This window comes from Pseudoalteromonas sp. SG44-1, assembly GCF_014164315.1.
Taxonomy (GTDB): domain Bacteria; phylum Pseudomonadota; class Gammaproteobacteria; order Enterobacterales; family Alteromonadaceae; genus Pseudoalteromonas; species Pseudoalteromonas rhizosphaerae.
Window position 1 is genome coordinate 115,343 of record NZ_JACJEW010000004.1, and the last position, 57,671, is coordinate 173,013.

Consider the following 57,671-nt stretch of genomic DNA (forward strand, 5'->3'; position numbering starts at 1 on the left):
ATTATTTCAGGACAGATTTATACCGTAGGCGATCAAATAAATGACTATAAAGTGCTAACCATAAGCTCTAAGCAAGTTGTGTTAGCGAATGACAATAAGCAAATAAAATTAGATTTATATGATTATGAAATTAAAAATTAAATTACCTAGTCAGCTGACTATTTTATTGCTGTTACCTATCTACCTTGGTGGTTGCCATAGTTTTGCTCCAGGTAAAGAAATAAAGCCCCATATTGAGCAAGAGCTCACAGCTCAGCCTGAGCAGCAAACTACAGTAGCTCCGTTGACAGTGCCCGATGAAGTTACGCAAAGCTTATTATCGTCATTTGATAGCGAGCAAAGCCTTAATACAGAGTTGGCAGTTAAGCGTTTTGAAGTGGCTGCAAATGAAGTAGAAGTGCGCGCTTTCTTTGCTGGTTTAACTGACGATACGCCATATAGCGTTGCTATACACCCAGAGGTAGCTGGCACCATTAGTCTCACATTAAAAAATGTTACCTTTGATGAGGTAATAAATGTAATTAAACGTATGTACCCGCTTGATATTGTTCACGAAGGACGAGTTGTACAGGTGCTACCTGCAAAAATGCGCACTGAAACAATACCTGTTAACTATTTAATGATGAAACGTAGTGGTCAGTCTACGGTAAGTGTTGTTGCTGGTGGTGTGAGCCAAATGGCTGATAATAATAATTCTAATCAAAGCAATAGTTCGAATAACTATAACAATAATAATCAACAAGATAGTGAGTTTGGTAATAATCAAAATATTGAACTTAACGGTTCGCGTATTCAAACCACTAACAGTAATGACTTTTGGAAAGATCTAGAGCTGGCTTTAAAATCCTTGATTGGCACCGGTGATGGGCGCTATGTTATCGCCAGCCCACAAGCCAGCTTAGTAACGGTTAATGCATTACCGAGTGAAATAATGCAGCTAAAGGACTTTTTGCGGCAAACCCAAGAAAACTTACAGCGACAAGTGATTTTAGAAGCCAAAATAGTCGAAGTCACGCTTAAAGATGAATACCAGCAAGGTGTTAATTGGAACGAAATTGCGGGTTCAATTGGCAGTACAAGTCTGTCGTTCGCGACCACTGCAGCAGGGCAAATTAGTAATAGTATTACGGCCGCTCTAGGTGGTGTATCAAACTTAGTTATTAATAACGCAGACTTTACTGGGGTGATTAGCTTATTAGAAACTCAGGGCGATGTACAGATGCTTTCAAACCCCCGAGTGACTGCGACTAATAACCAAAAAGCGGTCATTAAAGTAGGTCAAGATGAGTATTTTGTTACGAATGTTTCAAGTACCACTGTAACAGGGAATGCCACCACAACAACCCCAGAAATTGACCTAACTCCTTTCTTTTCAGGGATTGCCCTCGATGTAACCCCACAAATAGACAAATACGGCTCAGTGATCTTACATGTTCACCCCTCCGTCACTCAAACTGAAGAGCAACAAAAGGTCATTACCCTTAATAATGATGAGTTTATTTTACCGTTAGCACAAAGCAACATTAGGGAATCAGACACGGTAATTCGTGCGCAAAGCGGTGAAATTGTTGTGATTGGTGGCTTAATGCAAACGATAACCACCGATGAAGAGTCTAAAACACCGGTATTAGGTGATATCCCCTTATTTGGTAATTTATTTAAAAGTATTAGTAAACGCCAAGAAAAGAAAGAGCTCGTTATATTGCTAAAGCCAACAGTTGTAATGCCAGATACGTGGAAAAAACAGCAAACACGCAGCCGCCAACTACTTAATACTTGGTATGAGAACTAGCTATGTATTTGAGCTTTTTTAATTTAAGTGAAATGCCTTTCACCTTAACCCCTAACACCGAGTTTTTCTGTGCGCTTGCACCGCATAATGAAGCAATGCAGGTGCTTATTACTGCACTTGAAATGGGAGAGGGGTTTATTAAGGTAGCAGGAGAGGTCGGCACGGGTAAAACTTTATTGTGCCGTAAATTACTTAATCAAATTGAGCATGATTACACCGTTGCTTATCTACCTAACTCATATTTAAGCCCAGATGAGCTACGCTGGGCACTCGCTGTAGAGCTAGGTATGGACGTTGATAAACAATTAGATCAGCAAGCACTAAGTCAGTTGATCAATCATCATTTATTAGCGTTACAAAAAGAAGGCAAAAAAGTTGTTTTACTGATAGATGAGGCGCAAAGCCTAAGCTGGGATGCTCTTGAAGCGTTACGACTATTTACCAATATTGAAACTGAAAGCGAAAAACTGATTCAAGTGGTGCTGTTTGGGCAGCCCGAATTAGACGAAAAACTAGCGCATACACGGGTTCGCCAATTACGCCAGCGTATTAGCTTTTCTTACCAGCTAAGACCAATGACTAGCGGCGAAGTAATTTACTATATTAATCATCGATTACAGGTCGCAGGTTTTAAAGGTGCACCGCTATTTACCAAGCAATTAGGCTTAAAAATAGCGCAAGCAAGTCGTGGTATTCCTCGGTTAGTAAATATCTTATGTCATAAAACCTTGCTGCAAGCTTACGGTGAAGGGCTCACCGCAGTAAGTAGCCGGCACATAAAGCTTGCGGTAAAAGACACCGAAGATTGCACCGTGAATAATTACATCAATGGTTGGAATATTGCAGTGGTGAGTCTATCGGCTATTGCCATTATGATAATTTGGGCGTGGAGGCAATGGCTATGAGTGTCATTAATTCTATGCTTAAAAATATTGAGCAGCGACAGCCAACAACTTCGTTAAATGAGCAAGGTACAGTTGTAGTAGACCCTGTTTATGATTCGCATGGTGTTATTAAAAAGCTACTAATAATCGCCATTGCCTTGTTAGTGGTTGTATTGAGCTATATTTATTTACCTACAGCAAGTGATGATGCTGCTCAATTACCAGAACGAATGGATCTAGTTACCAAAGCTCAAAGCTCAAAAGAGGCTGAGCAAAATAACACGCCAGTGTTAATTAATGCTCCTGTGGTGAGTAACTCTGATGTAATTAAACCAGTTGCTAAAGTAGAACCCATTATTGAAGAAGTCGCAGCGGTAAAAACGGACACCAAAGAGCCGTTTGTAGCTGAAAAACCCATGGTTGCAGCTATCACGGTTGAGCCAAATACAGTGCCTAGTGCCAATAAACAAAGTAGTTTTCAGGTTAAAAAAGTGACTCAGCAACGAACAGAGCAACAGCAAATAGCTGAGCTACTGCGCCAAGCTAAGCAAGCCCTCGAATTTGGTTTATATCAGGAAGGCATAGATGATTTAAGCCAAATTCTTAATCGAGATAAAGGGAATATAGCTGCAAGAAGTTTACTCGCAGCAACTTATTTTCAGCAGCAAGATATTTTATCCGCGCAAAGTATTTTAGAACATGGCATTGCGTTTGACTCGCAAGTACTCGAGTGGCGAGTGCAGCTTAGTAAAATTTATATTACGCGCAAGCAATATTCAGTGGTACAACAATTATTAAGCGATGATTTTGATAGCCAAGGTGATGCGCAATATTGGGCGCTTAAAGGCACTGCTGCGCAGCAGTTAGGTGATCATACTCGTGCATTGGTTTGCTTTGAGCAATTAACACAGTTACAGCCTCAGCAAGGTAAATGGTGGTTAGCTATGGCGACTTCTAAAGATGCACAAGGTGATTACCTCTCGGCGAAACGTTATTACCTAGCTGCAATCGAAGTGGGTAACTTAAACCCTGCAGTGTTAAAACATGCAAAGCAACGTTTGCAGACCTTAGGAGGTGTGTCATGAGACCCAGTCTACGTCTAAGGTTAGGTGATTTATTAGTTGAAGAAAACATGATCACTGAAGCGCAATTGAGTGAAGCGTTAAACGTGCAGGCTGCAACCGGGCGTAAGCTAGGTGCAACGTTAATTGCTCTTGAGTTTATTAGTGAGCCACAATTACTAAGGTTTTTAGCTCAGCAATTAAAAGTTCCCTTTTTAGATATTTCGCAACGCAAAATCTCACCTGAAGTATCCAAGTTGCTTTCTGAAGTAATGGCGCGCCGCTATAGAGCGCTCGTTATAGAAGATAATGGTGACTCAGTACTTGTGGGGATGAGTGATCCGGCCGATTTAAGAGGGCTTGATCAACTCGCACCAATTTTAGCGCCAAAGCGAATTGATTTAGCGGTAGTGCAAGAAAGTCAGATCATGACTGCTTTTGATAACGTTTACCGGCGGACAGAAGAAATTACCAGCTTTGCCGAGCAGTTACATGAAGAGTACGAAGATGTAGAAGAGTTTGATTTAAATTCGTTAGGTGATGAATCCTCTGATGCTACCGTAGTGAAGCTATTACAATCGATTTTTGAAGATGCTGTACAAGTCAGAGCATCAGACATCCATATTGAACCAGATGAAGGTATGTTACGGATTCGTCAACGCGTCGACGGAGTGTTGCAGGAGCATGTACTCAATCAAGTTAAAATAGCCTCAGCATTAGTGCTGCGGCTTAAGTTAATGTCTGGTTTAGATATATCAGAAAAACGCTTACCGCAAGATGGCCGTTTTAATATTAAAGTGCATACACATAGCATTGATGTGCGTTTGTCTACTATGCCGGTGCAATATGGTGAGTCGGTTGTAATGCGGCTATTAGATCAATCTGCAGGGCTATTATCATTAGATGAAACGGGTATGCCAGCAGCGTTGCTAAAGCGGTTTCGCTCAATCTTAAAGCGTCCTCATGGCATGATTTTGGTAACAGGGCCTACAGGTTCAGGTAAAACAACCACTTTATATGGGGCGTTAAGTGAGCTAAATCAGCCAGAAAATAAAATAATAACTGTAGAAGATCCGGTGGAGTATCGTATTGGCCGGATAAACCAAGTGCAAATTAAAAATAAAATAGGGCTTAGTTTTGCCAGTATTTTAAGAACCGCGCTACGTCAAGACCCTGACATTCTAATGGTGGGGGAAATGCGTGATAAAGAAACGGTTGATATAGGCCTGCGGGGCGCATTAACAGGGCATTTAGTGCTTTCAACTCTGCATACTAATGACGCAATAACCAGTGCAATGCGGTTAATTGATATGGGAGCGCCAGCCTATTTAGTTGCCAGCTCACTAAGAGCCATTATTGCTCAGCGTTTAGTTAGGCGGGTATGTCAAAATTGCAAGCATACATATACACCCGATGCTCAAGAGGCAAGCTGGTTAAAGTATTTAAATGTTAATGTAGACAAAACCGAATTTTTTTATGGTAAGGGGTGTACCGCGTGTAATCACTCAGGTTACAAAGGTCGGGTCGGTGTTTTTGAGTTACTCGAAATGGATGAAGCCATGATGGAGTGTCTTCGTCAAAATGACACTCAAGGTTTTGCTCGGGCTGCCAAGAACAACCCTTACTTTGCGCCGTTATCTACCATGGCGTTAGGGTATGCCAAGCAGGGGATAACCACTTTAGATGAAGTATTTAAAGTGGCTGAATATATTCCTGAAATGGTAGGAGGTGATGATGCACCTTTATAACTATCAAGCTAAAGACCAAAAAGGCATTTTAATTAAGGGGCAACTTGAAGCTGCTAGTCAAGCCGGTGTCGCCGATAGCTTGTTAAAACGCCAATTTACGCCGATATCGATTACCCAAATTGATAGAGAAAGCGATATTAACCTACCGCTAGGCCAGTTATTTAAAGAAAAAATAAACCTTGCAGACATGATTATGTTTTCTCGGCAAATGTATTCGTTGCTCAAAGCGGGTATACCGATTATTCGTGCCATGGTGGGGTTAGCTGATACCACACAGAATAAAGAGTTTAAGCTAGTTTTAACAGACATAATCAAACAACTAGAGCAAGGTCGGGATCTTTCCAGTGCCATGACCATGCACAATAAAGTATTTAGCAGATTAACTATCGCAATGGTTTTGGTGGGCGAAGGCTCAGGGCGATTAGAAGATGCTTTTCACCAACTCGCTAGTTATTTTGAGAAAGAACAAGAAACGCGCAAACGCATAAAGGCCGCAATGCGCTATCCCACTTTTGTTATTGCTGCATTATTAGTTGCAATGGTGATTTTAAATATATTTGTGATCCCGGTGTTTGCCACCATGTTCGCGAAATTTGATGCAGAACTACCATTAATGACCCAAATTTTGGTGGCAACAAGTTACTTCTTCGTTAATTACTGGTGGCTTTTATTACTCATTCTTATTGGCAGTGTGATCGCTTGGCGGCGCTATTTGGCAACCGAGCAGGGGTTATATAACTGGGACCACTACAAATTAAAAATTCCTATAGTGGGAAACATTATTCATCGCTCATTACTTGCAAGGTACAGCCAAAGTTTAGCTATGGTATTGCGCTCGGGTGTACCTATGACTACAGGACTATCGTTGACTGCAAAAGCGGTTGATAACAGTTATATGGAGCGAGCAATTTTAAATATTCGTCAAGATATAGAAAAAGGTGACAGCCTGTTAAGGGCCTCAAGGAGTAGCGAGCTTTTTTCCCAGTTAGTGCTACAAATGGTGGCTGTTGGTGAAGAAACGGGCCGAGTAGATGAACTTTTGCAAGAAGCTGCCGATTATTATGAGCGAGAAGTTGATTACGATTTACGCAGTTTAACCGCCAAGATAGAGCCTATTTTAACCGTGATAGTGGCTGTTATGGTGCTTATTTTGGCATTGGGTATTTTTATGCCGATGTGGAACATGATGTCAGCAATTAAAGGTGGTTAGTAATGCTGGGTAGAGTGCGCCATATGGCTGGTTTTTCGCTTTTGGAACTTGTGCTTGTGGTTATTTTATTGGCGATTGTAATGAGTGTTGCTGTACCGCAGTTTTTAGATATTAAGGAGCGAGCCCATCGTTCAAATATTGATGCCGTTGCTGGTGGTTTTGCCAGTGCTGTTGGTTTAATTAGGGGGCAATGGGAGCTGGACGCGAGACCATCTGGAAATGGGGTTTCGCAGTTTGTTACGCATATAAATTATGGAGGTGTAGTTGTTGGTGTTGATGGCAGTTTAGGCACGCCAACAAGTGATGATACAGAGCAAGAGAACACGCAGGCATTAGCGATGAGTTGTACCAAATGCCAACAGGTGCTGAATGTAGTTTTACAAGACGCGCCAAGCAATACCCTAAGTAGTGACGCGTCAGTAGTTAAAGATTCAATGTTTTTAGTGAGGTATAACGCAGATAAGCTGCAATGTATTTACTATTTAACTCATTCTTTAGATGCGAAAAATATTCCAATAGATGGTGAACCACACGTTGGCACCAGTGGATTTTCGTATTTTCCTGTAACAGGCAAAGTACAGATTTTTAAATCTTAAGTAATAACAAAGAGGCTTACTTATGAAAACGCAATCAATGAACAGTAACATAGTGAATAAACAAGCAGGTTTTACTTTAGTAGAACTGATAATCGTAATCGTCATTTTAGGTATTTTGGCCGTTGTTGCAGCTCCTCGCTTTTTGAATCTGCAGGGAGATGCTAATGCATCAACACTTGAGGGCGTTCAAGGCTCTATTCGCAGTGGGATGAATATAGTCAATGGTAAAGCGATAATCGCAAACGTGCAAAATTATGCATATGACGACGCCAATGTAACCCCAGAAGTGGAAGGCGTAGCACTTCATTATGGCTACCCTGTTGGTACCATTGAAGCATTTGAGAAATTCTTAGATATTGATTTTGCAGATGTGACTGCTGTTGCTTCAAATGTAAATGGTGCTGATTTCAATCTGGTCGATGGTGATAGTGAAACCACAATAGTTACTATCTTCCCTAATAGTTATGTTGTAACCGATAATTGCCGTGTTGAGTACACACCAGCAACGAGTAAAGATAATCCACCAGTAGTTAATATCGTATTGGATGAGTGTTAATTCATTAACAATGAAATATACGTGTAAGCAACGATTGCGTGGCTTTACTTTGGTTGAATTGATTATCACCTTAGTTATTTTGGGTATCCTGTCGGTAACGGCAGGGCCCAAGTTTCTAGGGAGTTCAACGGAAGACGCTTATGCATATCGCGATCGGGTATTAGCAGTGCTAAGAACAGCTCAGTTACGAGCAATGCAAGATACTGGGCTTACGAGTTGTCATAAATTGTACATAACCGCGACCTTAATTGCAGGACCGACACCGGATACCTGCACAGGTGGTGCTGATGTAAATAACCCGGAAGATTCAGTAGTAGCTATTAAAACGCAGCGCAGTGATTTTGTTTTTACTGCATTGGACGATAAAGGGGCCCAATTTACGCAGATTAATTTTGATCCTTTAGGTCGAAGCGATCAAAGTTGTGATGGCACTTGTCGCATTGATATATCGCTTGCCGGTGTGTGTATCAGTGGCGAAGGGCTTATTTATGCGTGCCCATAATTATGGGTTTACCTTAATTGAATTGATTATCAGCATTGTCATTTTTGCCATTGCACTGACGATTATTACAGGGTTAATTGCACCTCAAGCACGGCAAAGCGCAGACCCTATCATACAGTTGCGGGCAAATGAGTTAGGGCAATCATTAATGAATGAAATTTTGGCCAAGTCATTTGATGAGCACAGCGAGCGTGCACCGCCATTTAGGCGTTGCTCTGAAAGTTCATTAGATGCTGAAGATTGTACAAGCTCAGAGAACTTAGGCTCAGAAGAGGGCGAAACACGCACCACTTATGATGATGTTGACGATTATATTGCACTGAGTAATCAGCCTATAACAAATAGTTTGGGTCAAGTGCTTACCCAATACCAAGGCTTTAATGTGGTTGTTACCGTGGTATATGACAGTGACTTTAATAGCGCGACAGCAAACGATGGTGTACTTGCAAAGCGTGTCACGGTAATTATAAGTAGCCCTAATGGCGAAGAGTATGGTTTTAGCGCATACAAAGGTAACTATTGATGAGCAAATACCTAAAACAGTCTGCATTTACTTTAATAGAGCTTCTGCTTGTTATGGTTATTTTGGGGATATTGGCTGTTACTTCTTTTGCTTTTATTAACTCTGGGTTTAATATTTATAGTCAAGGGGTGGAGCGCCAAGAGGCTGTAGCACAAGCACGCTTTATGTTGACACGTTTAGCAAAAGAGCTACGCCATGCGATGCCAAACTCTTTACGTTTAAGCTGTGAAAATAACTGTGGTTTGAGCCAATGCCTTGAGTTTACGCCTTTTCAATCAGCTACCCATTACACTGGCTACTTACCTAACACTGCTCCCTTTATTGTTACGGCAGTAGATTTTGAATTAAATGACTTAACTCAACCAAGTCTTGGCGATTGGGCCAGTATTTATCCATTAGATCCAGCAGAAGTCTACGACGTAAGTAATAATAAACGTCTGCAATTAACTAATTTCGTATCATCTTCATACAGTGAGTTAGATCAATGGCAATTTGAGCAAGCATTTGCACAAGAGTCACCAGCAAAACGAATTTACTTACTGGCGACGCCTGTTAGTTTTTGTGTAGAAGGGACACAGCTTTATCGTTATCAAGATTATGGCTTCAATAGCTCCCAGCTGGATGCAGTTGAGCTACAGGCTACAACAGGCGTTAAACGTGATCTATTAGCGCTCCATATAGAAAATAACCTAGTAAATAATGCATTTTTTAGAATTGGGGATATTGCATTAACTCGTAATGCAGTGCTGAACATTCACGCGATTATGGCGTTTAATGATAATGAAGCTATGATGTTTAATCATGAGGTGCATATACCCAATGTACCTTAGCCTACGAATAAAAAGAACGGTTATAAATAAAGCTTATCAAGGTGGTAACCTACTGATTGTCACTTTGGTGATCATTGTTGTGATGCTAGTACTTGGCTTGGCTTTAGTCAGGATTTTATCGGCATCTTCGCAGCAAAATGTGATCGAGTATTATGGCTCTCGCGCTTATTTAGCTGCACAAAGTGGGTTAGAAAGCGGGCTAACTGAAATATTTCCACTTAATAGTCCAGCACTAAACTGTGCAGCAGTAACTACCTCCCCTGTTTTTCAAACTCAGTATTTAGAGAACTGCACAGTAACGATAACTTGTCAGCAATACTTGAATGTACCTGATAGCAGTAATAGCGCAGGCTCGGTGAATGTTTTTTATTTACAAAGCCGTGCCACATGCTCGCCAAGTAGTTGTGCTATCGGCGAAGCATGTCGTAAAGACTACTGGCAAACTCAGCGTACACTCTCTGTCGAAGCGAAGACTTTGCCATGATATATAAGTTATTCATCTTCATAATCATAATGATCTTTAGTGCTAACAGCATTGCTGTAGTTCCTAAAATTGAAGGGCGCTTTATTGAGTTGCAAGACACTTATGTCTCACCGATTTGGACCAAGATAAACTTTCAACAAGAGTACGAAACACCTCCCGCGGTGTTTATGCTATCAACTAATCAAGGGGGTAACCCTGCGATTGTACGAATTCGTAATGTAACAACAACCGGATTTGAAGCTCTACCTTTGGAACCTACCGGGGAAGACGGTGAGCATATTACTATGGGAGCACATTACTTAGCGGTCGAGTACGGTGTTCATGAATTTCCAGATGGCACAATAATGGAGGTTGGCAGTACAGATATCCAATTAGAGATTCAATATGGTCCTAAGTCTAACTACGTTTTGCCTAAAAGTTATCAGGCAATAAATTTTGCTCAACCTTTTGCTGTTAGGCCGAACTTTTTTCACTCTCTACAAACCATTAATAGTTTGGAAAGCAATCCACCTACAGATGCATTACGACCATTTTTAACGATTGCCGTAGAAACTAACTCGCTAACAACTTCGGGGGTTAATATTGCGCTAGAAGCCTCAGAGACACGAAGTGGCTTAATAAATAGTGAAAAAGTGGCTTATTTAGTTGTTGAGCCTGGCAACAATCGTACCTTTGTTGATGATAATCAGGTAGAAGTTTTATGGGAGAGCTTTTTTACTGGTTACAATGTCGATGGTTGGAGTGACGGTTGTAACTATTTTTATTTCTCAAATAATTTTGCTACTGCTCCATTGGTTGTTGCAAGTAAAAATAGCCGAGTGGGCGAAGATGGTGGTTGGCTACGAAGTTGCAATTTGACTCGTACGCGTTTGGGAATAGTTGTTGATGAAGACCGTGATGGAGACAATGAGCGTAGGCACCCAGACGAAGAAGCCTCTATCTTAGCTATGACCAGTACGTTTGTGTCAAATGGCGATGTTCTAAGTTGTGACACATTATTCCCCGGTGCGATTGCAACCTATAACAATGGCCAAATTCAGTTAGTCCAAGGAGTGACAGTCACCGATAACAACGCGAATATGCTTACGACCACAAACTATATTTCAACGGCATTAACTAATATCCCTCTTTGTAATGGTCAGCCTTGCGCTGCAAAAGGTGAAAATGCGTTAACTGCAGGACAAGCTTCACAAGTACCAACAGTGGCCAATGATGGCTCATCGGGTAGTGCAATTCCTACAACACTCGGTGGTGACTATTTTTTTGATGAGTTACAAATGACCATGATTGCGCCTGAGTATAGAGTAACCGCACCCACACGTATTTTTTTACAAAACTCTACTACGTTACTGTCGACGTCATTTTTAACTGTGGCGAATACTAAAATTACAATAGAAAATGGGGCGTATTTAGCGATTTATGTAGATGGTGCGGTGTCGATTGGTGCCGCAGTCGATTTTTCAGCTTTTTTAGTGGCAACAGGTGAAGTACGCATTGCACAAGAAGCTCATTATACTGGCATGATCACCTCAGGCACGGAGATAATTGCTGAAGAAAGTTCATCATTTACTGGTACTGCAGTACCAAATAACATTCCTGGTTTTTGTGGTATTAATACGCCGGTTTTATTGGATCATTACCGATTATCAATGAGTGATAATAAAGGCCTTACCTGCGAAGCCAAAGAACTAACGCTAACTGCTTGTGCTAATGATGCATGCGATATAATTTATGATGAAGTATCCACTTTAGATTTATCACCAAATAATAGTACTCAACAAAGTTGGGTGACGGGTGAGGTGATAACTTTTACTGGCATTACAGATTTACAGTTCGCTAAGCGTACTACAGGGCAAGTGCAATTTGGTTATAATGTTGCAGACCCATCAGCGCCGCTACGTTGTTATATTGGTGGTACAAATGTGGGCTTAGGTGGTTGTAAGGTTACTTTTTCAGACGCGGGGTTTATTTTTAGCGATGAGACTAATAACACCACATCAATTTTAAACCAATTATCAGGTAAACCGTCAAACACCGGGTTCAATGCATCACAATTAGCAATCCAAGCTGTGAAAACGAATACCACAACCGGAGTGTGCGAAGCTGCTTTTCCTGCTGGTGGAGAGGTGGCTATAGATTTAGCCTATAGCTGCAGTGCAGGCTCTACGTGCATCGATAATCTTGCTCTAACAAATAACAGCACAACCCATAGCATTGGTCAAAGTTATCAAACAGTGCCTTTAAAGTTTGATAGTGATTCAAAAGCACCGATTGTGATTAATTATCCCGATGCTGGCAAACTGAGTTTGAATGCAAAATTAAACTTAGTGCTCGATCCCGTGACTAATTTATCGGTGAATTTAACGGGTAGCTCAAATGAATTTGTGGTTAAGCCCTTTGGTTTAGCAATGAACTTTGCTGATAACAGTGCGCAAGCTAATGATGCCAGCGGCAGTTTATTTAAACTAACCGGCGAGTCATTTTCGCTAAAAATGAATGCGGTGCAATGGCTTGATAACCAAGACACCAATAATGATGGCTACCCAGATAATTACAGTGCTATTTCAAGTAATCCAGTCGCTAAGCACTTTATTGGTGAGCAACCGGATGTGCAACCCAGCGTTTATTTGCCAACAGCGGGTGTGCTGGGTACGTTACAAGAAGAAAATTTAGTTGCGTTTGCAGATACCGGTAACTTAAGTGAATCAATATCAAGTTATAGCTACGACCAAGTTGGTATTATTGATTTAGTTGCGGGGCTCAAAGATGCCGACTATTTGGGGGCCGGTGATGTGCGCGGAGCGATTACTCGTGTTGGTCGTTTTGCGCCTTCGCAATATGCGGTACAAAATATTCAAGCCAATGCACAGTGCACCCGTTATGGCAGCAATAGCACTTATTTGAGTGAACCGTTTACGTTAGGGTTTACTGTTCAGGCGCTTAATCAAAATAACCAAGTAATGAAAAACTATATAGGCGGGTTTGTTAATTCAACGGTAAGCATTAATGCAGAGAACAGTGAAGTAGGAAATTATGTCTCGGGTAGTAGTTTAACTCCTAGATTGCAAAACTTAGAGGCTAGCCAGTGGGGCAGTACCGCAGCCCTAGCAGGACTTTTTACTATAAGTGATAGCGATACTATTTTAGCTCGACGCGGCTTTAATGATCCCGATGGCCCATTTGAAAGTGTAAATTTGATGGCAACTGTGACGGGAATTGAAGGGGCTGTATTAACAGCTGCCGACGATAATCCTAATTTAGCAACCGACTGCGCAGCAAACAGCAGCTGTAATAGTGTTGTGCTTAACGATACGCCTATTAGTTTTCGCTTTGGCCGCTTAGTGCTGGGTGATAATGCAGGGTCTGATTTAGATAATTTACTTGTGCCTATGCAGGCGCAGTATTTTAATGGCAGCGAGTTTGTACTTGATACTAATAATAATTGCACTGTCTTTGCACACCCACAAATAACACAAATCACTCCTAGCACGCCTGAGCTCAGTTATATTTATGGCAGTGGAAGAAGTGGTCAACTCGAACAAGGCATTTACCCAGCGAGTAATGGTATCTATGCTGAGCCTAAAGGCGCAGGTATTTTTACACTTGAGTACGATACAGAAAATTGGCTTGAGTGGGATTGGCAAGGAGACGCAAGTCAGTTAAATCCGCAAGGAATTTTACAATTTGGCCGTTTTAGAGGAAATGATCGTGTTATTTACTGGCGTGAAGTACGGTAATAACTGTATGTCAAACCAGCTTAAAATTCAGAGCTTAATGTTTCACAAAGTTGGTTCCTATAAAGCGCTTTATGGGCTGGTTAAAAGCTAATTTATATTAGGTTACTTTTACAGGGGGCTGATCTTAACAAGGGAACAGCCATCATTTGCAACTAATGCCTAGCTTAAATCACTTTTAATTCCAACTGAAGCTCGCATCTTGAGGCTAATTAGGTATAAACTCAGATAATTTTTGAACAAAGCTTGTGTTTTGCCTTGCAAGTACATAGCATAAGAGTTTAATTATAAAAAATAAATAATGACCAAATAATTGCCGCTTTTTGGGAATGGAATATATGCGAATTGCTCCTTTATCTCTGTTAATTTCAGCTAGCTTGTTTGCATCAAGTGCATTTGCACAAGATACAGCCACAGTTACTGGAATTGAATCTGAGATCAGTATTAAACAAGCTGAATACGATAACGCTACACAGATACTTGAAAAACATTTAAAAGAAGAAAGTCAGTTACAAAGTCAACTTGATTTATTACGCACTCGTTCGACTGAGCTGGACAAAGAAAAAAATCAAGCACTTGATGCCATGAATGAAATGTATCGTCGTTTAATTGATGATCCCACTATTGATATAAGTGCTGCACAGGCGCGATACCAGCAAGCTGTGGTTGATCATAAGCAAAATAAAGACGATATCGCGATGCAGTTGGCGGCAATTGCATCCCACCGCAAAGACATTGAACAAATTCGCGTAGCAAAACATACCCAGTTAAATACACTCGAAAGCTTAAAAGAACAATTAACAACAGCCCGAGTTGAGCGCTTACGTAATGAGTTTACCCGTGAAGGGACGCTAGAAGTTAATCACACTATCAACTGTAAACGTACAGAAACATTGGCAGCCTGTGAGCAACGAGGCCAGCAAATGGGCTTACAAAAAGCAACCAAGCGTTTTGTAGATCAAATATTTGCTAACTTAACTGAAGAGCGCCTAGTTGAACCAAAGCGCAATATGGCTGGTGCGCAAGTACAGGTTTTAAGTAGCCATGTGGTCAATAGTGCTTTTAGCGGCCAAGGCAATTATAACGTTAACTTAAGCGTCACTATGCGCGGTGATGTGAATAGCAGTCGCTTATGTAATTTATTGAGTGTTGATAATCGCTATTGTTCAGAGTACGGCACGCCGCTAACGGCAACTTATCAAACTCGTTATGACACTACTTTTACTGATAGTCAGTTAACATTCAGTGATGGTCAGGATAATGCCAACGTTTCGGTGTCACGCTTGAGCGAGCAACCGATACGCGATTATTCAGTCAAACCAATGTCAACGGTTGATACACAGGTCGTTGATAGTAATAAAATGATTGAATTCACGCTGCGTTCAAATGTATACGATGACGAAGTGTTTATTGATGGCGTAAGTTTTGGTTCAACACGTTTAGCAACGACTTTACCAAGTGGTATTCATGATGTTGAAGTTCGCAAGCAGGGTTATAAACCTTATCGCGTGCGTGTTGATTTACGAAAGCCGCAGACGATTCATGCTAAGTTGGTAAAAAAGCCTGAGTCGATTGCTGCACCGACATACACCAGTGAGCAACGTAATACGACATCAGTAACCAGTACAGCTATAGGCAATGCCGCAGCTGCTGACGTGGTAGTCATTCCCGCAGGTAAGTTTGAAATGGGTGATATCAATGGTAATGGACTTGCAAATGAGCGTCCAGTTGTTGAAAAAACCATTGCAAACTCATTTGCGATGCAAAATAAAGAAGTGACAGTCGGTGCTTATCAAAAGTTCGTCAGCAACACTAATTATAAAACTGAAGCTGAGCGTAATCGTGGTTGCGCCTATTATTTAAATGGCGAACCAGTCTGGGAAGCAAATTTAAACTGGCGTAATCCAGGTTTTGAGCAAGGCAGTGATTTTCCTGCCGTGTGCTTAACCTACAACGATGCGAAAGCATACGCTGATTGGTTGTCTGGTCAAACAGGTCAACAATACCGGTTACCTAATGAGGTTGAGTGGGAGTATGCAGCACGCGCTGGTACTAAAACTGAATACCCGTGGGGTAATGAAATAGGTAAAAATTTAGCCAATTGTGGATGGTGTGGTAGTGAGTGGTCAAATAAAAGTGCATCGCCAACTGGCTCCTTTGCACCTAATGCGTTTGGTCTCTACGACACGGTAGGAAATGTATGGGAATGGACTCATAAGTCAGCTGAACAAGCGGATGTTACTGTCCGAGGTGGTGCGTGGAATTTTGCACCTAGTTTAGCTCGTGCTTCAACTCGTTTGATTTTAGCGCCAGACTTTCGTGCAAACTATATCGGTTTTCGTCTAGTACGCGAACGATAAAATTAATTTAAAAAGGAAGCGTTGCTTCCTTTTTTACCCAATTAACAAAGGTAGCTGCACTTTTTATTGCCGAACTGATTCAGCATGGTAAAGTTGCATAAGCTAATATAAGAACGTTTTTCAAAGGTCATCCAGCCTCATGTTTAAAAAGCTCCGTGGTATTTTTTCAAACGATCTATCGATCGACTTGGGTACAGCCAACACCCTCATTTATGTTAAAGACGAAGGCATTGTCCTTAATGAACCATCTGTAGTTGCGATCCGCCAAGAACGCGCTGGTGGTCCTAAAAGTGTTGCCTCAGTAGGGACTGAAGCAAAGCAAATGCTAGGTCGAACGCCTGGTAATATCAAAGCCATTCGACCAATGAAAGACGGTGTAATTGCTGATTTTTATGTAACTGAAAAGATGTTGCAACACTTTATCAAGCAAGTGCATAACAATAACTTTTTACGTCCAAGTCCGCGTGTGCTTATTTGCGTACCGTGCGGTGCTACGCAAGTAGAAAAACGCGCAATTCGTGAATCGGCTATGGGCGCAGGTGCGCGTGAAGTTTATTTAATTGAAGAGCCAATGGCTGCGGCAATCGGTGCAGGTTTACCGGTATCAGAAGCAACAGGTTCAATGGTTGTAGATATCGGTGGTGGTACCACTGAAGTTGCAATTATTTCACTAAACGGCGTGGTGTACTCATCATCTGTACGTATTGGTGGGGATAAGTTTGATGAAGCAATTATCAACTATGTACGTCGTAATTTTGGTAGTTTAATTGGTGAAGCAACGGCTGAAAACATTAAACATCAAATTGGTTCAGCGTTTAAAACAGATGAGCCAATTGAGATTGAAGTACGTGGTCGTAACCTTGCCGAAGGTGTTCCGCGTTCATTTACGCTTAATTCGCATGAAATATTAGAAGCCTTGCAAGAGCCATTAATGGGGATTGTTAGTGCGGTAATGGTTGCCCTTGAGCAATCACCACCAGAGCTGGCGTCAGATATATCAGCCAAAGGCATGGTATTAACAGGTGGTGGTGCATTACTTAAAGATTTAGACCGTTTATTAATGGAAGAGACCGGCATTCCTGTTGTGGTTGCTGATGATCCATTAACGTGCGTTGCGCGTGGCGGCGGTAAGGCACTTGAGATGATTGATATGCATGGTGGTGATGTATTTAGTTACGACTAATGAAGTTAATGTTCGGGCGTGCCATTTCTTTGCAGCTGCGACTTTTTGTCGCAGTGCTTTTGAGTATCGTGTTGATCGTAGGCGATCGTTATACGCAAGGTGGCACCACAGTACGCACTAGTTTAAACACCTTAGTTAGTCCGTTATTGTATTTAGCCAATTTACCTTATGAAGTATTTAGCCTCGGGGCTAAAAGCTTACACACGCGCGATCAATTATTAACTGAAAACGAAGCCCTCAAGAAAAAACAATTACTGCAAAGCGAACAGCTTCAGCAATATCAATTCTTAAACAAAGAAAATCAAAAGCTACGCGCGTTACTTGGTTCTTCTGCTAAGCAGTCAAATCGTAAAATTATTGCTCAAGTTCTCTCTGTTCATTCAAATCCTTATAGCCATCAAGTGGTGATCAATCGTGGCACGATAGATGGCATCAGTGAAGGCCAAGCGGTTATTGATGAGATGGGGGTCGTCGGACAACTTACCAAAGTAGGCTCAACGACGTCTCGGGTGTTACTGATGACCGACACAACCCATGCCACACCGGTACGTATTTTACGTAATGATGTGCGTACCGTGGTTGAAGGGATTGGTAAAATTAATTTAGTTAAACTCTCCCATGTACCCCATAGTTTAGATGTAAGGATTGGCGATGTGTTAGTGACATCAGGACTTGGAGGCACTTTTCCTGAGGGCTACCCGGTTGCGGTGGTAACTGAAATTAATCGCGATGAGGGCCGCCCGTTTGCTCAAGTATACGCCGAGCCGATAGCTCAGTTAGATCGTATTCGCTTATTAGTGATCTTATGGCGTAATCAGCAGGAAACTATCAGCAATGAATAGTCGTTACTTTTTATTGATCGCCGTGAGCATCTTCCTTGCGTTGATCATGGCTTTGATGCCATTGCCTTTTTCGTTTGAGCCTTTTCGCCCTGACTGGGTGCTATTAGTATTAATGTACTGGTCGTTAGCTGTTCCACATCGATTAAATATTGGTACGGCTTGGGTAGTTGGCTTGCTGATTGATTTAGCCACAGGGTCACCGCTGGGAATTAATTCACTCACTTACTCAATTTGTATTTTTGTAACCGCAAGTAACTTTCAAAAAATTCGTAATTTTTCAATTTGGCAGCAAGCGATACTCGTGGGCTTATTTTTAACCCTATATCACTTAATGCAATTTTGGCTTAATCACTTTTTAATGGACGTTTATTTCAACCCGCAGTATTTATGGCCAGTCGTGACTGGCATGTTAAGTTGGCCTTGGATTTTCTTATTGCTACGTAAATATCGCCGTCATTTCAGGATCAGATAATGCAAACCGCCATTTATCTAGCGTCAGCTTCTCCCCGGCGCAAAGAATTGCTCACTCAACTTGGTATCGAATTTTCACAATTTAGTGTCGATGCTGATGAAAGCCAGCTAGCAGACGAAACACCCCTTGAACTTGTTGAGCGTTTAGCGCGTCTAAAAGCCCAAACTGGTGTTGCTATGGGATACACAGATCGCCCAGTACTCGGCAGTGATACCGTGGTGGTCATAGATAATCAGTCACTTGGTAAACCCCGCGATAAAGCTGACTTTATGGCAACCCTAAAACGTTTATCTGGGCGCAGTCATCAAGTGTTAACGGCAATTGCATTTGCCACTGAACACAAGGTCATGAGTTGTGTAGTAACCACGCAAGTGAGTTTTAAAACACTCTCAGAACAAGAATTAGCAGCATATTGGCAAACTGGTGAACCACAAGACAAAGCCGGTGGCTATGGCATACAAGGACTCGGTGGGCGCTTTGTTACTAATATTTCCGGTAGCTATTTTGCGGTAGTAGGCTTACCTTTATATGAATGCGAAAAATTATTAAGCGAATTCCTAAGTAGGTAACATGAGTATAGAATTACTGATCAACGTCACCCCGAGTGAAAGCCGTGTTGCCCTGATTGAAAACGGTGTATTACAAGAAATTCAACTAGAACGTATTGGCAATTTAGGTATCGTCGGTAATATTTATTTAGGTAAAATAAGCCGAGTGTTACCGGGTATGCAAGCTGCGTTTGTTGATATTGGTTTAGATAAAGCGGCTTTTTTACACGCGTCTGATATTGTAAATAGCGCCTCTATTGTTGAAGGTGTTGACGAGCAACCAATCAAAAAAGTACAAGATATTCGCGAGTTAGTGCGCCAAGGTCAATACATTATGGTGCAAGTGGTAAAAGATCCACTGGGTACTAAAGGCGCACGTTTAACAACTGACATCACCATCCCTTCTCGTTATTTAGTGTTTATGCCAGATGCCACCCATGTTGGTGTGAGTCAGCGTATAGAAACCGAAGAAGAACGCGCGCGATTGAAAAGCATTGTAGGTGAGTATGGCGATGAAGACGGCAGCTTTATAGTTCGTACTGCAGCTGAAGGTGCCAGCGAAGCTGAGTTGCGTCACGATGCCGAGTTTTTAAAAAAACTATGGAAAAAAATCGTCACTAAACGTAAAAAAACCAGCAAAGAAAGTATTTTGCATGAAGATTTAACCTTAGCATTTCGAACTCTACGAGATTACGTAGGGGAAGACATGGAGCGTATTCGGGTTGACTCAAAGCTAACCTATGAAGAGCTAAAAAGCTTTACCGCAGAGTTTGTACCAATCCTTTCCGATGCTTTAGAGTATTACCCAGGCGAGCGACCAATTTTTGATTTGTTTGATGTTGAAAGTGAAATACAAAAAGCCTTACATCGTAAAGTGACGTTAAAGTCAGGTGGCTATTTAATTATCGACCAAACCGAAGCGATGACCACGGTCGATGTTAATACCGGTGCCTTTGTTGGCCATCGAAATCTCGAAGAAACTATTTTTAACACCAACGTAGAAGCAACTTCTGCGATTGCCCGTCAGCTTAGGTTGCGTAACTTGGGCGGTATTATCATTATCGACTTTATTGACATGGTTAGCGAAGAGCATAAGCGCAGGGTATTGCATTCACTTGAGTCTGCACTGGGTAAAGATCGCGTTAAATCAAATATTAATGGTTTATCGGCATTAGGCTTAGTGGAAATGACCCGCAAACGTACTCGAGAAAGTCTTGAACATATTTTATGTGATGTATGTCCGGCCTGCTCTGGGCGCGGTTCACAAAAAACCGTTGAAACCGTATGCTATGAAATACTGCGTGAAATTGTCCGAGTAAACCGTGCTTACGCGGCTGATAAATTTATGGTTTATGCAGCTCCCGCGGTAAGTGAGGCATTACTTAACGATGAGTATCATAATCTTGCAGAACTAGAGTTATTTATTGGTAAGCAAGTGAGCATTCAAACCGAAAGCCTCTACAGTCAAGAGCAGTTTGATGTGGTTATGATGTAATGAAAGCAAAGACGGTCTGTTTTTTTTGTATCCGTAAGTTATGGCAAGTGTTCGCCATAACTCTGGTACTGCTTGCCGTTGTTGTTTCGGTTTTAAAATATACCCTGCCGTATGCCAATGACTATAAAGGTGACCTTGAAAGTTACCTATATGATAAGTTTGCGGTTAATTTATCAATTGGGGCTATTTCTGCCAGCTGGCATGGCCAAGGTCCTTCTATTGTCTTGGAAGATATCACCTTTGAAGATAATCAAAGCTCACCCATCGCACTGACTATCGCTAAAGCTAGCCTTGAATTAAACGTCTGGGAAACCATCAAAACACGACAGTTAAAATCTAACTACTTTGTGATCAACGGTTTCCATGCTGATGTTGATATGCCGACTATGTTGCAGTCGAACAGCAGTGAGGTATCGTTTGAACAAAAAGAGCTGATTGAAGGCTTATTCTTAGGTAAAACCGGTCATTTTGCGGTTGAAAATAGTAGTCTTAATTTTATCTTGGCAGATGGTAAAGAGCGTCGGGTGATGCTTGAAGACATCGTTTGGCAAAATCAATACGAACAACACTTAGCTAGTGGTACTTTAGCATTGCCCGGGATTTCAGTGGGTACATTTGATGCTCGCTTGGCATTAACCGGATCGACGCTAGAAACCATGCTGGGTGATATTTATGTGCAAGCAAATAATGTTGATGTGTCGAAATGGCTGGCTCAGTATATTAATGCTAGTAAAGAGCAGCTCAATTCTGACATTAACTTAGAATCATGGTTGAGTATTGAAAAAGGCCTGATCAAAGATGTCACAGTTAAATGGTTGCCAAGCTTTATTAATTGGCAGCAAGATACAAAAAGTCATCAATTTAGTTTAAGTGAAGGGGGTTTTCGCCTTTACCCTTGGCAGCAAGGTTGGCGGTTAAAAAGTTCAGGGGTGCGGCTCTCAAACGATCAACAGCATTGGCCCGACTTTCAATTTGAAGCGCAGCTGGATAACAAGCAACAACAAATTTGGTTGCAAGAACTCGATTTTGACTTGGTTACAAGGTTAGCCCAGTTAAGTGATTTTGCTGAATTAGAGCCGCTGTTAAGTCGTCAACCCAGTGGTCAAGTTAAGCGCGCTTATGTGCAGTTTACATCAACACAGCAATGGCAATTATGGTTTGAAGCCCAGCAATTGGGCTGGTTTGCAGAGCAAGGTGTGCCAGGTGTGCAGGGCTTACTTGTCGATGGTTTGTTAAATCAAGAACGTGGTCGTATTAATCTGTTTGGCGAAAATAGCGAGTTACTTACCGCAGATACTTTTAGCCAGCCAATCAAATATAACCAACTGAATATGCAAATTGATTTAGCCAATAGTGAGCAAGGTTGGCAGATCAGCAGTGATAATATGTGGCTTGATAATGATGAGGTCACTGTTGCAGCCGAAATGAAGCTTAGCTTAGACGAACAGCCTCGGCTTGATTTATATGCAGAAGCATTTGCACCAGATGCCAGTGTTGCCAGCCATTATTTCCCACGCCCTGTGATGACTAAAAATTTAGTTGATTACTTAACTGGGGCTATTAAAGGTGGTGAACTTACGCAAACACAAGTGCTGTTTTCTGGGCCGTTAACGGGCTTTCCGTTTGCTGATAATTCAGGACAGTTTGAAGTATTAGCGCAGGTAGATAACGCCAATTATCAATTTGCCCCTGATTGGCCTGCAGTAACTCAAGCGAGTGCAAAATTACATTTTGAAAATCAGCGTATGGATATTTACTCTGAGCATGGGCGGCTTGTTAACTTAGCGATCGATGATGCCGTGCATGTCAGTATTGCAGATCTAATGAACGCAGATTTACTGAGCGTAAAAATTAATAAACGTGCTGAGATGGAAACATTACTGCCGTTTTTTAAAGCAACGCCAATTGCTGAGCCACTAGCAAATGTATTTGAGGTGATCCAAGGTAACGGCGCTGCCAGCGCTGATATTGAGCTACTTGTTGATTTAAATGAGTTAGATGTAACAGCTAAAGGCATGGTTAATTTAAAAGATCTGCCAGTGTATTTAGCACAACCTGGGCTTCAGCTTGAAGGTGTTACAGGTCAGCTCTATTTTAATGATGATCAGATCACTTTAGAAAATGCTAACGCAAGTTGGTTAGGAATGCCGCTGAAAGTTAACTTTAATGGTAAAAATATTGGCCCAAACTATCGTGCTGACGTTGATATAAAAGCACAGTTAAATGCTGATACGTTAATTTCTCATGGTCAAGACTTACTAAAAGGTTACTTGCATGGTGAAAGTGAAGTGGCTATTAATCTTGCCCTAAACTTTTTAACGGACGGCTTTGATTATCGCGCTAATGTCAGCTCACAACTCGAAGGGCTTAGTAGTGAGCTGCCCGCACCGTACACAAAAAGTGCCGATCAAGTATGGCCGCTAACGGCTGTTATTCAAGGTGATAATATTTCTAATTTGATCACCGCTAATATTAATAACAACTTATATTTTAATGGCATCTTAGCGAATAACGTTGGCAAACTAACCAATGCACAGTTTATTTTAGGCGAGCATGATCTGGGTTTAAACCAGCAAGACTTAAGTGTTGCAATTGATTTAGAGCAAACCGATCTATTACCTTGGCTTGGCTTGATCCAGCAGATCATCACCATCAGTCAAACAGAATCAGCTGAGCAGGGCGTACTACCACCATTAAAAGAAGTGGTGGGTAACATTCAGCAATTAACCATTGGTGATATTGCATTTAATGATTTTGAAATGCGTTTAGCGCCGACCCCAAGTGACATGAGCTTACGGCTAAACGCCAAAGAATTACGCTCGCAAGTACTTATTCCGCTAGATAAATCAAGTCGGCCGATTCATATTGCCAGTGATTATTTACGTGTTAACTTTACCCCTACTACAGACGAATTACAGCCATCTGAAACACCTCAAGATTACACTTGGTTGAGTGACATACCGGCCATTGAATTTGAGTGTACTGATTGTAAAGTGGCAAGCTATCAATTAGATAAAGTCAGCGCATCGCTTTATGGCGATGGTCATAAGCTCACCATATCTGAGCTGGTGGTTGATAAAGGCAAGCATGTGTTACGTGCTAAAGGGCATTGGCAAGATGGCATAAGTCAATTTAGCGGTAATATGCAAAGTGATGACATTGGTGAGCTATTTGATGAGTTTGATATAACCACCACAGTTAAAGATTCACCCGCAGATATTAAATTTACGCTTGAATGGCAAGATGCGCCTTATTTATTTGATATTGCCAGCCTCAATGGTAATTTAGATTGGCGTTTAGGCGAAGGACATTTAGCTGAGGTAAGCGATGGCGGCGCACGGGTATTTTCGTTGCTGAGCCTGGATTCATTAGTGCGTAAGTTAAAACTCGATTTTAGAGATGTATTTTCGAAAGGTTTTTTTTATAACAGTTTGCAAGGCACCATGCAGGTAGATAAAGGCATCGCTTACACGCAAGATACGAAAATGGATGGGGTGCCTGCTGATCTGACGATTAAAGGCCATACTAACCTCAATACCATGGAGATTGATTACGATTTAGCGGTTGCGCCACAAGTGACCTCGAGTATTCCGGTGATTGTTGCGTGGATGGTCAATCCGGTAACCGGGCTTGCGGCACTGGCGATAGATAAAGTGATCCACTCGGCGCGCGTTATTTCTGAGATTAACTTTAAAGTGACTGGCAGCATGACTGATCCTGTAGTGAAAGAAGTAGATCGTAAAAGTCGTGAAGTGACTCTTCCGCAAGCTGCACAAAACCAACCTCAAGCCGCCGCCTCCAGTGAGTTAACACTCAAAGATGCTGTAGATACAGCCACCCAATGAGGCCTTAAACGATGCAAGCTATGATAGTCGCTCTACAAATGTGCTCCGGGCTGTGTGCTGATGGCAACATGAATCAACTTAGACAACAGTTAACCACGCTTCCTGCAATACGCCCGTTACTGGTGTGTTTACCTGAAAGCTTCTTAGTGTTTGCTAATAGCGGTCATGAAACACTTGTTGTAGCAAAGCAAAGTGATGTTTATCAACAACAATTAAGTGAGTTATGTCGCCAACATGATATTTGGCTAGCTGCCGGTACTGTGCCGATTGCCACAGAGCATGGCAAATATTTTGCAGCGTCTTTGTTGTTTAATGAGCAAGGTGAAGTGCTGGCCCAGTATAATAAAATGCATTTATTTGACGTTGATGTTGCTGATGGGACTGGTGCGTATCGCGAGTCTAACTTCACCGAAGCGGGCAGTGACATTGTGGTGGTAGATTCACCGTTTGGTAAAATAGGTCTTACAGTATGTTATGATCTACGCTTTAGTGGCTTATTTAGTGCTTTGCAACGAGCCGGGGCAGAGGTTATTTTAGTGCCTAGCGCATTTACTACCATAACAGGTGCAGCTCATTGGCAACCGTTATTAACGGCCAGAGCGATAGAGACGCAAAGTTATGTGATTGCTGCTGCGCAAGTAGGGCAACACGAAAATGGTCGCGCGACATACGGCCACAGTATTATTATTTCTCCTTGGGGCGACGTCCTCAGCGAGCTTGCAAATGGCATTGGGTTTATTGGTTGTCAGCCAGATCTAAACCGCTTACACGCCATTCGTCGAGATATGCCAGTGCAATCTCACCAACGATTTAGAGAGCATTTATTATGAACACGGTTGAACAGCATTTATTACACGACAGCCAGCTAAATCGAGAAGAACTCGAAAAAACGCTTGGTTTTATTCATCAGCATAAAGTTGATTACGCGGATCTTTACTTTCAATCTAGCCACCATGAATCATGGGTGCTTGAAGATGGCTTAGTAAAAGAAGGCTCGTACAACGTTGAACGTGGCGTAGGTGTACGTGCCGTGAGCGGTGAAAAAACGGGGTTTTCGTACTCTGATGCAATTAATTTAGAAGCACTTAACAAAGCCGCAACCGCTGCGCGCAGTATTGCCGAAGCAGGTGAAAGTAAAGCCATTCAGGTATTTAGTGATGTAGCAGCAAAACAGCAGTTTGCACCACTGCAGCCGATTCAAAGCATGAGTGATACCGACAAAGTAAATTTATTACGTGAGCTTGAAAATTATATTCGTGAGCTTGCTCCTGACGCAGAGCAAGTTATTAGCTCTATGTCTGCGGTGTATGAAGAAGTATTGATTGCGGCCAGCGATGGTACATTTGCCACCGATATCCGCCCATTGATCCGTTTAAATTGTTCGGTATTACTTGAAAAAGACGGCCGCCGTGAACGCGGTGGCGCAGGTGGTGGCGCACGTTTAGACTATGGTTACTTTAAAGAACTGGTGGATGGTAAACCCCGTTGGATGGAATACGCAGAAGAAGCCGTACGCCAAGCAAAAGTAAACCTTGAAGCTATTGACGCTCCAGCGGGCACGATGGAAGTGGTACTTGGCGCAGGTTGGCCAGGAGTATTACTGCATGAAGCCGTAGGTCATGGCCTAGAAGGCGACTTTAACCGTAAAGGAGCCTCGGCATTTAGCGGTAAAGTGGGCCAAAAAGTCGCATCAGAGCTGTGTACTGTAGTTGATGACGGCACCATTGCCGATCGCCGAGGTTCACTTAATGTGGATGACGAAGGTACTCCTGCAGCGTACAACGTACTTATCGAAAACGGTATTTTAAAAGGCTACATGCAAGATAAAATGAATGCGCGTTTGATGGGCGTTAACCCAACTGGTAATGCGCGCCGTGAGTCATACGCGCATTTACCTATGCCACGTATGACCAATACTTATATGTTAGGCGGCGAGCACAGCCAAGCCGATATTATTAGCACAGTTAAAAAAGGTATCTTCGCCCCAAACTTTGGTGGCGGCCAAGTAGATATCACTTCAGGCAAGTTTGTATTTAGTGCCTCAGAAGCCTACTTAATTGAAAACGGAAAAATTACTCGGCCAATCAAAGGCGCCACATTAATTGGTAACGGCCCTGAAGTTATGCAACAAATCTCTATGGTAGGTAATGATTTAGCGCTTGATAAAGGCGTGGGCGTTTGCGGTAAAGATGGCCAAAGCGTGCCAGTAGGTGTTGGTCAGCCAAGCCTGAAAATAGATAACCTAACAGTAGGTGGCACGGCTTAATTTTTATAACTGTCAAACGCTCTAAATAAAACCTTGAAAGTGCAAACTCTCAAGGTTTTTTTATTAGAGTCTATTATCTTCAAAGTTAAATTTGCTGCTGAAAGAAATCCATAAATGCGACAACTTGCCGTGGCTGAAATTGCCTTGATGGGTAAAGAAACTGCAAGCCAATCTGTTGTTTATCTTTATTACTAAAACCGAGAATATAGTCATCAAGTAACGTCACTAAATTACCGTTAGTTAGATCATCATTAATATCTACCATTGATTTTAGAGCAATACCTGCACCGTTAATTGCCCACTGTCTGATCACTGCACCATCACTGCTACTCATAGCTACAGGTACGCGAATTACCTCGTCTTTAAAATGCCAATCATGCATCGATTGACCAAGTCTCTCCATTACTAAGCAGCGATGATTTAATAAATCGCTTGGTTGTAAAGGTTGGCCATGTATTTTTAAATATTCAGCTGAAGCACATAACACACGTTTATTGGCTTTGATCATTCGGCTAATCAAATTACTATCGGGTAAGTTTCCAAAGCGAATAGCAATATCAATGCCTTCTTCAACTAGATTAACTAAGCCATCGGTTAAATGTAGGTGTGGTTTTACTTGTGGATTCAGTGCTACAAATTTAGCTATTGCAGGGGCAACAAACTGTTTACCAAAGTCAGAGGGTGCGGTTACTTTGAGACTACCCGAAAGAGTGTTTTTACTAAGCTGAATACTTTGCTCTGCGGCATCAATTTCAGCAATCACTCTTAAACAGCCTTGAAAAAAGTGCTCTCCAGCCTCGGTTAATTTAATACTTCGAGTATTACGTATTAAGAGTCGGGTTTGATAGTGATTTTCAAGCTGGTTGATACGTGCCGTCATACTCGCAGGCGATAAACCAATTTTTCGCCCAGCTGCAGCAAGCCCGCCAGAGCGCACCACATGAACAAAAAGCTGCATATCATCAATCTTAGCCATCGTTCCTCACTCTTTATAATTCAGTATTAATGAATAGTGTTTTTGATATTAACTCAATTATCAAATTTAAGTAAATAGTTAAACTGGTTGTACTCATTATCAACAGAGAAAGTTTATGCGTTTAGATCATGTATTAATTTCTAGTTGTGATTACCAAGCGATGCGACAGTTCTTTATTAATTCAGTTGGGCTAAGTGAAGGGTATCGTCCGCCTTTTCCTTTCGAGGGAGCGTGGTTATACGGCAGCGATAACGTTGCTTTGATTCATCTGGTTAATGCCGCGGGTAATAAAGCGCAACAGGGGTACTTATCAGCATTTAACAGCAAAATCCAAGGGCGAGGAGTGGTAGAGCACATTGCCATTCGTAGCATGGGTTACCAAGGATTGAAAAGTCGCTTAGCGAAAACAGGTATAAGCTACTTTGAGCGAACCGTGCCAGAACTATTAGAGCAGCAAGTATTTATACCTGGACCAGAAGAGATAAAGGTCGAAATGCTATTTAGCAGTGATGAAATTTAAATTAAATCCAGATAAACATTATTTATAAGAGAGTTAGTTATGTCTATAGAATCCTTATTTGAAGCTAAAACACTCGGTGGCATGGTCACGCAAAATAGAATTGTGATGGCACCTATGACCCGTTCGCGAACTGCGCAACCGGGCGATATTCCTACTGAACTGATGGCCACTTATTATGCCCAGCGTGCTACTGCAGGGCTGATTATTTCTGAAGCAACACAAATTTCTGCTCAGGGCAAAGGTTACTCATTTACGCCAGGTATTTACACGCAAGAACAAATCGAAGGTTGGAAGCAAGTAACACAAGCTGTGCACAAAGAAGGCGGTAAAATATTTTTACAACTTTGGCACGTTGGTAGAATGTCGCACTCTTCATTTCATCATGATGGAACGCCAGTTGCCCCATCTGCACTTGCTCCAGATGCACAAGTTTGGGTGGTAGGCGATGATGGAGAAGGACGGATGCTTGACTGCCCAACCCCTCGAGCACTAAGTGTTAAAGAAATTAAAGAAATAGTAAATGATTATAAGCAAGCGGCAATTAACGCGATTGAGGCTGGTTTCGATGGCGTTGAAATACATGGAGGTAACGGGTATTTAATTGATCAGTTTTTAAGACGTTCAGCGAATAAACGCACAGATGAATATGGCGGTAGCCAAGAAAACCGTATTCGTTTTGCCTGTGAAATTATTGGCGCAATTAGTAATGCCATTGGAGCTCATAAAGTGGGTGTTAGATTAGCGCCTTTTATCACTCAGCGTGGTATGGATGATAGTGAAGCAATTGACACTATTTTATTAGCAGCAAAGCAATTTGAGCAAATTGGTATTGCGTATATTCATCTTGCCGAAGCGGACTGGGACGATGCACCTACCGTAACACCAGAGTTTAGAGCCGCACTTCGTCAGTATTTTAGTGGCGCAATTATTGTTGCAGGTAATTATACCGAGCATTCAGGTGCGCATCTTATTGAACAAGGTCTTGCTGATTATATTGCATTTGGTCGCCGTTTTATTGCCAACCCAGACTTACCGTATCGTATTCAAGAGCAACTGCCACTAAACACTATTACCGATGGGAGTACATTGTTTGGCGGTACAGCCAAAGGTTATACCGATTACCCAGCGTATCAAAAGTAACTTTTTTTAACTGAAAATATAAGGGCTAAAAATGGTTAATTTTTCAAACTCAGTAGTTACTTTACTGATCAGCGGGCTGTTTAGTAGTGCCAGTTTTGCGGCTGAATTTAGTTTATCGAGCCCTGATTTACAGCCAGGGCAGGCAATAAAGAGTGAGCAATATTGGAATAGCTTTGGTTGTCAGGGGAGTAATGTTAGGCCACAACTTAAATGGCAAAATGCGCCTAAGAAAGCCAAAAGCTTTGCCGTGACAGTGTATGACAATGACGCACCAACTGGCAGTGGTTTTTGGCACTGGGTAGTACATGATATTCCTCTTACTAGTAACTCACTATCTTCAACGACTTTGCCCAAAGGAGCCATTGAAGGTAATACAGATATGGGGAAGCCCGGATACCTTGGGCCATGTCCACCAGAAGGGCGCAAGCATAGCTACACCTATAAAGTGTATGCATTGGATGTAGAAAAATTAGCTGTTCCACAAGGGGCAACAAGTGCACTTACAGGGTTTTTCTTACACCAGCATTCTTTGCAAACAGCCGAGATCACAGTAACGGCAGGACCGCGTTAATTAGTTAAGGAGATAAAAATGAAGGCTTTACCTTTACTCACTGTTTTAATGGCACTGTGCAGCAGTAAGTTGTTAAATGCGGCCCCATTATCTGATAAATCAGGTTATTGGCCTGATGATGCACAATTAGTGATTTCTATTTCAATGCAATTTGAAGCAACAGCACAAGATAGCTCTGATGCAGGGCCGTTTCCTCAAATAGAGCAGGGTTATCACGATACGATTTCGCCTACTTGGTATCAGTATGGGATGAATGAAGGGATCCCACGATTACTTTATCTATGGGATAAACATAATATTAAAGTTACTTCTCATATGGTGGGTAGGGCTGTGGAATTAAATCCAGCACTTGCTAAAGAAGTGGTTTCACGAGGGCATGAAGCATCGGGTCACGGCCAAACATGGACACCACAATATTCTATGAGTGTTGAACAAGAGCGCGCTTCATATATTAAAAGTGCAGATATTATCGAAAAAGTGACAGGCATGCGGCCGGTTGGCTTTAATGCATTTTGGATGAGACACTCAAAAAATACACTTACGCTTTTGCAAGAGCTGGGGTTTATTTATCATATTGATGATCTATCGCGTGATGAGCCTTCTTTTACACCAGTAAATAATAAGCCTTTTGTGGTTGTACCTTATACTTTTCGTAATAACGACATTGTGCGCTATTCAGGAAGCACTGCAATGACGGCCCAAGCCTACTTACAAGAGTTAAAAGATGAGTTTGACGTGTTATACGCTGAAGGAAAACACAGAAGACGAATGATGTCGATTAGTGCTCATGACCGTATTGCAGGAACGCCTGCACGAGTAAAAGCGCTTGATGATTTTATCCAGTATGCAAAACAGCATACTGGTGTTAAGTTCATGCGAAAAGATAACATAGCCCGTTGGATAATGAAGCAAAATAATGTACCAACTAATCCGACTCAAACGGTTAGATAAAGAAAATATCTATGAGGCAGCTTTTTAATATTATAAGTGTGCCTCATGTTATTTTTAGTGATGAAGGGATTAAGTTTTGTCGTAAATTTTAAACTTCAACGGAATTAGAATAGCTTGTTACATTTTTATCATTCACTTTAAACGAGTATCTCTTAAAATGGGTACTTGAATAGTCTATGACATTTTAGGAAATAGCATGTTTAGCCGTTGTATGTTTATTTTATTTCTACTATCTCTATCAGGATGCTCTTCTTTGTCTCAGGATGAATGTATACAGGCCAATTGGACAAATCTAGGTTTTAGTCATGGTGAGCAAGGGTATACATTTGAACATGGCAGAGAAATCATATCTGCTTGTAGTGAATTTGGCATCATTGCAAAATTAGATGATTATCAAGCTGGTTACAAACAGGGGCTCGCAGCCTTTTGTGAGCCTGAAAATGGCTTTACCCTAGGTTTGCGAGGCGATGCGTATAACGGGATTTGTAATGACACACAGTTTAGAAAAGCATGGCAAGAAGGTAACGAGCGTTATCAATTTGAAGCAAGGAAAGCCGAGATAGATGATCGACTTAATAATATTAATTGGCGGCTGCAATCTATTAGTAATGAATTAGCGAGTGATAAATCGTCAAGTAGCCAAAGTAAAGAGTTACGCCGAGAGCGAGAACAGTTAGAGAGAGAGCGTCGTGATTTAAGAAAAGAAAAAGCACTTCTGCCATTACTCAACAAGCTTCCATCATGGCATTTTGAGTATGAGTTATAGCGTGTTCTTTTAAGGTGATTAATATGAAAGTAATGTCAATTTTAATAACATTTCTGATCCTCAGTGGGTGTGCGTCAAAAGAAATGCCAGAGGGTTATGGAGATGAATTATTTGCAGAGCATGAGTGCTTAGGTGGTGAAGTTGAGACAGACTATAACTATACAATCTTTAGTTCTGACGAAGATGAAAGTAATAAGAGCACGGTTCAATCAACTTGTCAGCCAGTAAAAACTGAAACTGAGTTTGAGCGAGATATTAGATCGGGAGGCTAGCGTTAAAAGCTTAACTCACTTCAGTTTTAATCAAGTGAGTTAAACTATGTCCATATAGTGGCATATTCTTATTATATGTGAGAGTTACTGCTTTGTTGTTTTGCAGCTTCACTGTACCAAAGCTCCATAAAAAAGGCAGTTAGCTTATGCTCTATTCCCAGCGCCTTGTCAGTGGGACAGAATAAAGTGAAGCTGGCTTTAAACTCGCCTAATTCGGTGGTGCTAAAGTGTATTTCAGGCTCAGGGCCAGAAATTTTTGCATCTAATTTTCTTTCGATAATCGAATTATAACGACCAGCCACATCTTGAAACTCTTCACAATATTGCTTCGCTTTCGTGGTTAGAGTTTCGTAAATTGGATACGGATTAAAACTTTCTTTACGCACAATACTAAAGTGATGAGTGGTAAAACGTTTTACAAAGTTTAAGTTTTTAATCGGGTTAGTGATCAGCTTATTATTCGGAATATAAATGGTTTTGCGAGAAAACTGATAGGTGTGCATGTCAATTTCATGCATGGTGGTTTTGATCCAATCGGTTTCAGCAATTTCACCATAGTATTCACCAACCTGTACCCAGTCACCAACCCGAAACGGGCGCGTGGTAACTAAATAGAAAAAGCCAATTATACATTGAATAAACTCTCTGGTCGCAAATACAATAGCCACTGCAAATGCCGCGATCGACAGCGCAAAGTTCTGGATTTCAGTAGACCATACAAATAGCAGTAATAGCACCGTTGCTAGGTTAATAGAGTGCTTAATATTGTGCGAAATATAGCGAATATCTTTTTCTTTTTTTTCTGCTTTATGGCGCGCAAATCTGTCAACCAGCGCCTTAAGAGTAAACGCAATAGTGATCATTGCTAGTGAAATAAGTACCGGATGGAGCAGTAAATCTTTGTTCATAAATTCCTAATTGATGGAGCGTTAATAAAAAATAACACGTGACCATACTAACTAAATTTTGCAGATTTAACCACGGTAGAACAGTAATAAAGGGGCAAAACCGTTATATGTTTTATCAACTAACTAGCACCCAAAGACCCGCTGTTATCATAAATAGATTCTCGGTTAATGAGATAAAACCTAGCGGTACATTGCTGTTGCCACCGACGCACGCGCACTTGAGTTCACGTTTATCTATATATACAGCTTTAAATACTGATACCGCACCAATACCACCAATAAATAACGAGAACGGCGCCACCGCTAAGGCCGGAAGTTTGGCCACCATCCCGATGGCAACATAGGCTTCAATAAAAGGATAAACATAAGCATAAGGCACAACGCGCTTGGCAAGTAAGTCATAGGTAATAAATGAGTTTGAAAAGCTATATAAATCTTGTAGCTTTTGAATTGCTAACACCGCCATCGACAGTGCAATAAACAGCATTAAGTTTTGCATAGACAATAAAGCGTCGCCATTGGCATAGCTAAACCCGCAGCTGAGTAATAGTGTGACTGCAAAAATAGCTAACACTGGCGTGTAAGTTGTGCCTTGTTGACCCGCTTTGGTCAGATTGAAAAAATCGCGCAAATCATCGTACCCACCTATACGTTTATCATCAATAAAGGTTTGTGGCGTGGTTTTTACATTATGCTGCTGTTTGAATTCGTCAGTTTGCTCACGGCTGGTTAAGTGACGATCATCAACATCGTAACCATGTCGCTCTAATAAATCTTTTGATTTTAAACCGAAGGGGCAAATATGCTCATCGGTCACCATGCGATATAAAATTGCAGATTTAGACACAGTGCCTCCTTGTAAAAATGCCTTGAGTACTGCGTAAAAGTTGCTTAATTACACAGTAAACAAGGGCAAATTGTTGCTATAACTGAATAGTTACAAGGTTTATGCCAGCACTGTTTATTGCTTAGTTATGGTTAAAACAGCATCCATCACCGGATCGACACCTGCAAAGTAATCTTTTGCAGAAAGTGTAATTGGCATATCGGGCGCTAACCAAATACGATGATCTTCAGCTCTGCTTTGCTGGTGGAACTGGCTCGAAATAAGTCCTGTTTGTTTACTGTATGGTAGGTTAAACCAGCCTGCTTCACCAGCCACGTTAGGGCGGGTGCCTGATGGTTCACCTACAAAAATCGCTGGCACTATATTGGCAATCTTAACTGCTACATCATGGCCTGCCGAAAACGTATTGCGGCCAATTAATATAAATAACTTTCCTTGTGGCTTTAATACTTTAAAAAATGCGGCAGTTGCCACCATAGGTGGGTTGAGCGAGCCATTACCACCACTGTTATGGCGAAGGTCTAGCACCATATGCTCAATGTCATCGTGTTTGATTTGTGCTTGTAGCTGCATAGCAAATTCAGCAAGTGTGAGATCTTTGCTATTTCGCACATCATTGAATTGTACATACAGTAATTTATTCGTTTTGATTTGTTCGCTCCAAAACGGCGTGTTGTTTTTTGCTAAGTATCTAAGCGTAGGGTGTTCAGTAAGTTTTGGTAACTTAGGAAAACCTGCAAATTGCATTGACTTGAGCGCTGGTGTAACTGTGGTGATAGCCCCTTTTGGTGAGCTGAGCGTGAGTGTTACCTCGTTACCTTTGCTAATGCCAAGCCCGTTTAGTACATCAAGCAAACTTAAATAATATGGGCCCAACCACAGGGTTTGCATTTCATTATCACGAGCATTAACACGTTTAGTTAACTCAAGGGCTTGATCGGCTGGTGTATCGGCAAATGCTGCAACTTTATAGCCAATATATTGCTGGTAATCACTACTTGCTTTGGTGATGTATAAGCCATCACTAAATTGATAAAACTGAAATGGCAATTGCTGAAAGTTGCCTTTTTCACCCCATGCTGGGATCAATAAATTATGACCATTGCCAAGTAGTGCAATTAGCTCCATAAACTGAAAAATAATTTGCTGATCAATCATAATAGGAATCGCTTTATCAATGCTTGCTACTTTTTCAGCAAATTGTTGAGGGCTTATGTTTTGATACATTGCCACGTGTAAACGTTTAATCTCTGCAGCTAAAAACGCTAAATCGGTGCGCCATTTTTGATCTCGATTGAGTTCAGTCTCCAAATTATTACCTGCAAGTGATTTATAACTGGTTGATTGCGCAAAGCGTTCAAAGTGAGGGTTAGTACCAGATTTAAATAAGCTGGTGCCAGCAAGTGTTGGGCGGTCATCCCATCTTGCTGCCAGTGCTTTTTTGAGCCAATACTCGGCTTGCTGTTGGTTATTAAGCTCTGCGTATGCCTCTGCAATTTTCACCATTAAATCGTTAGGATTACTAGCCCCATTAGGAATGCCTTTTAAGCTAGTCCCAATTGCAAGTGCGCGTTGCAAAGCATTGCTGGCATTTTGATAATCGGCCAATTGAAAATAACTGAGACCAAGTAAATACCAAGTATCGCCATCATTTTGATATTCATTAATGAGCTGTTTTGTGAGTTTATTCACCAGAGCCCAGTTTTGTTGTTTAGCAAATTCTATTGCTGCTGTTTTCGATTGAAAGTAAGCGATTGGGTCTGTTGCACCAACGCGATTTGGTTGCACTTTTAAGGCTTGATTCGTTACCTCTAAAGAATGATTCGTTGCTAACGCAGACGCAGAACCCGAAAAGTTTATTAATAGGCACAATATTAGTAGTAAAAAATAGGACTTGTACATCTGGAGTCTCAAAGCTGTTTTTTGTTTAAATTAGCGTTTGGGCTGTAAAAAAGCGTCCTAAAACAGGATTTAGGACGTTTTTTGTCTGTTTTATGAGCTGGTTTTTAGTGTTTGCTTCTTAAATTGACTCGGCGTTAATCCCGTTTCTTTTTTAAACACCGCATTAAAAGTCGATTTAGAATTAAAGCCAGCTTGAAATGCCAGTTCTATCAGGCTGAGTTTTTGAGGTGAGTCTTGCTCTATTTCGCGTTTAACATCATTCACTCTATGCTGGTTGATGTACTCACAAAAGTTGTTCCCCGTTGTGCTGTTAATAGCCCAAGATATTTCTTTACTACCGAGCCCTGTTTGATCTGCTAAGTCGTTTAGTGACAGCCTAGGTTGTCGATAAAGCGATTCATTAATAATCAAGTTATCAATGGTTGAGAAAATTTGCTGTGCAAGTTGCTCATCAGACGAATCAGCTTCTTCAGCTTCGGTTTCTTCAGGTAATGTGACAGGCTCGAATTGAAAGCTATTCTTGATGGTGTGGAACAACAAAAAGCTAAACATAAGCAGTAACAGTATTTCGTTTAATAAGTACCAGTACATCTTTAAATCGAGCGGCGTGATTGGTTGCACATTCATGCGCAGCAAATCGAATACGACAATAATGGCAAAAATAAATAATGCTTTGAACAACCACTTTAACTTAAGGCTCTCAGCATCTGAGCGCGCATGCATAAGTTGTTTGTGGTAGCCCTTTAAAGTGCCATAAGCAAAGTAGAAGTAGCCAAGTTGACTGAGCGAACCGAGTAAAATGATCGCCTGCGTGTAGTGGGTAGAGGCCAAGGAAATAGCCGCAGGAATTAAGTGAACCGCGTAGTGTGATGTTATAAAGGGCTGCTTACCTGTAATCGACAAGGTAAAAAAGTAAATCATAGGCCCATACAGTAATGTAAATGCCGGTGTGATTAAGTAATCAGAAAGGCCTAACCCTTCTAACAGGTTAAAGGCGCATACACAGCCTTGAAATACAAATAGCAGCACCAAGGAACGACTTTGTTTTTGGCTATTAATTAATAATGCACCAAATAACATTTGGAACAGAAAGATACTCTGTACAAGGTGTACAGGGAATAAAGAGATTGATTGCAAAGTAGTTTACGTTCTTATTCTTTTAACTGAGTTTAACAACTCACCATCACCTTGTAATCATAGGCATAAAAAAACCTTGTGGCAGCACCACAAGGTTTTAATCTTTGCCCGAAGCCCGAAGCTTATCTCATAGTAACAAACTCTTCTGAGCCAGTTGGGTGCAGTGCAACAACGGCATCAAAATCTGCTTTGGTTGCGCCCATTTTCATGGCCACGGCAAAGCCTTGGATCATTTCATCAACAGCAAAACCTAAGCCGTGTAAGCCTACAACTTTCTCGTCAGGGCCTGCGCACACTAGCATCATGTTACATGCTTGGCGGTGCTGAGTAACCGCAGTGTACATAGCAGCAAAGCTTGATTTATACACTTTTACGTTCTCGTTGCCGTACTGCGAAATTGCTTCTTGCTCAGTTAAACCAATGGTACCAATTGGCGGGTGGCTAAATACCACGGTAGGAACTAAGCTGTAATCCATTTTTAAATCATCTGGCAGGTCTTTATTGAACAAACGCTCTGATAAAGTACGGCCTGCTTTTACTGCAACAGGGGTAAGCTCTATACCGCCTTCGATGATATCACCCACAGCATAAACATTTTTAGCCGTGGTATTTTGGTACTCGTCTACCTTAACGTAACCGCCTTCGTTTACTTCAACACCCGCTGCGACTAGGTTAATCTTATCAGTCGTCGGTGTACGGCCAATGGCCCAAATGACTTGATCAACATTTTGACTGTAGCCATTTTCAAAGTGGATAGTTAAGCTGCCATCGCTTTCTTTAACTACTTCTTTTGGTGAGCATTCGGTATGCAGCGTCGGGCCTTCTTTGGCCATAATATCAACAAGGGTGTCGATGATGTATGGGTCAAAGGTGCGCAGTGGTTTATTTTTACGAACAAATAAATGGGTTTCTGTACCTAGGCTATGTAGTACACCGGCAATCTCTACCGCGATATAACCGGCACCAACAACGGCAACGCGTTTTGGTTGTTCATTCAGCTCAAAAAAGCCATTTGAATCGATGCCGTGTTCAGCACCTGGTATATTTGGAATGCTAGGGCGACCGCCTACGGCCACTAAAATATGATCGGCGGTGTAGTGCTCGCCGTCTACTTCGACTGTTTTACTGTCAATAAATTTAGCGAAGCCTTTAATAACTGTTACGCCGTTTTTAGCAAGGCCATTATCGTAACCTTTATGAATGCGGCCAATATAGGCTTCACGGCTTTCTACTAGTTTACTCCAGTTGAATTCTTTTACTTCAACATTAAAGCCGTAATCAGGGGCGTATAAGTTAATTGCTTCAGCAACTTGAGCGCCATGCCACATTACTTTTTTTGGTACACAACCTACATTTACACAGGTTCCACCCATATGTTTTGCTTCAATTAGTGCCACTTTCGCGCCACGCATTGCTGCACGGTTAGCTGACGCTATCCCGCCGCTGCCGCCGCCAATCGCAATGTAATCAAAATGCTGAGCCATCTTTAGTCCTCAAGTTTATATAAAACGTATTTCTCTGATAATAACACATGGCAGACCCGTTAAAAGCCCCTTGTATTTCGAGACGTACGCCCCAACTTAAAAATCATATTCGAAACGATTTGAGAGCTAACATGAGCGATTTACAAAATAACCCACTAATAGGCCTTGAAGGCTTACCACCGTTTTCAAAAATTAAGCCAGAGCATGTTGTGCCGGCGCTAAAAGCGGGTATTAGCGAATGCCGCGCTAAAATAGACGAAGTGCTGGCTAATAAATCATTCACTTGGCAGGACTTAGTGTTACCTCTTGAAGAAGTTGACGATAAATTATCGCGAATGTTTTCTCCGGTATCGCATATGAACTCCGTAGTTAATAGCGATGAATTACGTGAAGCGTACGAACAATGTTTACCACTTATCTCAGAGTATTCAACCTTTGTTGGTCAACACCAAGGGTTGTATGAAGCCTACAACGCACTGCACAACAGCGATGAGTTTAAAACGTTAAGTACGGCTGAACAAAAAACTATTACTAATGCATTGCGTAGCTTTGAATTATCGGGCATCGCCTTGGCGCCTGAGCAGCAAAAGCGCTACGGCGAGATCAGCGCACGTTTATCAGAACTTGCGGCTAAATTTGGCAATAACGTGATGGATGCCACATTGGCTTGGCAAAAGCACATTACTGATGAAAGCGAACTCGCAGGTTTACCTGAGTCGGCGTTAGCGTTAGCGGCAGATACAGCAGCAAGCAAAGAATTGGACGGCTGGGTATTTACCCTTGATTTCCCGTCTTACTTACCGATCATGACTTATGCTGATAACCGTGAATTACGCGAAGAGACGTATACGGCATTTGCAACACGCGCATCTGATCAAGGCCCACACGCTGGTCAGTTTGATAACTCTGAGATCATGAGTGAAGAACTCGCGCTGCGTCATGAAATTGCGCAACTATTAGGTTTTGCCAGTTATGCTGAAAAATCATTAGCCACTAAAATGGCTGAAACGCCAGAGCAAGTATTCTCATTTTTAGAAGACTTAGCCGCTAAATCTAAACCACAAGCTGAGCAAGAGCTCGCTGAGCTGCAAGCTTACGCCAAAGAAAAACATGGCATTGAGCAACTCGCTGCGTGGGATTATGGTTATTACGGTGAAAAGCTTAAGCAAGAGAAATACGCAATATCAGACGAAGTACTGCGCCCGTATTTCCCCGCAGATAAAGTACTAAGCGGCTTGTTTGAAACAGTAAATCGTTTATTTGGTATTAGTGTTAAAGAGTTAAAAGACATTGATAGTTACCATAAAGATGTACGCTTTTTTGAAATTTACGACAGTAGCAATACTCTGCGTGGCCGTTTTTATCTTGATTTATACGCGCGTGATCACAAACGCGGTGGTGCGTGGATGGATGACTGCATGGGTCGCAAAGTACGCGCCAATGGCGAGTTACAAACGCCTGTAGCGTATTTAGTGTGTAACTTTAATAAAGCGGTAGGCGATAAGCCTGCACTGTTTACTCATAATGAAGTCACCACTTTATTCCATGAGTTTGGCCATGGTATTCACCATATGCTAACCCAAGTTGATGCCGCGCCAGTTGCGGGTATTAATGGTGTTGCATGGGATGCCGTTGAGCTGCCAAGTCAGTTTTTAGAAAACTGGTGTTATGAAGAAGAAGCACTTAACTTTATTTCAGGTCACTATGAAACGGGCGAGTCATTGCCTAAAGAGTTATTGGATAAACTACTAGCAGCTAAAAACTATAACTCAGGCATGCAAATGCTGCGTCAAATCGAGTTCTCGTTATTTGATTTTAGAATTCACAACGATTATCAAGCGGGTGAAGAATGCCAAATTCAAGCGCGTTTAGATGAAGTACGTAGCCATACATCAGTTGTTAAAGCACCAGAGTTTAACCGTTTTCAACATGGTTTTAGCCATATCTTTGCTGGTGGTTATAGCGCAGGTTATTATTCGTATAAATGGGCCGAAGTGCTCTCAGCTGATGCGTTTTCCAAATTTGAAGAAGAAGGTATTTTTAACCCAGAAACTGGGCAAGCCTTTATGCAGCATATTTTAGAAAAAGGCGGCAGTGAAGAGCCAATGGAGTTGTTTAAAAACTTCCGTGGTCGTGAGCCAAGTGTCGATGCACTATTGCGCCACAGTGGTATTGCAGCTTAAGCACTACGTATATTTAATCTTGAAAAGCGCCGTTTGGCGCTTTTTTACTATTTAGAGTAATAAATTGTCGCAAAATCAGGGCTCCGTACTATGCTTTTTTAAGTAATTAATAAAAAGGAATTGGGCATGACAAAACTGGTACTGGCGATTGATGATGATAAATATGTTCATCGTGTAATAGAGGAATCATTAGCGGGGTTTTGTCAGTTAATTCATGCTAAAAATGGCGAAGAAGGTTTAAGGCAAGCTTATAAATATAGCCCTGACATTATTTTATTGGATGTTGAAATGCCGGGTAAAACAGGCTACGAAGTGTGTCGTGAGCTGAAAAGTAATGAGCAAACCAAAGATACCCCAGTGATGTTTTTGTCGGGTAAAAGCGAATTACCAGAACGTGTTAAAGGTTATAATGCCGGTGCTGCCGATTACATTGTAAAGCCCTTTAATGCAGAAGAATTAATGGCGCGTATTCGGGTGTTGTATCAATATCGTCAGCATTCTATTAAGTTAAAAAATGATGTTGCGCGCGCGCAGAGCACTGCTGAAATCGCCATGACTGACTCCGGCGATATGGGGCGCATAATGCGTTATGTTGGGCAAACCTATCACGCCCATGATGTGCAATCATTATCGGCCTATTTTTTTGAATTCTTCCGACCGCTGAATCTCGATGTGGTTGTGGCATTTTGGTATCAAGATGTAGGAGTTGTGTGTACTGATGACGGTGGTGTTTGTCCGTTAGAGCAAGAGTTATTAGAAAAGCACCGTTACTCTAATCGCTTTGTTGATTTTAGTAGTCGTACTATTGTTAATTATCCTAAAGTGTCTATTTTAATTAAAAATATGCCTTTAGATGATGTTGTGCTGTATGGTCGCTATAAAGATTTATTCCCGCATATTTTGGAGGTGACCAATGCCAAAATTCAAGATATGGAAGTAAAGGAAATGGCGCTAGCCCAAGCGCATGCGGTTGGTAATGCTTTCAATGAGCTTTCTTCGCAATTATTTGTCAGTAGCGAGGCGCGTGAAGAAGCCGTAGCTAAATTGACAACTCAGTTATCTGAATTACGTGCACTTATGCAGCAAGATCCCGCTTTTGCTGCGAACCAAGCGTTGGCATTGCAGGTTGAGCAATTAGAGCAAACACAATTACAGTTAACTATTTTGAATGATGACTTGGCTTTTATTAAGCATCAGCTCAATCACATTATTGAATCGCGCAGCGAATTGATAGAAAGCTTGAGCAACACAGCCGCGTCAGAGCACTCTCAAGACGTTACTTCGCAAACTGATATTGAGCTATTTTAGTGCTATAGCGTTAAGCAATTGATATACTTCGCAAGCTATTTACGGTCGGAGTTTATTTTGGTTATACAGTGTCCTTTTAAAGAAGTACGTCCTTATCTTAATGAAATTGAGCTGCGTTTTGGGCTCGCTGAGTGGGCGGCACAAAGCGAAGGCTTTTCACTTCATTATGATGATCAAGGCTTAAGCTTACGAAAAACCGATGAACCAAAACTTGGCGTTATTAGCGTTGACTTTGTAACTGGGGCTGTTGCTCATCGGCGTAAATTCGGTGGCGGTAAAGGGCAATCAATTGCTAAAGCGGTGGGTTTAAATAAAGGAGCGACCCCCGTTGTTCTAGATGCGACCGCAGGGCTTGGCCGTGATGGTTTTGTGTTAGCATCACTGGGTTGTAAAGTGATTTTACATGAGCGCCATCCGGTTGTTGCAGCATTACTTTATGATGGTTTGCAACGTGCTTATAGCGATAATGAAATTGGTCCGTGGATGAAGCAAAACATGAGCCTAGTGTTTGGCTCAAGTCATACCTTACTCGCGCAATGCGAAAGTATGCCAGATGTAGTTTATTTGGATCCAATGTTTCCACACCGTGAAAAGTCAGCACTGGTTAAAAAAGAAATGCGGGTGTTTCAAGACTTGGTTGGCGCAGATAATGATGCTGATGACTTACTCGCATTTGCCTACCCACTGGCTAGTAAGCGAGTGGTTGTTAAGCGGCCTGATTACGCACCATTTTTAAATAATCAGACGCCTAGCATGCAGATTAAAACCAAAAAGAATCGCTTTGATGTGTATGTCAAAGCCGCCATGGTGTGAGGCTTTATTCGTATTTTTTATTTTTGTTCCCATAAAGTTATAAGAGTTTCATATCGATTTTCATTAAACTGTCATAAATAGTTAATAGTGTACGCGCAGTTACCCAAAGGAATTTAATTTCATGCGCGTGTCATCATTCACTCGGTTGCTGGCTATTTTGCTGGCATTGGCTAGCCTGCTGTTAGGCGGAACCTTGTACTGGGCAAGTCAAACCTTAGTTAAACTCGAACAACAAGACCAATCTTATAATCAATTAAAAAATAAAATACTCGTTGATTTAAAAGGCTTACTAGAAGATTACTTAGCACAGGGCGATAGTCAGTATTTAGGGAAAGCGTCGGATTTAATTAGCCAAGTAAAAGACACCCAACTTGCTATTTTACCAATTGATTTAAAACAACAGTTAGATCTGCAATTAAGCCAACTCGATACTGATATAAAAGGTAAGTATCGTGCTTTAGGTAAACTGTCAGGTAATGAAACAGCATTACTTGATAATGCACTTAGGCAAATGGCGGGCTCAGCTTCTTCTTTAATTGGTTATGCTAACAAAGCAGGGCAACAAAATACTAACGCTCAGGCTTATTATCAGCTTGCCAGTGATTACTACCGCGAAGTGACAAATTTGTCGTTGTTTACTTATCAGCTAATGCTTAGTTTTGATCAAGACACACAAACCAACTTACAACAAAGTATTGCTAACTTAAACCGTTTAGCAAAGCAGATTGACGAGCTTGAAAACTTGGGCGTTATGAGTGAAGTTGATGAAGATAGTTTGTTTATAGATGAAGAAGCCGAAGATTTAGCAGGTGAAATTAAGGCTGAGCTAAGAAGCTGGCCGAACCGCTACCCACGTGATTTAGAGAACACCATTGCACAAGCTCAGCAGCGTCAAACAGGCATACAGGCTCTGCGCAAACAGATCAGTACACTTTCTGACACGGTGATAAATGCTGAGCAGCAACTTAAAATTCAGCAAGGTACGTTAAAGCAGCGAGTATTTGTAGTGTTTTGTATTGCCATTGGCATGTTGGTTGTATTGGCTGTTGGTGTTTACTTTGTACAGCGAAATCAAGTATTAACCCCGCTTCGTCAATTACGTGATGGCTTTGCATTTTTAATCGAAAGTAACGAATTAAAAAATATTGAAAGTAGTAACTCAAAAACAGAAGTTGGTGAAATAGCTAGTTACTTTAACCAGTTAATTGAGCGTCAACGGTTAGAGGCTGAAGAGCGTGCACAAATGCTCAAGGTGATTAACGATTTTATGCAAGAAATGAGCGAGCATCTACATACGATAAGTCAGCAAACAGATGCCAGTCATCATCAAGTTGAACAAAATCAAGAATTATTGGCTGATATTCAACATATTGGTGAGCAAGTAAACGATATAAACGGCAAAGTAGCAGATAACGCCAAGCATACGTTTTCAGCAATGGAGCAAAGTTTAGGGTTTGCCCAAAACATGCTCAGTGCTAGCTCAAATACACAACAGCGGGTGGAGCAAGGTTTACATAGCTTGCAAGAGTTGCTCAGTGGTGTACAAGATGTAGGGAAAGTTATTGAAGTGATCCGCAATATTGCAGATCAAACTAATTTGCTGGCACTCAATGCTGCGATCGAATCAGCGCGCGCAGGTGAACATGGCCGTGGTTTTGCTGTGGTTGCAGATGAAGTACGCAAGTTAGCTCGGCAAACACAAGGTTCGCTGAGTGATATTAATAACCAGCTCAATCTATTGAGTGAAAACTCAACTATGGTGTCAACGCAAATATCAGCATTAGCTGATGATGCTCAATTGCAAACCGATAATGCCCAAGAGCTGAAACGAAACTCCGAAGGGGTAGCTCATAATGCACAGGATGCAAATAAAGTCGCTTTTGATGCCATGGAGTTGGCAAAGCAGCAAAACTCATTGTTAGAGAACTTCAGCCAGTCAATGCAAAGTATGAAAGGGCAGGTGAGTGAATCCAGTTTATTAGTGGCTGATATTCATCAGCGTTTACAGCAGCAAATGCATACTATTCGCAGTAGTTTAGGATTGTAACTTTGCTTGCAAAGGCACAATTACTCGCAACTCGATGTTAGGGTTGGTTGCGCTTTTGTGCTATTTTGGTGTTGTTCAAAACCCATCACTTTAAAAGGAAATATCATGATTTCTCAAGGTCAAACATTACCAGCCGTTAGTCTTACACAGCTTACTGACGACGGTATGCAAACACTTACCAATGAAACACTTTTTGCAGGTAAAAAAGTGGTGTTATTTGCAGTGCCAGGTGCGTTTACACCTACGTGTTCAAATGCACATTTACCTGAATTTATTACTCTAGCAGATAAAATAAAAGCCAAAGGCGTTGACGCTATTTACTGTGTATCAGTAAACGATGCGTTTGTAATGAAAGCATGGGGTGAGCAACATAATGCTCAAGCAATCGAGATGCTTGCCGATGGCGATGCTAGCTTTACCAAAGCACTTGGTTTAGATAAAGACACTGCTGCATTTGGTGGTGTACGCTCAACGCGTTATGCAATGATTGTTGAAGATCAGCAAGTCACAGGTTTATTTGTTGAACAAGATAAAGAGTTTGCAGTAAGTCGCGCAGAAGCGGTACTTGAAAAGCTTTAAAAAAGAGCTAAAAAAGCCGAACTTTTATTCGGCCAAAGTTACCAAGGGAACTGGCAAATAGCACTTATAGGCATAGAGTTTAATACAAACCCTATGCCTTATTGCTAATTAAGGCTGGTATTGTGCGTCAAGCGTTAAACCGGCAAAGGTTTTATAAGCATTCACACTCATGTGCCAAGTTCCTGCTTGAGGATTGCTAAACGTACATGTCTCTGCGTTACCGTTTTTATATGGGCGGCAATCATAGCTAGAGCCTGTTGGTTGGCTGCCAAACTTAACAAATAAATCTGCATCACCTGAGCCACCAGACGTTGTTACGGTAAAGCTTGCCATTCCTGCTGGAACATCAAGGGTATAATGTTTCCATTGCCCTGCATTAGCTGAAATATCAGATACAGTTCCACCACCTGCTTGTGGATTACCTGTGTTACCAGAGGTTGTTAAATTACCAACTAAACTCACGCCTGAGTAAGCCGAGTAACCACGTACCATCACATGATATGTACCAGCAGTTGGGCTGTCTATAGAGCACTCTTCGCTGTTACCCCCTTTATACGGACGACAATCATAAGTTGATGTAGTGGGTTTACTACCTGAGCGTACATATAAATCTGCATCACCCGTTCCGCCACTCATAGTGAAAGTCACATTAGTTGCGCCACTTGGTACAGTCATTGTATAAAAAGTATCACTACTCGCAGCGCCACTTAGGCCCGTTTGAGCTTGGCCATCAAGTAACTCACTGCCGCCAACGGGTGGTGTAGTACCACCGCTTGCAGCAGCAACTGCGGCTGCAGCGTCAACAATACCAGTACCACAGTTATTGCATGTGGCAGGGAATGAGCGAGTGCTTGATTTTAATATGCTTTCAATTTCATCAGGCGTTGCAGTTGGCTTTGCTTGTTTAATAAGAGCAGCAACACCAGCAACATGAGGTGCTGCCATCGATGTACCTTGTGAGTAATGATAGCTGTCACTAGAAGGGCTTGATGAACCTGAGTTATGTGTAGATAAAACACCTTCTGAATCATTAGCAAAGCTTTGCGCACCACCAGGTGCTGCAACATCGATAGATGTACCATAGTTTGAGTAGTAAGCTCGCCCACCATTACGACCAACCGATGCAACATTTACTACGCCATTACAGTTACCAGGGTTATAGTTGTTAGCATTGTCGTTATCATTACCTGCGGCAATGACAATTACAGTGCCGTTATTACGTGCTTGGTTAATCGCGTTTTGTGTTGTTGAGCTACAAGAGCCGCTGCCACCTAAACTCATATTGATGACATCAGCAGGGTTAGCATTAGCAGGTACGCCAGAAACTGACCCGCCTGAAGCCCAAATAATACCGTCGGCAATATCAGATGTTAAACCACCACATTTACCAAGTACGCGTACCGGAACAACTTTAGCATCATAAGCAACACCAGCAACACCTTCGCCATTATTCGTAACGGCTGCAACAGTACCTGCAACATGGGTTCCGTGCCAGCTTGAACCTTGTGCACTGTTATTATTACCACACTCACCGGCAGATACTGCATCACCTGGATCGCGTGCATCACTATCGCGTGCGCCGCCGTCATTTGCGACAAATGTATCCGAAATCATATCGTAGCCAGGTAAAATATTGGCATTAAGATCAATGTGTGGACGATAACCAGTATCTAATACTGCCACTGTTACACCGCTACCTGTTGCGGTATCCCATGCAGTTGGAAGGTTTAACCCGCCAGCTTGCTCATAGTAATGCCATTGGTCGTCATAACGAGGGTCGTTAGGAGTTGCAAATGGTTTTAACATCTGGTCGATTTCAATGTATTCAACATTGCCTGAAGCCATTACTTCTTGCATATATTGTTGGGCTTCGTCAGCGCTTAGTTTTTTATTTGCACGCATAACATGATGATTGTCCAATGCCATTGCACGGATATATTGCGCCTTAACTTTTCCTTTTTTACTGGTAAAGTTTTTAACAAAGCCTTGGGCCTTTTTATTCATCATTTGTGGGCTAGTATCAGCAATCGAAAATGTTGCCATATCATTACTATTATTTTTATACTTGATGATAAAGCGTGTACCGAGAGGATCTTGGCTTTGTAGTTTTGTTGTTATGTCAGCAATAGATGGTGTTATTGCTTCGCTAGGATTTGCCATGCTTGATGTCGCTGCAAATATCGCGCTCACAGTAAGCGCTACAGCGCATTTTTTAAATATTTTTCTTGTTGTCATAATTATCCCTAGATTGTTATTAAGCTTCACGATGAATTGTCGTGAAGGGGAACAAAAGTAAATGATCTGTTAAAATAGTTAAAATAACGTTTTATTATTAATGTCTCTATTTTAGTTATATCGGGATGTTTATATGGCTAAATACGATTTTATGACTTTTATTATGTCGTTGTAGTGGTTATAAAGTATTAATTAATTTGTAGACTGGTGAGGTGAACATTTATTTTTTCACACTTTGTTGTTAATAATAAAATAGTGAAATACCGCTCAGTTTGTACTTTTAAATTTGCTACAATTGCAAAAATTTCCTCATGAGATGAACAAATGACCCAAGTAGATGTAATAGTGATCGGTGCCGGAGCCGCAGGTTTAATGTGTGCAGCACAAGCTGGATACCGTGGCCGCAGTGTTACAGTGCTTGATATGGGCAAAAAGCCTGGTCGTAAAATTCTCATCAGCGGCGGCGGACGTTGTAACTTCACCAATGAAAACGCCAGCCCTGAAAACTATTTATGTGGTAATCCACACTTTGTAAAATCGTGTTTAAGCCGTTATACCCAGCATGATTTTATTGAGCTGGTGGACAGACACGGTTTGGCGTATCACCATAAAACCCTTGGGCAGTTATTTTGCGACAATAGCGCACAAGATATCGTTGATATTTTGCTAACTGAGTGCGAGTGGGCGGGTGTTAATGTTGCGCTGCGTAACGAAGTGCTTAGCGTTGAAAAAACCGCTACTGGCTATCTCGTGATCACAGAACAACAGTCATACAGCTGTGAGTCACTCGTTGTTGCCGCTGGTGGCTTAACTATGCCAAAACTAGGCGCAACACCAATAGGGTATAAAATTGCTGAGCAATTTGGCTTAAAAGTATTACCGACCATGGCAGCACTTGTACCATTTACCTTGCACCAACATGATAAGGACCGCTTTGAAGGGTTATCGGGTATTAGCGTGCCATGTATCGTCAGCAGTGAAGACGGCACAAGTTTTAAAGAAAACATCCTATTTACTCACCGTGGTTTATCAGGCCCCGCTATATTACAAATCAGCTCATTTTGGCGAGCAGGGCAAGCAGTGACTATAAACCTGTTACCAGAGCTTGATTTAACAGAGCAATTAGCAACATGGCGAGAAACCCAAGCACAAAAATCATTAAAAAATAGCCTAGCGACTATTTTGCCAAAACGCTTTATTGAAATACTGCATGAGAGTAAAGCCATTCCAGATTGCAATGTAAATCAGCTCACCCATAGCCAAATTGACGAGCTAGCTAATTACATTCATAACTGGCAAATTAAACCCAACGGCACCGAAGGTTACCGCACAGCGGAAGTAACTCTAGGCGGTATAGACACCGACGAACTTAGCTCAAAAACCTTTGAAGCGAAAAAAGCCCAAGGGCTGTACTTTATTGGTGAAGTAACCGACGTAACCGGTTGGCTAGGAGGCTATAACTTCCAATATGCTTGGAGCTGCGGCTTTGCAGCAGGGCAGTATTGTTAGCTTGTGCAGCGACAATAAAGTTTGCCCGTAGTGAGATATGCTACAACATGCTCATTTCTCTAGCTGATTTAAGGTTATAGATAATGAGCAGTTACACAATTCTTATTACACCTATTTTGTGTTCTTTTGCAAATCAAAAAAGAACCTCATCAGTTCTTACCTACTTCCAATTAGCTACTTCGTCTAAAGACGTATCTTGAGTTGAAGCAAACATAAAAAATATGAAAGTCATTTTAAAACAAGTGTTTGAATATTTTTTAATGCCAAGTCAAATAATAACAAAATGTTCATATTTGGAACTTTGCAGCGTCTATGTGGTCATATTAAATTAGTGTTATAGGGAACACTTATTGTTTAGGGAACAAATATTGTGACAACGTGGCGCTGGCCTTTTATTATTTCATTACTGCTCCACGGGATAATTTTTTCAATATTAATGAGTGTTAAAACCCCAAAATTAATAGTGACAGACACTCCCCCAATTAAAGCATACATGGTTAGTATGGCGTTGCCTAAGTCATTGCCTAGAATAGAAAAGAAGAGCAACCAGCACGACGAAGCCACGCTGTTGAAAAAGCTTGAAAAACCAATTATTCCTGCTGCAAATACGATTGTAAAAATTAAAAAAACAATAAAGCCTGTAACGCCCAAGGCACAAACAGACTCTAACAGCTATAAAAAAATAGACCTTAAATTAGGTTTAAAGAGCATACTAAAGCAACAGCAAAATACATTCCGATCAACACCTCCAACGTCACAAGTTTTAGCACAACCACAGCGTATTACAGTGCCAAAGGAGCACCAGCAAACCAGCATAGACCCATTAAAAGTTGAAAAGCAAAGCATGCAATTAACTATCTATCGCCTCGGAGATAACTGCTTTAAAAAGGTATCGATAGGAGCTGGTGTAATGCCAAAAAGTGACCTACCAGATAGTTACTTAGTAGGCACCACTTGTGCTAAAACAAAAGTAACCGACGCCTACGATCAAGCTATGAACAAATGGTTAGATAAAAAGTGACTACGGTGTGGAAGTTATTAGAAATAAAAAAGAGCTGGCACAAATTTTGTTAAGACAGCTATTTTGACAAACATGGAGTTAACCAATTCAGCTCAAAGAAGAACTTATACCCTTACCTCAACATAGTACCTGAGTTAATCGCAAAATTTCCTACTAACTAGTTAATGGTTACTTTTATCCTTGTTTTCTTGTTCAATCACTTCGTTTTACAGAACATGTATGTAAGTTAAAATACCTACTTCGGGCAAATACTCGTGTAACAACATATATATAAAATATAGAAGCACATAAAACACGCCATAATTTTTGTTTGCTTTATGTTCAAAAACTGATTAACATGCGCTCGTTCAATTGTTCAGCACTTACCCTAAGTGTTGGATTCATCAACTAACTGTGAAGGAGAAAATACTATGACAATTACATCAACATCCTTTGCAGGTCTTATCCGATAAGAAACTTGTTACTTAAACACGCTTTTATATATTAAGTACATTTAGGTAAGCATTGCGTTTAAACGCGTTCCTTTCGTTTGATTTCAAAATAGATCCAGACCTGCCAATTCGTATTTCGTTTTAATCCTATTTTTCTAACAAAGAAAAAGGAATTGGTATTATGGGCAAATCCGTCCAAAAAATAACTGATAAAGTTAGCCTTATTGCGTCTGCTGATACGTGGATTGAGGGGCTGGCGATACAGCAACTGATCAAAACATCAGAGCTAAATGGTATGCAACGCGTTGCGGGCATGCCTGATTTACACCCAGGTAGAGGGTATCCTATCGGGGCTGCATTTTTCACTACCAACAAAATTTACCCTGCATTAGTGGGTAACGATATTGGCTGTGGTATGGCGCTGTGGCAAACCACAGCCAAAGTAGCAAAAGTAAATCTAGATAAACTTGCCAAAAAATTTACACATATTGAGCTGCCACTTGATGAAAGTTGGTTCTCAATCATAGAAAGTAACAAAGCGGCAAAAAATATTACTACCAAGGGTTATGATAGTGCCTTGGGTACCATTGGTGGAGGTAATCATTTTGCTGAGTTTCAAGCTATTGATGAGATATACAATCAAAGTGCCTTAGATGAGTTAGGGCTAAGTAAAAAGCATCTTCAATTATTGGTTCATTCAGGCTCGCGTGGGTTAGGGCAATCAATATTGGTTGAACATATAGCGGGTCATAATCACGATGGCTTATGTGAAGGTGATGCTGATTTTAAAGATTACATGAGCAAGCATGATGAAGCGGTGCGCTTTGCTGAACTTAATCGTGAGCTGATCGCTAAGCGGTTTTTAGAGGCTATACGAGCAAATGGTGAGTGTACCTTAGATATTAACCATAATTTAGTATCGGCTAAAAACATTGACGGTTGCGATGGCTGGTTACACAGAAAAGGTGCTACACCGAGTGATAAAGGCTATGTAGTGATCCCAGGCTCTCGTGGCGATTACAGTTATCTTGTAAAACCTGTATTTACAGAGTTAAGTGGTAATGATCTAACAGTGCAGGAAAGTATCAATACCAGTTTATTTTCGCTTGCACACGGCGCGGGGCGAAAATGGCAGCGCGGTGAATGCCATGGCCGATTAGGTCATAAATATAAGCGCGAAGATTTATATCGTACAGCGTTAGGCAGCAGAGTTATTTGTGGTAATAAAGAATTGCTATACGACGAAGCCCCACAAGCATACAAAAAGTGCGAAACGGTTATAAGTGATATGGTTGATGCAGGGTTAATAGAAGTGGTCGCTAAGTTACGGCCAGTTTTAACCTTCAAAACAAATGGAGGTTGTTGATCATGATATTACTGCAATTATCAGCAGGGCAAGGACCTATTGAGTGCTGTAAAGCTGTAAGTTTAGCGTTAAAAATGATTAAAAAGCAATGCCTCGCACAAGGCATAGAACTCGAGATTGTTGAGGCTATTAGCGCAACCGAACGAGGCTGTTTAAAGTCGGTTTTATTGCAACTTGATTCAACAGCCGATAGCGCGGCTAAGCAATTGGCTCAGTCATGGCAAGGTACTATGTTGTGGGTGTGTCAAAGTCAGTATCGGCTTAAGCATAAACGTAAAAACTGGTTTTTTAGCGGGCAACTGTTCGATATTGATGAAAGTAAGCTTGATAAAGGCGTAACTTTTCAAACATGCCGCGCGTCTGGCGCTGGCGGTCAACATGTTAATACTACTGATTCAGCGGTAAGAGCAACTCACACAGCAACGGGGACTTCGGTACGTGTTGAGAGTGAGCGCAGTCAACATGCCAATAAGCGTTTAGCAAGTGTGTTGTTGTTTCAAAAACTAGAGCAAGTAGCGTTGGATAAAATGACTCAGCAAGAAACAGCACGTTGGCAGCAGCACTGGGAAGTTGAGCGTGGTAACCCTGTAAAAACATTCACTGGTGAAAAGTTTGTTTTAAACCGTGACTGCTCAGTTAATAAAGGAGTACATAATTAATGAAGGAACATAAAGAGACAAATGTACTTTTCATTTGTAGTCGCAATCAGTGGCGAAGCTCAACGGCTGAGCAAGTATGGAGAAATCACCCAGAGCTCGCTGTTAGCTCAGCAGGCACCAGCCCTAATGCAAAGAGAACAGTGAATGCCAAAATGATGCAGTGGGCTGATGTCATATTTGTTATGGAGCAAAAACACAAAAATAGACTTAAAGCGCAATTTGGACATTTATTAACGTATAAAGATATTCAAGTATTAGATATTGCTGATGAATACCAATATATGGATAACGAGTTAGTAAGTATTATAAAACAAAGCGTTGGCAGCTATTTAGCGCTAACTTTAGCGTAGCGTTTTTTATCTTGTTTGTGAATCGGTACGAACAAGATAAAACATTCGCGACTAAAGTCGTTCCTACATGATACAAGTACTCGTGTGAATGGCTTTAGTCACCAATAAAAGCTTTTTGCGACTACTATTTAAGCAGTTAGCTTATTGATTGTTAAAATAAAGGTTTTTGCTAGTGACAAGCCAGTAAAAACTTTTTATACTGCAACCCGCTTTAGTCGCTTAGGTGGTTAAACGCTTCAAAAATTTAGCTTTGTTTTTTTAAAACATAAGCTAATACAAAATGGCCCCTTAGCTCAGTTGGTTAGAGCACACGACTCATAATCGTTAGGTCCCCAGTTCAAGTCTGGGAGGGGCCACCACTTTTACAAGCTTCCCAAGTAAACACCTACTAACAGAAATTACTCTGTGCTACCTCTGTGCTACTCTTCAATATAGCAAATTAATATAATCGTGTAACCTCACTTGCGTTCCAATAATGTTTGCATATTTGTTTTTATAAATTGATACTCCTAGTAAGGTGTTATTTAAACAGTAGGGAACGCTATGGATAACGAGTTAGGACAGATATCACTTTATTTATCTAAGAAAGGTAAAATTTTTAGTGATTTGATTGATGTTGAAAAAATGCCGCAGGTAGAAAGTGACTCTTTTAAAGTTAGAAGCTTTGAGGTTGGTGGTTGTCACTGCGAGTTTTATTGTCATCAAATAAAATCAGACTTATCACCTCCGCCATGGTTGGACTTTATTAATTCACAGCTAGAGGGTGGTTCCGAAATTAATTTCACAATCTCATCCTTACGTCCAAGTGGATTATTATTGGTAATGAAAAACGATCGTGTTTTTGCTGCCGCATTTGGGACCCGTGGTCGAAGCTGGTTAAAGAAAAACTTATTTGAGCCAGACTTTGGGATCAAAGTAGCTATGAATTTATGCGGTAATCAAGAAGTTAGGCAGGCAAAAAGTTCAGTGCACTCCAATACAACAAAAATGATTGACCGTCAATTAAGTAAGCCTTCGGATGCATTTGACTTTGGTATGTCAGAAACTGAATTACTGAGCTATTTATCAGCACACCACTCAGATGATAAAAAAGTTACGTTGCAAGGTAAAAATAATCTAACAGTTAAAGTTGTTGGTGATGATAAGATTAACTGGGAACGTTTGATTTCTAATTTTAATGAGTACCTAGAAGCTTACAATTCAGAAGCTTACAAAGATTTGTTCCCGAATTATCCCAATTTATCTCCAGTTTCCGAAGAAGTGAAAAATGAGCTTGATGAAAAACTTTTGAAGTTAATTCAAGTCGAAGACTTTTCTAAAATACATTTAGCTATTCCAGAGTTCATACCAGATGACGAGTATAGCTTTTCCTACTCGAATTCAGATAAGCGAGAAAATAAAATTTTTTCCCATATTAGCGTTGATGATTTAGCAATAGTTGTTTTTAAAGATATCAGTAAAATATCGTTAAGTAGCCTGAGTCGCAAAAATATTTATGCATACTCACATGATCAAAACAAAATATTAAGTTATAAAAATTGGTCTCTGTATGAATGTCTTGTCGCCGAAATAGCAGATGAATCCTGTTATGTTCTTTCTAATGGTGAGTGGAGAAAAGTTGATGATGATTTTTATGAAACAATTAATAACTTCATCAATAAAGAATTGAAAGAAGTTGATATATCAAACAGCTATAAAAATATAGATATCTCATGTGGAAAACTCAAACAAAATAGAGAAGAAAATTTTAATCAAAAATACTGCGACCTTAATCCTGATTCAATAAAATTTGATCAGGCTAAATTACAAATTGGAGGAGGTAGAAAGGATAAAGAGTTTTGTGATATTTTTGAAATTGATAGTCAAGGGAAAGGCAATATAATCCATGTTAAAAAGTATGGAGGGTGTAGCTCAATTAATTATTTATTCTCTCAAGCCCGATTTTATTGTGAATCTTTTTTAGTTGATCCTAAGTTTATTGAGCAAATAAGAAACTATATTGAAAAATCAGGGCATCTACAGAAAAATTTATTTTTAGACCATATCAAAGAGATTCCTGAAGAAATATTTGGAACTGATTATTCTGTTGGTCTGTGGTTGCTGTACGATAAAACAAAAATAAAACCTGACAAAAATAGTCTGCCACTAATGGCTAAATATGAATTAAAAATGACCTATGAAAGGTTAAGAAGGGTCTTAAAATATAGCAATGTGAGTTTAAGCATGGTGCCCGTTAAAGTTATAAACTTTACAACTTCGAAATAGCTGCAACTATTTACCTTAAATAAACCTCAGTAATTTCAGCCCTGAAGTGACCGAGCTCTTGCGATACAGTTTCGAGAGCTAAAGCTCTAGTTAAACCCAAGTTTTTTAGCTCATCCATTCTTTCTTGTGCGTAGCTATGTCTAAGGCCATGGGCACCATTAGAAAAAAATAGAGCGCGATTAGATGCTTTTGAAAATGAACATGACCATTTATGGCCTCCACCAATATTGTAGCGTTGCAAATAGTTAATTTCTCTATCACGAACCGTTATAGGCTGTGCTAAGCGCCTTTCTTCTAACTGTGTAGCTAATGCATTCGGTATTAGTACATCACGGATTAGGCCGCCTTTGCCTTTCACTGTATAAATACAACCTTCTCGACCAAGCCATTTACAGTCTAGAGCTGGTCGCTTGTCTGCTTTACGCTCTGATACTCTGGCTATTGTTAAAAGTTCGTGTGATTTTTTTTGCCATTAAAAAAACGAGAAGAGCCCTAGGGTATATTCTGAATTTGAATCACTTGCGAATAACTACTTAAGTGACATAATGAATAGAGATGATTAAGGTTTTATATGGCACCAGAAGAACTAGAACGACAGGCAATAAGCTATGCTAAAAGTAATAGGACTCGTATAGCTCGCGAGTTAACAGACAAAAACCAGTTTCCTCCCGATACCAGGCCGGTTTCTGTTTTTATGGCAGGTTCACCTGGCGCAGGAAAAACTGAAGCTTCAAAAGCTTTTTTAGACGAAATTGGTGCTGATAATGTACTCAGGCTTGATCCAGATGAGTTAAGAGAACTAATACCTGGTTATACAGGTGATAACTCGTATTTATTTCATCGTGCTGTATCTTTTATTGTTGAGAGAACACTTGATCATGCGTTTAAAAACAAGCAGTCTTTTTTGTTAGATGGAACTTTGGCAAGTTATGATGTTGCAAAAAAGAATATTGAACGCTCTATCCGTAAGGAAAGGCAAGTACTAATTCTGTTTGTATATCAAAAACCAGAGCTGGCTTGGGAGTTCGTTGAGGCAAGAGAAAAGCTAGAGGGACGTAGAATTCTAGCTGATACCTTTATTGATCAGTTCTTTGCTTCTCAGGAGGTTATAAGGGAACTTAAGCTCAAGTTCGGTAGTCAAATTCAAGTGGATTTATTAGTTAAAAATAATAAGGGCAAAACACGTTTTTATCACGATAATGTTCAGGCAATAGAGCATCATTTAGATGAAAAATTCACTAGAGAAGATCTACAGAGCCTGATAGAATCACCATCCAGCTCAAAAAACGAGCTTTAGGAGTGTTTATGTTTTCAAATTTAATAAAGCCAAAGCCAACGCAAAACTCTAAGCTTTCAGATTTTGTGCTAGATTCTAGCTCAAGCGAGAAGAAGCGAGTTTATAGCCAAGTTATTGATCGCGCTATTACCTCTCAAGTGCAGCTTGTAAATAAAGCGTCTGCTATCCAAAAATAATTAGTAAAAAGTCCCGCAATGGGACTTTTTTAGTTTTGAGAGTGTTAGTTAGAAAGTAATTCTAAGCACTATAGTTAAACAATAAACCTGAGCTGGTGTTGCCTGCTGACGAAAATAAACTTCCCATCAAAGTTGATACGTTCTTTTTTACGCTAAGTTGGATTGAAACAAGTTCTTGATCTAACTCTTTTTGTAATTCAGCTTTTTGTGATTGTTGATCTGCTTTGGTAAGGCTGCTGTCAGCTTCAAGCGCGCGTATTTTTTCTTGTAGTTCTTTAATGTTTTTAATCATTTGTTGCTGTGTAGTTTCTACAGTCTCATCGTTGTCAGTTTTATTTTCAGTAGTGTTTTCATCGCTATTCTCCACTTCAGTGGAAGAAGTTAGTTTTTCTTTGTCATTTGTTTGCTGTGTGCCTGCTTGTGTTTGCTTTAAATAGTTTGGATCTGTAAGCAGTGATGAAGGTATATTTGTTAGATTCATTGCGTGTCCCGTGCGGCAAAAAGTTGACAAGTTATTTGGTTTAAAAAATAAATGCATTAAGCGTTCCATATTTGGGGGCTTGAAATATACTTTCTATTCTTCAAAGTGCAGCGTTAAGGAATATCTGCATAGTGAACTTGATTTTATATGCAATAGTTAAAGTAAGGTTGGCTTTCGCTTTTAACTCTACTACTATGAAAAAATAGACAAAAATGGGTTGTGCTGAATGAATGACAAACTAACTGAATGTGAAAAGGTATCGTGTAATGACTGTGCCGATTTAGAAGGCCTAGGCTTTGATTTTACTATGGCATTTCAACCAATTGTAAATTGTAAGACGCGCTCTATCTTTGGCTATGAAGCTCTAGTGCGAGGCATTAATAATGAGTCTGCATATTCTGTTATCGCAAAAGTAAATGAAGAAAATCGTTATACTTTTGATCAGTTCTGTCGAATAAAAGCGATTGCTTTAGCCGCTAAGTTAGGGGTTGATTCTATGCTTAGCATTAACTTTTTACCCAATGCTATTTATAAGCCTGAGCGGTG

50 protein-coding genes, 1 tRNA gene and 1 pseudogene (2 of these 52 running past the window's edge) are annotated in these 57,671 nt (G+C 40.9%); 43 read left to right on the forward strand and 9 right to left on the reverse strand.

All coding sequences use genetic code 11. From position 1 onward, the window contains the following. From H5187_RS03135 to tldD, 22 genes are all read left to right on the forward strand, one after another. Positions 1–141, forward strand: the end of a protein-coding gene (locus H5187_RS03135) for an agglutinin biogenesis protein MshK (RefSeq protein WP_182717712.1). 180 nt of this gene lie to the left of the window's left edge; only the last 141 of its 321 coding nucleotides appear in the window; the start codon falls outside the window, past its left edge; the stop codon is at positions 139–141. Then, positions 125–1,792, forward strand: a complete 1,668-nt coding sequence (gene mshL / locus H5187_RS03140; protein WP_182717713.1) for a pilus (MSHA type) biogenesis protein MshL — start codon at positions 125–127, stop codon at positions 1,790–1,792. The genes H5187_RS03135 and mshL overlap by 17 nt, the downstream gene beginning before the upstream one ends. A gap of 2 nt (positions 1,793–1,794) precedes the next feature. After that, the gene (locus H5187_RS03145; RefSeq protein WP_182717714.1) at positions 1,795–2,697 is read left to right on the forward strand and encodes an ExeA family protein; all 903 of its coding nucleotides are present in this window, start codon (positions 1,795–1,797) and stop codon (positions 2,695–2,697) included. Next, positions 2,694–3,761, forward strand: coding sequence for a lipopolysaccharide assembly protein LapB (locus H5187_RS03150; protein ID WP_182717715.1), 1,068 nt, complete (start codon positions 2,694–2,696; stop codon positions 3,759–3,761). Before H5187_RS03145 ends, H5187_RS03150 begins: the two co-directional genes overlap by 4 nt. Continuing rightward, a complete protein-coding gene (locus H5187_RS03155; RefSeq protein ID WP_182785119.1) occupies positions 3,758–5,485 on the forward strand; it encodes a GspE/PulE family protein in 1,728 nt (575 codons plus the stop codon). Before H5187_RS03150 ends, H5187_RS03155 begins: the two co-directional genes overlap by 4 nt. Then, positions 5,472–6,695, forward strand: a complete 1,224-nt coding sequence (locus H5187_RS03160) for a type II secretion system F family protein (RefSeq protein WP_182797548.1) — start codon at positions 5,472–5,474, stop codon at positions 6,693–6,695. Before H5187_RS03155 ends, H5187_RS03160 begins: the two co-directional genes overlap by 14 nt. Positions 6,696–6,697: 2 nt before the next feature. Next, positions 6,698–7,291 (forward strand): agglutinin biogenesis protein MshB, encoded by a 594-nt coding sequence (locus tag H5187_RS03165; protein ID WP_182797531.1) that lies wholly within the window; start codon positions 6,698–6,700, stop codon positions 7,289–7,291. Positions 7,292–7,313: 22 nt separating this feature from the next. Then, on the forward strand, positions 7,314–7,847 hold the full coding sequence (locus H5187_RS03170) for a prepilin-type N-terminal cleavage/methylation domain-containing protein (RefSeq protein ID WP_182760715.1): 534 nt from the start codon (positions 7,314–7,316) through the stop codon (positions 7,845–7,847). A 10-nt stretch (positions 7,848–7,857) separates the two neighbouring features. After that, positions 7,858–8,349, forward strand: a complete 492-nt coding sequence (locus tag H5187_RS03175) for a type II secretion system protein (protein WP_182740309.1) — start codon at positions 7,858–7,860, stop codon at positions 8,347–8,349. Next, positions 8,336–8,872 carry a prepilin-type N-terminal cleavage/methylation domain-containing protein gene (locus H5187_RS03180; protein ID WP_182797532.1) on the forward strand — a complete coding sequence of 179 codons (537 nt, stop codon included), beginning with the start codon at positions 8,336–8,338 and terminating at the stop codon, positions 8,870–8,872. Before H5187_RS03175 ends, H5187_RS03180 begins: the two co-directional genes overlap by 14 nt. Then, entirely contained in the window at positions 8,872–9,702 is an 831-nt protein-coding gene (locus H5187_RS03185) for a type II secretion system protein J (protein ID WP_182797533.1), read from the forward strand. Before H5187_RS03180 ends, H5187_RS03185 begins: the two co-directional genes overlap by 1 nt. Next, positions 9,692–10,186: a pilus assembly PilX N-terminal domain-containing protein gene (locus H5187_RS03190; RefSeq protein ID WP_182797534.1), complete on the forward strand. Its 495-nt coding sequence runs from the start codon at positions 9,692–9,694 to the stop codon at positions 10,184–10,186. Before H5187_RS03185 ends, H5187_RS03190 begins: the two co-directional genes overlap by 11 nt. Continuing rightward, positions 10,183–13,923, forward strand: coding sequence for an H-type lectin domain-containing protein (locus H5187_RS03195; protein ID WP_182785118.1), 3,741 nt, complete (start codon positions 10,183–10,185; stop codon positions 13,921–13,923). Before H5187_RS03190 ends, H5187_RS03195 begins: the two co-directional genes overlap by 4 nt. A gap of 335 nt (positions 13,924–14,258) precedes the next feature. Further along, on the forward strand, positions 14,259–16,280 hold the full coding sequence (locus H5187_RS03200; protein ID WP_182717724.1) for a formylglycine-generating enzyme family protein: 2,022 nt from the start codon (positions 14,259–14,261) through the stop codon (positions 16,278–16,280). A gap of 139 nt (positions 16,281–16,419) precedes the next feature. Beyond that, complete coding sequence (locus H5187_RS03205) at positions 16,420–17,463, forward strand: rod shape-determining protein (RefSeq protein ID WP_145238587.1); 1,044 nt, start codon at positions 16,420–16,422, stop codon at positions 17,461–17,463. Continuing rightward, the gene (gene mreC, locus H5187_RS03210; protein ID WP_182717725.1) at positions 17,463–18,305 is read left to right on the forward strand and encodes a rod shape-determining protein MreC; all 843 of its coding nucleotides are present in this window, start codon (positions 17,463–17,465) and stop codon (positions 18,303–18,305) included. Before H5187_RS03205 ends, mreC begins: the two co-directional genes overlap by 1 nt. After that, on the forward strand, positions 18,298–18,777 hold the full coding sequence (mreD, locus tag H5187_RS03215) for a rod shape-determining protein MreD (protein WP_149982649.1): 480 nt from the start codon (positions 18,298–18,300) through the stop codon (positions 18,775–18,777). Before mreC ends, mreD begins: the two co-directional genes overlap by 8 nt. Beyond that, positions 18,777–19,346: a nucleoside triphosphate pyrophosphatase gene (locus tag H5187_RS03220; protein ID WP_149982650.1), complete on the forward strand. Its 570-nt coding sequence runs from the start codon at positions 18,777–18,779 to the stop codon at positions 19,344–19,346. The genes mreD and H5187_RS03220 overlap by 1 nt, the downstream gene beginning before the upstream one ends. A 1-nt stretch (position 19,347) precedes the next feature. Then, positions 19,348–20,820, forward strand: coding sequence for a ribonuclease G (gene rng, locus H5187_RS03225; RefSeq protein WP_149982651.1), 1,473 nt, complete (start codon positions 19,348–19,350; stop codon positions 20,818–20,820). Beyond that, positions 20,820–24,665: a YhdP family protein gene (locus tag H5187_RS03230; protein ID WP_182797535.1), complete on the forward strand. Its 3,846-nt coding sequence runs from the start codon at positions 20,820–20,822 to the stop codon at positions 24,663–24,665. Before rng ends, H5187_RS03230 begins: the two co-directional genes overlap by 1 nt. Positions 24,666–24,685: 20 nt before the next feature. Continuing rightward, positions 24,686–25,495, forward strand: a complete 810-nt coding sequence (locus H5187_RS03235; RefSeq protein ID WP_182740324.1) for a carbon-nitrogen hydrolase family protein — start codon at positions 24,686–24,688, stop codon at positions 25,493–25,495. Then, positions 25,492–26,931, forward strand: a complete 1,440-nt coding sequence (tldD, locus tag H5187_RS03240) for a metalloprotease TldD (RefSeq protein ID WP_149982653.1) — start codon at positions 25,492–25,494, stop codon at positions 26,929–26,931. Before H5187_RS03235 ends, tldD begins: the two co-directional genes overlap by 4 nt. Before the next feature lie 85 nt (positions 26,932–27,016). Here tldD and H5187_RS03245 read toward each other — a convergent pair whose 3' ends face one another. Beyond that, on the reverse strand, positions 27,017–27,907 hold the full coding sequence (locus H5187_RS03245; RefSeq protein WP_182797536.1) for a LysR family transcriptional regulator: 891 nt from the start codon (positions 27,905–27,907) through the stop codon (positions 27,017–27,019). A gap of 115 nt (positions 27,908–28,022) precedes the next feature. Here H5187_RS03245 and H5187_RS03250 point away from each other — a divergent pair, with 115 nt between their 5' ends. The 6 genes from H5187_RS03250 (at position 28,023) to H5187_RS03275 (ending at position 32,127) form a co-directional block, all read left to right on the forward strand. Beyond that, on the forward strand, positions 28,023–28,427 hold the full coding sequence (locus H5187_RS03250) for a lactoylglutathione lyase (RefSeq protein WP_182785115.1): 405 nt from the start codon (positions 28,023–28,025) through the stop codon (positions 28,425–28,427). 39 nt (positions 28,428–28,466) lie between these two features. Then, positions 28,467–29,567: an alkene reductase gene (locus H5187_RS03255; RefSeq protein WP_182797537.1), complete on the forward strand. Its 1,101-nt coding sequence runs from the start codon at positions 28,467–28,469 to the stop codon at positions 29,565–29,567. A 31-nt stretch (positions 29,568–29,598) separates the two neighbouring features. Beyond that, entirely contained in the window at positions 29,599–30,138 is a 540-nt protein-coding gene (locus H5187_RS03260) for a YbhB/YbcL family Raf kinase inhibitor-like protein (RefSeq protein ID WP_010390480.1), read from the forward strand. A gap of 48 nt (positions 30,139–30,186) precedes the next feature. Further along, on the forward strand, positions 30,187–31,089 hold the full coding sequence (locus H5187_RS03265; protein ID WP_310737461.1) for a polysaccharide deacetylase family protein: 903 nt from the start codon (positions 30,187–30,189) through the stop codon (positions 31,087–31,089). Positions 31,090–31,285: 196 nt separating this feature from the next. Next, positions 31,286–31,855 (forward strand): DUF2799 domain-containing protein, encoded by a 570-nt coding sequence (locus H5187_RS03270; RefSeq protein WP_182785112.1) that lies wholly within the window; start codon positions 31,286–31,288, stop codon positions 31,853–31,855. Between the two features lie 23 nt (positions 31,856–31,878). Then, positions 31,879–32,127, forward strand: a complete 249-nt coding sequence (locus tag H5187_RS03275) for a hypothetical protein (RefSeq protein WP_259399712.1) — start codon at positions 31,879–31,881, stop codon at positions 32,125–32,127. Between the two features lie 71 nt (positions 32,128–32,198). On the opposite strand, the gene H5187_RS03280 is transcribed toward H5187_RS03275, so the two are convergent. The 5 genes from H5187_RS03280 to gorA form a co-directional block, all read right to left on the reverse strand. Further along, positions 32,199–33,035: a mechanosensitive ion channel family protein gene (locus H5187_RS03280; protein WP_145238627.1), complete on the reverse strand. Its 837-nt coding sequence runs from the start codon at positions 33,033–33,035 to the stop codon at positions 32,199–32,201. A gap of 115 nt (positions 33,036–33,150) precedes the next feature. Further along, on the reverse strand, positions 33,151–33,882 hold the full coding sequence (locus tag H5187_RS03285; protein WP_182797539.1) for a glutaredoxin family protein: 732 nt from the start codon (positions 33,880–33,882) through the stop codon (positions 33,151–33,153). Positions 33,883–33,996: 114 nt separating this feature from the next. Further along, positions 33,997–35,670 carry a hypothetical protein gene (locus tag H5187_RS03290; RefSeq protein WP_182717732.1) on the reverse strand — a complete coding sequence of 558 codons (1,674 nt, stop codon included), beginning with the start codon at positions 35,668–35,670 and terminating at the stop codon, positions 33,997–33,999. A 204-nt stretch (positions 35,671–35,874) separates the two neighbouring features. Further along, on the reverse strand, positions 35,875–36,921 hold the full coding sequence (locus H5187_RS03295) for an AraC family transcriptional regulator (protein WP_182797540.1): 1,047 nt from the start codon (positions 36,919–36,921) through the stop codon (positions 35,875–35,877). A 122-nt stretch (positions 36,922–37,043) separates the two neighbouring features. After that, entirely contained in the window at positions 37,044–38,405 is a 1,362-nt protein-coding gene (gorA, locus tag H5187_RS03300) for a glutathione-disulfide reductase (RefSeq protein ID WP_182732055.1), read from the reverse strand. A 131-nt stretch (positions 38,406–38,536) separates the two neighbouring features. On the opposite strand from gorA, the gene prlC reads away from it, so the two are divergent. The 5 genes from prlC (at position 38,537) to H5187_RS03325 (ending at position 45,335) form a co-directional block, all read left to right on the forward strand. Continuing rightward, positions 38,537–40,588 (forward strand): oligopeptidase A, encoded by a 2,052-nt coding sequence (prlC, locus tag H5187_RS03305; RefSeq protein ID WP_145238693.1) that lies wholly within the window; start codon positions 38,537–38,539, stop codon positions 40,586–40,588. A 126-nt stretch (positions 40,589–40,714) separates the two neighbouring features. Further along, positions 40,715–41,896: a two-component system response regulator gene (locus H5187_RS03310; RefSeq protein ID WP_182759952.1), complete on the forward strand. Its 1,182-nt coding sequence runs from the start codon at positions 40,715–40,717 to the stop codon at positions 41,894–41,896. 57 nt (positions 41,897–41,953) lie between these two features. Further along, on the forward strand, positions 41,954–42,709 hold the full coding sequence (locus H5187_RS03315) for a class I SAM-dependent methyltransferase (protein WP_182797541.1): 756 nt from the start codon (positions 41,954–41,956) through the stop codon (positions 42,707–42,709). A gap of 121 nt (positions 42,710–42,830) precedes the next feature. Further along, entirely contained in the window at positions 42,831–44,756 is a 1,926-nt protein-coding gene (locus H5187_RS03320; RefSeq protein ID WP_182759951.1) for a methyl-accepting chemotaxis protein, read from the forward strand. 105 nt (positions 44,757–44,861) lie between these two features. After that, complete coding sequence (locus H5187_RS03325; protein WP_145238704.1) at positions 44,862–45,335, forward strand: peroxiredoxin; 474 nt, start codon at positions 44,862–44,864, stop codon at positions 45,333–45,335. A 108-nt stretch (positions 45,336–45,443) separates the two neighbouring features. On the opposite strand, the gene H5187_RS03330 is transcribed toward H5187_RS03325, so the two are convergent. Further along, a complete protein-coding gene (locus tag H5187_RS03330; RefSeq protein WP_182797542.1) occupies positions 45,444–47,570 on the reverse strand; it encodes a S8 family peptidase in 2,127 nt (708 codons plus the stop codon). Between the two features lie 324 nt (positions 47,571–47,894). Between H5187_RS03330 and H5187_RS03335 the strand changes: the two genes are divergently transcribed. The 7 genes from H5187_RS03335 (at position 47,895) to H5187_RS03365 (ending at position 55,171) form a co-directional block, all read left to right on the forward strand. Further along, entirely contained in the window at positions 47,895–49,079 is a 1,185-nt protein-coding gene (locus tag H5187_RS03335; protein ID WP_145238710.1) for an NAD(P)/FAD-dependent oxidoreductase, read from the forward strand. 370 nt (positions 49,080–49,449) lie between these two features. Further along, on the forward strand, positions 49,450–50,100 hold the full coding sequence (locus H5187_RS03340) for a hypothetical protein (protein WP_182760536.1): 651 nt from the start codon (positions 49,450–49,452) through the stop codon (positions 50,098–50,100). Positions 50,101–50,712: 612 nt separating this feature from the next. After that, the gene (locus H5187_RS03345) at positions 50,713–51,897 is read left to right on the forward strand and encodes an RNA ligase RtcB family protein (protein ID WP_182797543.1); all 1,185 of its coding nucleotides are present in this window, start codon (positions 50,713–50,715) and stop codon (positions 51,895–51,897) included. A gap of 2 nt (positions 51,898–51,899) precedes the next feature. After that, a complete protein-coding gene (gene prfH / locus H5187_RS03350) occupies positions 51,900–52,556 on the forward strand; it encodes a peptide chain release factor H (protein WP_182797544.1) in 657 nt (218 codons plus the stop codon). Beyond that, entirely contained in the window at positions 52,556–52,906 is a 351-nt protein-coding gene (locus H5187_RS03355; RefSeq protein ID WP_182779363.1) for a low molecular weight protein tyrosine phosphatase family protein, read from the forward strand. Before prfH ends, H5187_RS03355 begins: the two co-directional genes overlap by 1 nt. Positions 52,907–53,188: 282 nt before the next feature. Next, positions 53,189–53,265 (forward strand) — tRNA-Ile (locus H5187_RS03360). Positions 53,266–53,449: 184 nt separating this feature from the next. Then, on the forward strand, positions 53,450–55,171 hold the full coding sequence (locus tag H5187_RS03365) for a DUF6119 family protein (protein ID WP_182797545.1): 1,722 nt from the start codon (positions 53,450–53,452) through the stop codon (positions 55,169–55,171). Positions 55,172–55,181: 10 nt separating this feature from the next. Here the strand turns inward: H5187_RS03365 and H5187_RS03370 are convergent. Then, a pseudogene (locus H5187_RS03370) lies at positions 55,182–55,634 on the reverse strand (site-specific integrase); the annotation flags it as partial. A gap of 108 nt (positions 55,635–55,742) precedes the next feature. Between H5187_RS03370 and H5187_RS03375 the strand changes: the two are divergent. Further along, positions 55,743–56,468, forward strand: a complete 726-nt coding sequence (locus tag H5187_RS03375) for a zeta toxin family protein (protein ID WP_182797546.1) — start codon at positions 55,743–55,745, stop codon at positions 56,466–56,468. An 8-nt stretch (positions 56,469–56,476) separates the two neighbouring features. Continuing rightward, positions 56,477–56,644 carry a hypothetical protein gene (locus H5187_RS03380; RefSeq protein ID WP_182719231.1) on the forward strand — a complete coding sequence of 56 codons (168 nt, stop codon included), beginning with the start codon at positions 56,477–56,479 and terminating at the stop codon, positions 56,642–56,644. A gap of 61 nt (positions 56,645–56,705) precedes the next feature. On the opposite strand, the gene H5187_RS03385 is transcribed toward H5187_RS03380, so the two are convergent. Further along, positions 56,706–57,125 (reverse strand): hypothetical protein, encoded by a 420-nt coding sequence (locus H5187_RS03385; RefSeq protein WP_182797547.1) that lies wholly within the window; start codon positions 57,123–57,125, stop codon positions 56,706–56,708. A 226-nt stretch (positions 57,126–57,351) separates the two neighbouring features. On the opposite strand from H5187_RS03385, the gene H5187_RS03390 reads away from it, so the two are divergent. Next, on the forward strand, positions 57,352–57,671 hold the 5' portion of the coding sequence (locus tag H5187_RS03390) for an EAL domain-containing protein (protein ID WP_064668622.1). Its footprint extends 448 nt past the window's final position; 320 of the gene's 768 nt are visible here — the first part of the coding sequence; it begins with the start codon at positions 57,352–57,354; the stop codon falls past the right edge of the window.

What these genes read in the sequence shown, in the direction of transcription:
- mshL (WP_182717713.1), top strand. Translation starts at nt 125, where the DNA reads ATGAAATTAAAAATTAAATTACCTAGTCAGCTGACTATTTTATTGCTG.
- H5187_RS03145 (WP_182717714.1), top strand. Translation starts at nt 1,795, where the DNA reads ATGTATTTGAGCTTTTTTAATTTAAGTGAAATGCCTTTCACCTTAACC.
- H5187_RS03150 (WP_182717715.1), top strand. Translation starts at nt 2,694, where the DNA reads ATGAGTGTCATTAATTCTATGCTTAAAAATATTGAGCAGCGACAGCCA.
- H5187_RS03155 (WP_182785119.1), top strand. Translation starts at nt 3,758, where the DNA reads ATGAGACCCAGTCTACGTCTAAGGTTAGGTGATTTATTAGTTGAAGAA.
- H5187_RS03160 (WP_182797548.1), top strand. Translation starts at nt 5,472, where the DNA reads ATGCACCTTTATAACTATCAAGCTAAAGACCAAAAAGGCATTTTAATT.
- H5187_RS03165 (WP_182797531.1), top strand. Translation starts at nt 6,698, where the DNA reads ATGCTGGGTAGAGTGCGCCATATGGCTGGTTTTTCGCTTTTGGAACTT.
- H5187_RS03170 (WP_182760715.1), top strand. Translation starts at nt 7,314, where the DNA reads ATGAAAACGCAATCAATGAACAGTAACATAGTGAATAAACAAGCAGGT.
- H5187_RS03175 (WP_182740309.1), top strand. Translation starts at nt 7,858, where the DNA reads ATGAAATATACGTGTAAGCAACGATTGCGTGGCTTTACTTTGGTTGAA.
- H5187_RS03180 (WP_182797532.1), top strand. Translation starts at nt 8,336, where the DNA reads ATGCGTGCCCATAATTATGGGTTTACCTTAATTGAATTGATTATCAGC.
- H5187_RS03185 (WP_182797533.1), top strand. Translation starts at nt 8,872, where the DNA reads ATGAGCAAATACCTAAAACAGTCTGCATTTACTTTAATAGAGCTTCTG.
- H5187_RS03190 (WP_182797534.1), top strand. Translation starts at nt 9,692, where the DNA reads ATGTACCTTAGCCTACGAATAAAAAGAACGGTTATAAATAAAGCTTAT.
- H5187_RS03195 (WP_182785118.1), top strand. Translation starts at nt 10,183, where the DNA reads ATGATATATAAGTTATTCATCTTCATAATCATAATGATCTTTAGTGCT.
- H5187_RS03200 (WP_182717724.1), top strand. Translation starts at nt 14,259, where the DNA reads ATGCGAATTGCTCCTTTATCTCTGTTAATTTCAGCTAGCTTGTTTGCA.
- H5187_RS03205 (WP_145238587.1), top strand. Translation starts at nt 16,420, where the DNA reads ATGTTTAAAAAGCTCCGTGGTATTTTTTCAAACGATCTATCGATCGAC.
- mreC (WP_182717725.1), top strand. Translation starts at nt 17,463, where the DNA reads ATGAAGTTAATGTTCGGGCGTGCCATTTCTTTGCAGCTGCGACTTTTT.
- mreD (WP_149982649.1), top strand. Translation starts at nt 18,298, where the DNA reads ATGAATAGTCGTTACTTTTTATTGATCGCCGTGAGCATCTTCCTTGCG.
- H5187_RS03220 (WP_149982650.1), top strand. Translation starts at nt 18,777, where the DNA reads ATGCAAACCGCCATTTATCTAGCGTCAGCTTCTCCCCGGCGCAAAGAA.
- rng (WP_149982651.1), top strand. Translation starts at nt 19,348, where the DNA reads ATGAGTATAGAATTACTGATCAACGTCACCCCGAGTGAAAGCCGTGTT.
- H5187_RS03230 (WP_182797535.1), top strand. Translation starts at nt 20,820, where the DNA reads ATGAAAGCAAAGACGGTCTGTTTTTTTTGTATCCGTAAGTTATGGCAA.
- H5187_RS03235 (WP_182740324.1), top strand. Translation starts at nt 24,686, where the DNA reads ATGATAGTCGCTCTACAAATGTGCTCCGGGCTGTGTGCTGATGGCAAC.
- tldD (WP_149982653.1), top strand. Translation starts at nt 25,492, where the DNA reads ATGAACACGGTTGAACAGCATTTATTACACGACAGCCAGCTAAATCGA.
- H5187_RS03245 (WP_182797536.1), bottom strand. Translation starts at nt 27,907, where the DNA reads ATGGCTAAGATTGATGATATGCAGCTTTTTGTTCATGTGGTGCGCTCT.
- H5187_RS03250 (WP_182785115.1), top strand. Translation starts at nt 28,023, where the DNA reads ATGCGTTTAGATCATGTATTAATTTCTAGTTGTGATTACCAAGCGATG.
- H5187_RS03255 (WP_182797537.1), top strand. Translation starts at nt 28,467, where the DNA reads ATGTCTATAGAATCCTTATTTGAAGCTAAAACACTCGGTGGCATGGTC.
- H5187_RS03260 (WP_010390480.1), top strand. Translation starts at nt 29,599, where the DNA reads ATGGTTAATTTTTCAAACTCAGTAGTTACTTTACTGATCAGCGGGCTG.
- H5187_RS03265 (WP_310737461.1), top strand. Translation starts at nt 30,187, where the DNA reads ATGGCACTGTGCAGCAGTAAGTTGTTAAATGCGGCCCCATTATCTGAT.
- H5187_RS03270 (WP_182785112.1), top strand. Translation starts at nt 31,286, where the DNA reads ATGTTTAGCCGTTGTATGTTTATTTTATTTCTACTATCTCTATCAGGA.
- H5187_RS03275 (WP_259399712.1), top strand. Translation starts at nt 31,879, where the DNA reads ATGAAAGTAATGTCAATTTTAATAACATTTCTGATCCTCAGTGGGTGT.
- H5187_RS03280 (WP_145238627.1), bottom strand. Translation starts at nt 33,035, where the DNA reads ATGAACAAAGATTTACTGCTCCATCCGGTACTTATTTCACTAGCAATG.
- gorA (WP_182732055.1), bottom strand. Translation starts at nt 38,405, where the DNA reads ATGGCTCAGCATTTTGATTACATTGCGATTGGCGGCGGCAGCGGCGGG.
- prlC (WP_145238693.1), top strand. Translation starts at nt 38,537, where the DNA reads ATGAGCGATTTACAAAATAACCCACTAATAGGCCTTGAAGGCTTACCA.
- H5187_RS03310 (WP_182759952.1), top strand. Translation starts at nt 40,715, where the DNA reads ATGACAAAACTGGTACTGGCGATTGATGATGATAAATATGTTCATCGT.
- H5187_RS03320 (WP_182759951.1), top strand. Translation starts at nt 42,831, where the DNA reads ATGCGCGTGTCATCATTCACTCGGTTGCTGGCTATTTTGCTGGCATTG.
- H5187_RS03325 (WP_145238704.1), top strand. Translation starts at nt 44,862, where the DNA reads ATGATTTCTCAAGGTCAAACATTACCAGCCGTTAGTCTTACACAGCTT.
- H5187_RS03330 (WP_182797542.1), bottom strand. Translation starts at nt 47,570, where the DNA reads ATGACAACAAGAAAAATATTTAAAAAATGCGCTGTAGCGCTTACTGTG.
- H5187_RS03335 (WP_145238710.1), top strand. Translation starts at nt 47,895, where the DNA reads ATGACCCAAGTAGATGTAATAGTGATCGGTGCCGGAGCCGCAGGTTTA.
- H5187_RS03345 (WP_182797543.1), top strand. Translation starts at nt 50,713, where the DNA reads ATGGGCAAATCCGTCCAAAAAATAACTGATAAAGTTAGCCTTATTGCG.
- prfH (WP_182797544.1), top strand. Translation starts at nt 51,900, where the DNA reads ATGATATTACTGCAATTATCAGCAGGGCAAGGACCTATTGAGTGCTGT.
- H5187_RS03355 (WP_182779363.1), top strand. Translation starts at nt 52,556, where the DNA reads ATGAAGGAACATAAAGAGACAAATGTACTTTTCATTTGTAGTCGCAAT.
- H5187_RS03365 (WP_182797545.1), top strand. Translation starts at nt 53,450, where the DNA reads ATGGATAACGAGTTAGGACAGATATCACTTTATTTATCTAAGAAAGGT.
- H5187_RS03375 (WP_182797546.1), top strand. Translation starts at nt 55,743, where the DNA reads ATGGCACCAGAAGAACTAGAACGACAGGCAATAAGCTATGCTAAAAGT.
- H5187_RS03380 (WP_182719231.1), top strand. Translation starts at nt 56,477, where the DNA reads ATGTTTTCAAATTTAATAAAGCCAAAGCCAACGCAAAACTCTAAGCTT.
- H5187_RS03385 (WP_182797547.1), bottom strand. Translation starts at nt 57,125, where the DNA reads ATGAATCTAACAAATATACCTTCATCACTGCTTACAGATCCAAACTAT.